This window comes from Streptomyces sp. NPDC052299 (assembly GCF_040679335.1).
In the GTDB taxonomy this organism is placed as follows: domain Bacteria; phylum Actinomycetota; class Actinomycetes; order Streptomycetales; family Streptomycetaceae; genus Streptomyces.
Map to the genome: position 1 here is coordinate 112,587 of NZ_JBFAUP010000007.1, position 56,223 is coordinate 168,809.

A 56,223-nucleotide genomic window follows, 5' to 3' on the forward strand; every position below is an offset into this window, starting at 1 on the left:
CGGCTGATGGCACTCGGCCACCACGCCCTGGGGCCGATGTCCACGACCAGCGCGGGCGCCAGCAGTGACCGCACCACGAGCGTGTCCAGCAGGACGCCGAAGGCCACGATGAACGCGATCTGCGCGAGGAAGGCGAGCGGGATCACGATGAGCGCGGCGAAGGTGGCCGCCAGCACCACGCCCGCCGACGTGATGACGCCGCCGGTGCTCACCAGGCCCCGCAGCATGCCCTGGCGCGCTCCGTGTTCCAGCGCCTCCTCGCGGACCCGCGACATGAGGAAGATGTTGTAGTCGACGCCGAGGGCCACCAGGAACACGAATCCGTACAGGGGCACCGAGGCGTCCGTGCCGCTGAAGCCGAAGGCGTGCTCGAAGACCAGGGCCGAGACGCCGAGGGTCGCCAGGAAGTTGAGGCCGACGGTGGCCACCAGCAGCACCGGCACCAGGACCGACCGCAGCAGACCGATCAGGATCAGCAGGATGATGACGAGCACCACAGGAACGATGATGTCCCGGTCGCGCTCGGCGGTGCGCTGGGTGTCGTACTGCTGTGCCGTGTAGCCGCCGACGAGCGCGTCGGCGCCGGGGACGGCATGGACGGCGGTACGCAGACGCTTGACGGTCTCCGTCGCCGCGTCGCTGTCCGCCGCGTCCTTCAGGGTGACGTCGACGCGCACCCGGCCGTCGACCACGAGCGGCTTGCCCCCGCCGGGCCGGCCCGAGGCCGTGACGGGCGCGGCGGAGGCCACCCCGGGTGTCGCCTCGGCGGCCCCGGTCACCTCGTCGGCACTGTCGGCGTCGGCGATGACGACGGCGGGGTTGCCGGAGCCGCCCGGGAAGTGCTTGCTCAGCGTGGCCTGGGCGGAGACCGAGGGGGCGTCGTTCACGAAGATCTCGTCCAGCGGGACGCCGTGCGACTTCAGGGTGGGGGCGAACGCGGCGCAGGCGACCAGGAGGACCGCGCAGGAGAGCCACACCTTGCGCGGGGACCCGTCGACGCGCGCGGCGACGCGGCGCCAGATCCCGTGCCCGCCGGTCGCCTCGTCCACGGGGCGCGGCTTGGCCGGCCAGTACGCCGCCCGCCCGCACAGCACCAGCACGGCGGGCAGGAAGGTCATCGTGCTCAGCACCGCGCAGACGATGCCGATCGCACCGACAGGCCCCAGGGCCCGGTTGTTCGTCAGGTCGCTGAGCAGCAGCGCGAGCAGCCCGAGCGCCACGGTGGCGGCGCTCGCGACGATGGCGCCGAAGGAGCGGCGGAGGGCCGCGCGGGCGGCCGTCGTCCGGTCGCCGTGGACCGCCAGTTCCTCCCGGAAGCGCGCGGTCAGCAGGAGCGCGTAGTCGGTGGCCGCGCCGATCACCAGGATCGACAGGATGCCCTGGACCTGGCCGTCCACGAGGACGACGTCGTGGTCCGCGAGGACGTAGACGATCGCGCAGGCCAGCGCGAGGGCGAAGACGGCACTGATGATGATCAGGAACGGCAGCAGCACACTGCGGTAGACCAGCAGCAGGATCACGAGGACGGCGGCGAGCGCCACCCCCAGGAGGAGCCCGTCGATCCCGGCGAACGCGTCCTTGAGGTCGGCCTGGGTGGCCGCGGGGCCGGCGATCTCGGCGCTCGTGCCCGCCACCGAACCGGCGGCGTCGCGCACCCGTCCCAGGGTGTCCGGAAGCTCGTCCCCGAGGTCGGAACGCAGTTGCACGACGCCCGACAGGGCATCGCCGTCCTCGGACGGCAGCGCGGGTGACGGTGTGCCGACCACGCCGGGCTCCCCGGCCAGGGAGGCGAGCGCGCGGGTCGCGGAGGCGCGGGCGCCGTCCGGGAGTCCGCCGTCATCGCCGGTCCAGACGACGATCGCGGGCACGGTCCCGGCCCGCTGGAACGCCTTCTGCTCGTCCGCGACCCGGGTCGACTCGGCGCTGCGCGGCAGGAACGCCGCACGGTCGTTGGTCGCGACCTCGCCGAGCTTGCCGGCGTACGGGCCGAGTGCCCCGCCGATTCCGAGCCAGACGACGAGCAGTGCTACGGGCAGGAGCCAGCGGACGATGCGGTGCCTCGGTGGGGGCTTCATTGTTTCCTCAGGGATCGACACATGACACACATGACCCGAAGTCTCTCGGCCATTCATTATCTCAATGATCAAGAGATATTACTGTAGAGGCATGCGCACCGCAGACGAGAGCCCGGACAGAGGCACGGACGACGGGCCCACGAGCCTCCAGTCGTTCGCCGTGCTGCTGAGGCGTATGAACAGTGAGTTCAACCGCATCGCACATGAGTTCGCGCAGGCCCAGGGCCTGCACCCGACGGACATGCAGGCCCTGGTCGCCATCCTCGACGCGGACCGGGGCGAGGGCGGCCCGGCCATGACTCCCGGGCGGCTGCGTGACCAGCTGAATCTCACCTCGGGGGCGGTGACCGCGTGTCTTGACCGGCTGGAACGCGCGGGACACATCCGACGGGTACGGGACGGCGGCGACCGGCGTGTGGTGCACCTGCACTACGCGCCCGCCGCGAAACGTGTGGCCCGAGACTTCTTCAAGCCGCTGGCTGCGGGCACGGAAGCGGCGCGCACGCAGTTCGCGGAGGACGAGCTGCGTGTCGTGATCCGCTTCCTGCAGGCGATGAACGAGGAGCTGACGCAACTGCGCCGCACCGGCCCAGGGGCTTAGGGCGTGAGGTCGCGGACCGGGCAGCCGCGCACCCCTGGGGTGGGGAACGTTCCCAGGGACGCCACCTCGTATCCGTTCGGGTAGCCCTTGATCTCGGGGTTCTGCCGTGCGTAGTGCGGTGTGGTGCGCGGCGGCAGCAGACGTACGGCGCGGGCGCGCAGCCGCAGCGCGCCCCGGGTCAGGCTCCGGGCCAGGGGCGCCGGGCGCTCGTAGCGGAAGGCGCGCAGCAGCGAGTCGTCCAGGAGCGCGAGGCTCGCGCCGCGTACCAGTGGTGCGAGAGGCCGGGGGTACCAGGACGCCATCAGGTCGAGCGTGGCGTCGGAGACTGAGCGCGCGCCCTCGTCCCAGCCGAAGTGGGCGTCCTCGTAGGTGTCGAGGGTGCGCTCGAAATCCTCGTACGTCTCCGGCAGGTCCTTGATGCCCATGCGGGCGCCGAGCGTCCTGTAGTACGCGGCGAACGCGCGCAGCTCGTGGTCGCAGAGCCGGCGCCAGCCGTAGGCGTCGAGCCACCGCTTCGGGGTGACGACGAAGGTGCACAGGACGTAGCGCATGTCGTCGTTGCTGATGTCGTAGGCGGCGTGCATCCGGTTGATCCGGCGGACGGCGGTGCGCCCCGGGTCGCTGTCGAAGCCGTGCTCCACGACGGTGTCCAGGAGGAGCGCGGTGTCGTCGTACCGCTTCTGCGTACGGTCCGTCAGTTCCGCTGTCTCGGCGAGGAGACGGCCGATGCTGGGGACGGCATAGGTGCGGTAGAGGGCGAGTTCGAGAGCGCGGGTGATGTCCCACGGGAACTCGCGGGTGACGGTGATCCGGTAGATCTCCAGGAAGTCCCGCTCCGGATCGAGGCGTTGGATCTCCTTCAGCCGGTCGTAACGCTTCACCGCACCGTCCCCCTTGTCCAGGTCGAGTGTCCCAGCCTACGTCCGGGGGCAAGACGCTGAGTACGCGCGACGCACGCGCGTCGACGTGTCGACGGAAGGCGGGTTGCCCCATGACCGCGATATTCGGTGTCCTGCGCAGAGCCGTGACCACGGGCCGCAGGGGAGGCCGCCCGGCGACGGTTCCCGCGCCGGCCGGCCGCAGGCAGCACAACCTGTTCGAGGCGGCGGCCGTGTTCGTCGCGGCGTCGGCCGAGGACGACGAGGAACGGATGGACGAGGCGAGCGCCTGGGTGTCGCCGGAGCAGCTTTCCTTCGGCGTCAGCGAGCTCGCCTGCCGGGCGGTGATCGCACTGGCCCGTGAACGGAACGAACCGCCGCAGGTGGTGGCGCGGGAACTGCTGGGCTTGTCCGACGCCTGACCCGGGGTGGGCCCGGGCACGCGTTCGTGGGACATCCGTCCTTGTCAGGGCCTCGACGGCGGGGTTACCCGCTGGTTAGGGTGCGCCGACGGAATCCATGACGAACGAGGAGAACGCAGTGACCGGGACGGACGACGCGGTCGTGGACGACGACGCGCTGTATGTGCTGACCGCGATCCTGCTGACGCCCGCGCAGTTCCCCAGCGTGCTCGGCGACGACTATCCGGCGGCGTGCGCCGCGCTGGGCCTCGAGCCGTACGCCGAGGGATACGGGCTGGTCCTGGGCCAGGACTCCGACGGCGCCCGGTGGACCGTCGTCGTGGACGACGTGTCCCTGGTGGCCGTGGCCATCGCGTCGTGGGACTGCGGCATGGAGTACGACCTGTCGCCGGACGACGCCTCGGTGGTCTGCGCGCTGCCCGGTTGGCCGCTCGCCGTGGCCGTCGCCGCGCCGGGGGTCCCCGCCCCGCACGACCCGGAGCCCGAGCCGGAGGCGGACGGGGAGGGCCCGGCGCCCCTGACGCCCCCGGACACCGATGTGTGGGGGCCCGCCCAGCGCCGCCTGGGCGCGGACGCCATCGCCTCGCAGTGGGCCGCCTGGCGCGAACAGATGGACGAGGCGACGGACTCCGCGCCGGAGAGCGGGACGGCCGCGGCGGGGGACGACGCGGAGGCCACCGGCGAAGACGCGGTGGCCGCGGATGGGGCCGCTGCCCCCGGCACCGATGCGACCGGCCCCGCCCCGGAAGACGCGCCGCAGTCACCGCCGTCCGGCCCGCACCCCGGCATCCGGCGGGCCCTGGCCGAGGCCCGCGGCTATCTGGACGATCCGCCGCCGCCGGGTCGTATCCGGTCCTCGTTCGCACCCGGGGACGCCCGGATGATCCGGGCCGACGGCCCCGGCTGGTCGATGGTGGCCAGAACCGATGACATCGCCTTCCTGCTCCTGGACGAGGTCCCGGGCGAGATCCTGCCCGTGCGGCGCGGGCCCGAGCTGCCCGGTCTCCTCACGGCCCTGGACGCGATAGCCGTACGCCCCCTCTGAGCGCGCCGGGACGGGCGCGGACGGGCCGAGAGGGACCAGCACGGGACCCGGACGGTTTTCAGACGCGTTCGAGCGGCCGGTGCGGCTCGGCCGGGAGCTCGATCCTGACCGGGTCTCCGGGCCGGACCACGCCACCGACGGTGACGATGCTCATGATGCCGGCCTTGCGGACGATGTTGCCCGCCTCGTCGCGGCCGACGACCTGCTTGAGGAGGCCGCCCTGGAAGTCGTCGATCTGCATGCACGGATTGCGCAGTCCGGTCACCTCGACGACGGCCTCCGCACCGAGATGCAGCAGGGTGCCGACCGGCAGGGCCAGCAGATCGATCCCCCGGGTCGTTATGTTCTCGCCGATGTCGCCGGGCGCCACCTGGAAGCCCAGCGCACGGACCTCCTCGAAGAGCTCCTCATGGATGAGGTGGACCTGGCGCAGGTTCGGCTGGGTGGGGTCCTGGGCGACGCGGGAGCGGTGCTTGACCGTGACCCCCGCGTGCACGTCGCCCTCCACGCCGAGGCCGGCGAGCAGCGTGACGCTGTCGCGGTTGGGCTTGGTGAAGCTGTAGGTCTCGTTCCTGCTGACGGCGGTCACGGTGCCACTCACAGTGGATAACCCCTCTCGGCGGACGGCCCTCAGCGGCCGATCTCCTTGCGAGTGATCCTACGGAGGCGTCGGCGCTGGCCGGGGTCCAGGGCGAGGTACGCGAGCGTCGGCACTCCGACCAGGACGAGCAGGGACAGCCAGAACCCGATGAAGGGCATCAGGACGACCGCGACGACGACTCCCCCGATGGCGATCTTGGCGCTGTTCGACATCGCCCATACCTCCTCCGCGGCCCGTGGCCGCCTCTGATGGTGAGAACGTCCGCGCGCCCTCATCGGTTCCTGGTTCCCGCTCCCCCGTGCGCGGAGTGCACCGGTCACCGCAGCGGCGCACCGACCTCGTGCATGTGGGTGAGCGCCTGCCGGTAGGACTCGACCGGTCCGGTCTCCGCGTACGGCAGGCCCACGGCCTGGCAGTGGGCCTTGACCATGGGCTGGGCCAGGCGCAGGTGCGGCCGGGGCATGCTCGGGAAGAGGTGGTGCTCGATCTGGTAGTTCAGGCCGCCGAGGAACCAGTCGGTGAGGGCCGCTCCGCGTACGTTGCGCGAGGTGAGGACCTGGCGTCGCAGGTGGTCCCAGCGGTCCCCGTCGGGGTCGGGCATCTCCATGCCCTTGTGGTTCGGGGCGAAGGCCATGCCGAGGTGCAGCCCGAAGAGCGCGTGGTGCACGAGCGCGAAGACGACCGCCTTGCCCGGGGACATGACGGTGAACAGCAGGGCCGCGTAGAGGCCGAGGTGCGCGGTGAGCAGGAGGGCCGACAGGGCGCTCTCGCGCGGGGACTGCCGCTTCAGGTACTGGAATCCGGAGACCTTGAGGGCGATGCCTTCGAGGAGCAGCATCGGGAAGAACAGCCGGGCCTGGTTTCGGGTGAGCCATCGGGCGAAACCCTCCCGCTGGGCCGCCTGCTTCTGGGTCCACACGAGGGCGCCCACACCGACATCGGGGTCCTTGTCGATGTGGTTGGGGTTGGCGTGGTGGCGTACGTGCTTGTCGTTCCACCACGCCTCGTTCATGCCGAGGAGCAGATTGCCGTGGACGAGGCCGATCACACGGCTCACCTTGCGGTTGCCGGTTATCTGGGCGTGGCCCGCGTCGTGGCCCACGAATGCGGTACGGGCCCAGAGGACCGCCAGGGGCAGGGCGAGCGGCAGCACCCACCAGGTGTTGCCCAGGAGGACGATGCCGGCGATCACGGCAGCCAGGGCGAGGAGGTTGACGGTGATGCCGACGGCGTACCAGCCGGTGCGCCGTTCGAGGAGTCCTTGCGCCTTGACGTCGCGCAGCAGGGGCGCGAAGTCGCTTCCTGGGCTTCGGGCGCCGTCACGCGTGTGTTCCGCTGCGGCAAGGGTGGCCTGGGGCATGGTGTCTCCGGTCTCGAATCCGCTCCGACCTCAGGAAACGTACGGTTCACGGGGTATGCGGAACCATGGCGCCACCACCCGGGGCGTGGTGGTGCCAGCACCCTCCCGGAGTGGGGGGCCGACTGCACCGGAGAGCGCGCCCGTACCACTACGTGGCACACCTCACAATCCTCGACGGCCCCGAAGCGAGGAAGTTGGGGTACCCTCGGCGACCTCAGTCGGCTAGTCAAATTTGAGGAATCTGACATCGCTGTGCACAGCCCCTCCGCCGCTTCCCTCTCCGACATCTCCGCACTCGCCGGCTGTTCCGTGGTCTTCCTGCCCTCGGACCCCTCCCGCACCGGCCACCTCGCCTTCTGGCACCCCGACGGCAGCAGCCCGCCCCAAGGACCCGGCGAGCCCGGCATCTTGACGGTCGCGGGCCCCGACGCCGCGCCGTACGAGGTGCCGGCACGCCTCCTGTCCGTCGCCGACGGGCTCCCCGTGCTGACGCGTGCGCGGTCGGCGGCGCACGCCTCCGCGGCCGTGGCGTTCTGGGGCGCGGCCGGGCTGCTCGCCCTGCAGTTCGCCGCCCGGGGGCTGCTCCTTCCGGGGCTGAGCGCGACGGACCACGACAGCTGGCGGTCCGGGCCGCTGACCGCCGACGATTTGATGCGCGTCCGTACCCTGGCCGCGTCCATGCCGCCCACCGCCCACGCCGTGCCCGTCGACGCCGCGGCCCGGCCGCTGCTGCTTCCCGAACCGGAGCGCCTGGTACGGGCGTTCCTCGACGCGGTCGCCGACTCCCTGCCGCGGACCCCCGCCGCCCCGCTCGCCGCGGGCGGACCGGCGTTCACCGCGTGGGAGCCGCAGCGCCTGCCCGGCCACCGGGCCTGGGCCGCCGATGTGGCGGCCGGTCACGACGCGGGCGTCCGGTTGTCGCTGCGTGTGGAGGTGACGGGTCTCGACGGGGACGACGGGCCGGGAGCCGGGCCCTCGTTCCGCGTGGTGCCGCAGATCCACAGCGTCAGCGATCCGGCCGTGGTCGCCGATGCCGCCGAGGTGTGGGCGGGCGGCGGCCCGGCCGGGGAGGCGTTCGGGCCGCGCGCCCGGATGGACACCCTGCTGATGCTCCGCCGGGCGGCCCGCGCCTGGCCGACCCTGACCCCGCTGCTCTCGGCGGCCGTGCCGGACGCGGTGGAGCCGGCCGACGAGGAGATCACCGAGCTCCTCGGACCCGCCGCGCGGGCGCTCGCCGCGACGGGCGTCCAGGTCCACTGGCCGAGGGAGCTGACCGCCCGCAGGCTCACGGCGCGCGCGGTGATCGGGCCGGACGGCGACGAGGCGGACGGCGGCGCGCCCCGAGGGCTCGCGCGCACCGCGTCGGACGCCGCGCCGCTGCTGTCGTCCGACGCGCTGCTGACCTTCAACTGGTGGTTCGCCCTGGGCGACCAGCAGCTGAGCCGTGCGGAGCTGGACCGGCTGGCCGAGGCGGGCCGGCCGCTGGTGCGGCTGCGCGACCAGTGGGTGCTCATCGACCCCGACGAGGCGCGGCGGGCCCGGGAGACGCAGGACCGCAAGGTCAGCCCGATCGACGCGCTGGGCGCGGCGCTGACCGGTTCCGCCGAGGTGGACGGCCGGCGGGTCGAGGTCCGGGCCTCCGGCTGGCTGGAGCGGCTGCGCGAACGCGTCGCCGACCCGGCCCGGCAGGACGGGGACGGGGAGCCGGCGGTGGGTCAGCCGCCCGCGCTCGCCGCGACCCTGCGGGACTATCAGCTCCGGGGCCTGAACTGGCTGCACACCATGACCTCGCTCGGGCTCGGCGGATGCCTCGCCGACGACATGGGGCTCGGCAAGACGATCACCCTGATCGCACTGCACCTGCACCGCCAGGCCCTGGAGGGTGGCGCCGGGCCCACGCTCGTGGTCTGCCCGACCTCGCTGATGGGCAACTGGCAGCGCGAGATCGAGAAGTTCGCTCCCGGCACCCCGGTCCGCCGTTTCCACGGCGCGTCCCGCACCCTGGACGACCTGGCGGAGGACGGTTTCGTGCTCACCACGTACGGGACGATGCGGCTGGACGCGCCGCGGCTCGCCTCGGCGCGGTGGGGCATGGTCGTCGCGGACGAGGCGCAGCACGTGAAGAACCCGTACTCGGCGACGGCCCGCGCGCTGCGCACCATCGGTGCCGGGGCGCGCGTGGCACTGACCGGCACGCCGGTGGAGAACAACCTCTCCGAGCTGTGGGCGATCCTCGACTGGACGACACCGGGGCTGCTGGGACGGCTCGGCGCGTTCCGCACCCGGTACGCGCGGGCGGTGGAGGGCGGGGACCCGGCGGCGGCCGAGCGACTGGGCGCGCTGGTGCGGCCGTTCCTGCTGCGCCGTCGCAAGTCGGACCCCGGCATCGCCCCCGAGCTGCCGCCGAAGACGGAGACGGACCGGGCGGTGTCGCTGACGCCCGAACAGGCGGGGCTGTACGAGGCGGTGGTACGGGAGACGCTGGCGGCGATCGCGGAGGCCGACGGCATGGCCAGGCGCGGTCTCGTGGTCAAGCTGCTGACCTCGCTCAAGCAGATCTGCAACCACCCGGCGCAGTACCTCAAGGAGGACGAACCGCGCATCGCCGGCCGCTCGGGCAAGCTGGAACTGCTGGACGAACTCCTGGACACCATGGTGGCGGAGGGCGCCGGGGTGCTGGTGTTCACGCAGTACGTCGGGATGGCCAGGCTCCTCGAACGGCATCTGGCGGCGCGCGGCATCGGCACGCAGTTCCTGCACGGCGGCACACCGGTCGCCGCGCGGGAGGAGATGGTGAACCGGTTCCAGGCCGGTGAGGCACCGGTGTTCCTGCTGTCGCTCAAGGCGGCGGGCACCGGCCTCAACCTGACGAGGGCCGGTCATGTGGTGCACTTCGACCGCTGGTGGAACCCGGCGGTCGAGGCGCAGGCCACCGACCGCGCGTACCGGATCGGACAGACGCAGCCGGTTCAGGTCCACCGGCTCATCGCGGAGGGGACGATCGAGGACCGGATCGCGGACATGCTCGCCCGCAAGCAGGGGCTTGCCGACGCGGTGCTGGGGTCCGGGGAGAGCGCGCTGACCGAGCTCAGCGACGCGGAGCTGGCCGATCTGGTGGAGCTGCGAGGGGGGACGCGATGAACGACGGATACGAGGCCGAGGAGTTCGCCGACGGCGACGGGCAGGAGGAGGGGGTCGCCGCCCAGGAGCGCACCTTCGCCGCCCTGCCCCCCGCACCCGGCCGCGGTTTCGCCGCCTCCTGGTGGGGAAAGGCGTGGCTCAAGGCGCTGGAGGACACCGCTCTGGACCTGCGTCAGCTGAAAGCGGGGCGCCGCGTGGCACGGGAGGGCGGGGTCGGTGCCGTGTCGGTGCGGCCCGGCCAGATCACGGCTGTGGTGCGCGAGCGGGACGGGAGCACGTATCGCAGTGACGTGCTGCTCCAGGAGCTGGACGAGCAGGAGTGGGACCGTTTCCTGGGCATGGCGACCGAGCGGACGGGGCACATCGCGGCGCTGCTCGACCGGGAGATGCCGCCGCATCTGGTCGAGGACGCCGCGGCGGCCGGGATGGACCTGCTGCCGGGGATCGGTGATCTGGAACCGCGGTGCACGTGCGAGGCGTGGGACCACTGCCCGCACACCGCCGCGCTGTGCTACCAGGTGGCACGGCTCCTGGACCAGGACCCGTTCGTACTGCTGCTGATGCGGGGGCGCGGCGAGCGGATGCTGCTGGACGCGCTCCAGGAGCGGATCGCGGCGACGGCCGGTGCCCCGGAAGTGGCGGCCGAGGCCGAGGAGCCGGAGTCGGACCCGGGCGTGTCCGGCGTACCGGCGGATCAGGCGTACGCCGCCGGCTCCGTCCTGCCCGCGCTGCCGGAGCCCCCTGAGCTTCCCGGCGAACCCGGCGCCGCCCCCTCGCTGGACACGGAGACGGAGCCCGGGGCGGGGGTGGACCCGACGGCGCTGGAGATGCTGGCGCGGGACGCGGCGGCCCGGGCGCACCGGATGCTCGCCGACGCGCTGACGCCGGGTCACGAGGGGCGGCCGGTGCCCGAAGGGCTGACGGCCCGCCAGGACGCGGTCAGGCTGGCCGCCGACGCCCGCCCGGAGCCGTGGATCGTCCAGCGATTGGCGAGCGGCGCGGGAAGGACGCGCGCCGGGCTCCCCGCCGCGACGGCGGCCTGGCGGTACGGTGGGGCGACCGCGCTCGCCGTGCTCGACGAGGACCGGCCCCTGGACGGCGAGGCGCTGGCCCGGGCCAGGACCCGGCTGGCCGAGGCGTGGGAGGAGGACGACGCGCCCCGGCTGCGGGCCGAGCGCAACCGCTGGACGTCGGCGGACGGTGGCCTCCAGCTCCGCTACGGACCGGACGGGCGCTGGTATCCGTACCGGAAGGAGAACGGTCAGTGGTTCCCGGCGGGTCCGTCCGACGACGATCCGGCGGCCGCCTGGGCGGTGGCGCAAGGCGTCTGACGACGGGGCGGCTCCGCCTGAACACCCCTTGCATGGACAGGATTTGGGTTCCTGCCGTCTTCCCGCGGCGTGCGCGGCGCCCGTACGGTGGGGCCCGCACCCGGCTCTGCCGCACATCGGACAGCCCGTTCCGGTCAGCGGACGGGCCGGCCGGTTCCCACGCCCGGCGCCGCACCTTCCGTATCCCTGCCCGTCTCACCCCCACAGGAGTTCGCATGGAACGCAGAAGAATCCTTCAGGGCGCCGCGGTGGCGGCGGCGGGAGTGCTGCTCCCCGCCTCCGTCCGCGCCACCGCCGCGACCACGGGTGCCACGGACTACCCGGTGGCGCACTGGGTCCCGGCCTCGGCCTCCAACTACACGGCCTCTTCGCGCCCTTCGGCGTACCCGGTCCAGTACGTCATCATCCATGTCACCCAGGAGACGTTCTCCGAGACGGTGTCCATCTTCCAGAACCCGGCGAAGCAGGTCTCCGCGCACTATGTGGTGCGCTCGGGCGACGGTTACGTCAACCAGATGGTGCGGGAGAAGGACGTCGCCTGGCACGCGGGGAACTGGGACTACAACACCCGCAGCATCGGCATCGAGCACGAGGGGTGGGTGGACCAGCCCGCGTACTTCACCGACTCCATGTACGAGCAGTCGGCGCTGCTCACGGCCAATATCTGCGACCGTTACAACATTCCGAAGGACCGGGCCCACATCCTCGGACACGCCGAGGTCCCGGGCACCGACCACACCGACCCGGGCCCCCACTGGGACTGGGTGCGCTACATCCGCCTGGTCAATCTCCTCGCAGCGGGCTGAGCGGCGCTCCGGCGGCGGGTGCGGAGCTCAGCCCCGCGCCCGCCCCGTGACCGGGGAGCGCACGAAGAGGATTCCCTGCACATCGCCGTCGGGCGCGCTGTAGACGTGGGGCACGTCGGCCCGCCACCGGGCGGAGGCCCCGGGCCCGATGGTGGCGAGGTCGTCGGGCCGGCCGACGACGGCGGTGCCGGCGAGCACCATCAGGCTCTCGGACGTGCCCGGCACATGGGCCTCCGACTCCTGGACCGCCCCGGCGCGAATGGTCACCCGGAACACGTCGGTGACCGCTTCCCCGTCCTCGTACCGCTCGATCAGCACGGCGGTGACGGCGCTGCCCGAGACGCCCGCGGGCTGCCCGGAGGGGGCGCCGTCCGGCAGCGGGTCGCTCAGTACCGCGCTGAGGGGGCGGCCGAGGGCGGTGGTGAGGGCGTACAAGGTCTCCAGCGTGGGGTTGCGCCGGCCGCTCTCCAGCTCCGACAGCGTGCCCTTGCCGACCCCGGACCTGCGCGAGAGCTCCGAGAGCGACACGTCCATGCCGTGCCGCAGAGCCCGCAGCCTGCGCCCCACGTCCTCGTTCAGCCCCATCGCCGTCCGCCCGCTCGTCTGTCCGGTTGACGGGCACCGGCCCGCGTCTCTAGTGTTCCACAAACAGAACGTTCCGTATACGGAACACTCATCGGCATCCCGGAAGTGGCTCACTCATGTCCGCGTTGACCCGCATACGTTCGGCCGCACCTCCCTCCGCCGTGGCGGCCGGACTGATCGCCGTCATGGTCGGGGTCACCAGCTCCGCCGCGCTGGTCTTCACCGCCGCGAAGGCTGCGGGGGCCGACGCGCGCGAGATCTCCTCCTGGATGCTGGCACTCGGCGTCGGACTGGCCTGCACCTGCGCCGGTCTGTCGCTGCGTCACCGGGCACCGGTCGTGACGGCTTGGTCGACACCCGGCGCGGCCCTGCTGACGACGGGTCTCAGCGGAGTCTCCATGGCACAGGCCGTCGGCGCGTTCATCTTCTCGGCGCTGCTCATCGTGGTGAGCGGGGTCACGGGATGGTTCGCCCGGGTCATGAACCGCATCCCCGTCCCGCTGGCCGCCGCGCTGCTCGCCGGGGTGCTGCTGAGATTCGGCACGGGGCTGTTCAGCACCATGCACCAGAGCTTCGCGGTCGCGTTCCCGATGTTCGTGATCTACCTGCTGGGCCGCCGGCTGCTGCCGCGCTACGCGGTGCTGCTGGCGCTGGCCGCGGGCGTGGTGGCCACCCTCTTCACCGGCGGCTGGCGGACCGGCGAGGTCCGGCTCTCCCTGGCCACGCCGGTCTTCACCGCGCCCGAGTTCGACTGGAAGGTGCTGATCAGCGTCGGCGCGCCGCTGTTCGTCGTGACCATGGCCTCGCAGAACCTGCCCGGTGTCGCGGTGCTGCGTGGTTCCGGATACGACGTGCCGGTGTCACCGCTGATGACGTGGACGGGCGCGGCCAACGCCGTGCTGGCGCCCTTCGGGGCCTTCGGGCTCAACCTCGCCGCCATCACGGCCGCGATCTGCACCGGCGACGAGGCGCACCCGGACCGCGACAAGCGCTATCTGGCGGCGGTGTGGGCGGGTTTCTTCTATCTGTGCGTGGGGCTCCTGGGCGCGACCGTCGCCTCGTTGCTGACAGCCATGCCGCACGAGCTCGTCATGGCGATCGCGGGGATCGGGCTCATCGCGACGATCGAGTCCTCACTGGCCACCGCGCTCGCCGACAAGGCGTCCCGCGAGGCGGCCGTCGTCACCTTCCTCGCCACCGCCTCGGGTGTGTCGCTGCTGGGCATCGGCTCGGCGTTCTGGGGCCTGCTGGCCGGCCTCGTGACCAGCGCGATCGCCACGGTGGGGCGCCCGCGCCGCGAGGAACCGGCAGCGGAGCCGCGGCCGGCCGGACTCCCCGTACGCTGACCGTTTCCGCGGCGCGGCAGCCACCCTGTCCCGTAGGTGGAACACAGTTGCCCCGGGCATCGGTCACGGGTTGGGATGGTGCCATGCAGAACGCGGTATCCCCACCCCCCGCCGAATCCCTGGCACCCTTCGACCACCTGGACCACCGCTACCGCGGCGAACACCCGGTCCGCACCCTCGCCCTCCTCTTCCGCCCGGACCGGGGGCGGCTGGCCCTCGCCGTCGTCCTCTTCACCATGAAGCACAGCCCCATATGGCTGCTGCCCCTGATCACCGCCACCGTGCTGGACGTGGTGGTCCAGCACGGTCCGGAGTCCGAGCTCTGGCAGGCCACCGGCCTCCTGCTGTTCATCCTGGTCCTCAACTACCCGCTCCATCAGTGGTACGTACGGTGCCTCGGCGGCAGCATCCGCCGCATGGGCATCACACTGCGCTCCGCCCTCTGCCGCCGGATGCAGCAGTTGTCCGTCGGCTACCACGCCCGGGTCAGCTCGAGCGTGCTGCAGGCCAAGGTGGTCCGCGACGTCGAAGCCGTCGAGCAGATGGTGCAGCAGAGCGCCGACATGGGGCTCGGGGCCGTCGTGACGCTGGTCGGCGGGCTCGTCGTCATCGGCATCAGGGTCCCTTCGTTCCTGCCCGTGTTCCTGGTCGTCGTCCCGGCAGCCGGGTTCCTGGTGATGAAGCTGAGGGGCAGGCTGCGCAGCCACAACGAGTCCTTCCGGCGCGAGGTCGAGCAGTTGTCGTCCCGGGTCGGCGAGATGACCACCCTCATCCCCATCACGCGCGCACACGGCCTCGAACGGACCGCCCTGGGGCGTGTGGACGGCTCCCTGCGGCAGGTGTTCGCCGCCGGTCTGCGCCTGGACATGCTCAACGGCCGCTTCGGGTCGCTGGCCTGGGTCCTGCTCAACACGCTGGGCGTGCTCTGCCTGACCGGGTCCGCGCTGGTGGCGTACCACGGCTGGCTGGACGTCACCGCCGGGGACGTGGTCATGCTGAGCGCCTTCTTCACCGTCCTGACCGGCTCGGTGACCACGCTGCTCGGGCTCGCCCCCATTCTCACCAAGGGCCTTGAGTCGGTGCGTTCGGCGGGCGAGGTGCTCCAGGCTCCCGACCTGGAGCACAACGCGGGCAAGGCGCAGGTGGAACAGGTCACCGGGCGCATCGACTTCGAGGACGTCTCGTTCGCGTACGAGGACGAGCGGCCCGCAGTCGACGGGTTCACGCTCTCCGCGCGGCCCGGCGAGACGATCGCCCTGGTCGGCGCTTCGGGGGCGGGCAAGTCGACGGTCCTCAATCTGCTCATCGGGTTCATCCGGCCCACCGCGGGGCGCATCCTGCTGGACGGCACCGACATGGCCGGGCTCGACCTGCGCAGCTACCGGCGGTTCCTGTCGGTCGTGCCGCAGGAGTCCATCCTGTTCGAAGGCAGCATCCGCGACAACGTCACGTACGGCCTCGGGCACACCGACGACGCGACGCTGCTGAGCGCCCTGGAGGACGCCAACGCGATGGAGTTCGTCCGCCGGCTGCCCCAGGGTCTGGACACGGTGGTCGGCGAGCGCGGCGCCCGGCTCTCGGGCGGCCAGAAGCAGCGGCTCGCGATCGCCCGGGCGCTGATCCGCGATCCGAGGGTCCTGGTGCTCGACGAGGCCACCTCGGCGCTGGACAACCGCTCCGAGGCGCTGGTGCAGGAGGCGCTTTCCCGGCTCGTGCACGGCCGGACCGTCTTCGTCGTGGCGCACCGCCTCTCCACCATCCAGGGCGCCGACCGCATCGTGGTGATGGAGGGCGGCCGGATCGCGGAGGTCGGCACGCACGAGGAACTGCTGGGCCGCCACGGCGTCTACGCGGGCCTCCAGCCGGCGTACCCGTAGGAGCGGAGGGGCCCGGGCGCCCCCGGGCCCCCGCTCTCACCAGTCGTGGACGGTGCCGTCCCGGAGCCGGTTGACGGGCAGATAGGTCTGCTCGTACGGATGGGCGGCCGCGAGCCTCTCGTCCAGTTCCACGCCGATTCCGGGCGCCTCGCCGGGGTGCAGGAAGCCGTCGGTGAAGGTGTACGCGTGCCGGAACACCTCCTCGGTGAGGGCGTTGTGGCCCGAGTATTCCTGGATGCCGAAGTTGTGCACGGCGTAGCCGAGGTGGACGGCGGCGGCCATCCCGACCGGGGAGATGTCCTCGGGCCCGTGGACCGCGCTCTTGATCTGGTACTGGGCGGCGAAGTCGAAGAGCTTGCGCAGCGGGGTGACCCCGCCGAAGTGGGTGACCGCGCTGCGCACGTAGTCGATCAGCTGCTCGGTGATCAGCGTCTGGTAGTCGTACACCGTGTTGAAGACCTCGCCGACCGCGAGGGGTGTCGTCGTGTGCCGGCGTACGAGCCGCAGGGCCTCCTGGTTCTCGGCGGGGGTGCAGTCCTCGAGCCAGAACGGGCGGTACGGCTCCAGGTCCTTGCCGAGCCGGGCCGCCTGAATGGGCGTGAGGCGGTGATGCGCGTCGTGGAGGAGCGGTATCCCGTCGCCGAACTCCGCGCGTACCGCTTCGAACACGGCCGGGGTGTGGCGCAGGTAGGCGTCCGTGTCCCAGTCCTCGACCAGGGGCCGGGTCTGCTGGTGGAGGACGCGTTCGCCCTGCGCGTCGGTGGTGTGCACCCCGTAGACGGCCTTGAGGCCCGGGATGCCCGTCTGGATGCGGACGGCGGGGTAGCCCTCGGCCAGCCGCTGCCGCACGGAGTCGAGGAGTTCGGGGATGTCGCGGCCGTTGGCGTGCCCGTAGGTGGCGAGGCGGTCGCGGGAGGCGCCGCCGAGCAACTGGTAGAGCGGCAGCCCGGCCGCCTTCGCCTTGATGTCCCACAGGGCGACGTCGACGGCGGCGATGGCGGCCATGGTGACCGGGCCGCGCCGCCAGTAGGCGCCCCGGTAGAGGTACTGCCAGGTGTCCTCGATCCGGTGCGGGTCCAGGCCGGTGAGCAGGGGCACCACGTGGTCGGTGAGGTAGCTGACGACGGCGAGCTCGCGGCCGTTGAGCGTGGCGTCGCCGAGACCGGTGAGACCTTCGTCCGTCGTCAGTTTCAGCGTCACGAAGTTGCGGCCGGGGCTGGTGACGACGACCTGCGCGTCGGCGATCCTCATGGTGGCTCTCTTTCGGGCTGCGGCGGGCCGCCGCCCGTCGCCCTGACCGGGACGCCGTCCGCTGCATAGAGTGGCGTGCGTGATGGTGCGTGACGATACGGGACGGACGGGCGGGCGCCGCGCGGGCTACCTGGCGGCGGCGGTGGTCTTCGCCATCGGCATGGCCGGCACCACGCTGCCGACCCCGCTGTACGGGCTCTACCAGAAGGAGATCGGGTTCTCCGAGCTGATGGTGACCGTGGTCTTCGCCGTGTACGCGGTCGCGGTCATCTCCGTGCTCCTGGTGGCGGGCAACTACTCGGACAAGGTGGGCCGGAAGCCGGTGCTGCTGGCCGCCATGGCCCTGTCCGCCGCGAGTGCGGGGTGCTTCCTGCTGGAGAGCGGGCTGCCCCTGCTCTTCGCGGGCCGGGTGCTGTCCGGCGGTGCGGCGGGGCTGCTGAGCGGTGCGGCGACGGCGGCGGTCATCGAGCTCGCGGGCCCGGGGCAGAAGGCGCGCGCCGGGTTCGCCGCGACGGCCGCGAACATGGGCGGTCTGGGCTGCGGCCCGCTGCTCTCCGGGGTGCTGGCCGAGTACACGCCCTGGCCGTTGTCCCTGCCGTTCTGGGTCCACCTGGGGCTGGTCGCCGTGGCGTGCCTGATCACGTGGCGGCTGGCGGAGACGGTGGCCGAGCCGCGGCGGTGGCCCCGGCTCGAACCGCAGGGTGTCAGGGTGCCCGCCGAGGTGAAGGGCGTGTTCGTGCCGGCCTCGCTGGCGGCCTTCGCCGGTTTCGCGCTGCTCGGCCTGTTCACGGCGGTCGCGCCCAGCTTCGCGGCCGAGACGCTGGACGTGCACAACCTGGCGGTGACGGGCGCGGTGGTCTTCTCGGTGTTCTGCGCCTCGACGGTCGGGCAGTCGCTGGCCCCGCGCATCGGTGCGCGCCGCGCGCTGCCGCTGGGGTGTGCCGTGCTGATCGCGGGGCTGCTGCTGGTCGCTTCCTCGTTGCTCGTGAAGTCGCTGGTGCTGCTCGTCCTGGGGGCCGTCTGCGGGGGCATCGGGCAGGGGCTCGCCTTCCGGGCCGCGTTGACGCTCGTGAGCGAGGCCGCCCCGGCCGAGCACCGGGGCGGCACCATCTCGGCGTTCTTCGTCGTCGCCTACACGGGGATCTCCCTGCCGGTGGTGGGGGTGGGCGCGCTGGCGACCGCGGTGGGGCTGCGCGATGCCGGGCTGGTCTTCACGGGCTGCGTGATGCTGCTGGCGGCGGTGTCGGGGACGTACGCGGCGCTGAGGACGCCGTCCGAGGCGTGACGGGCTCCGCTCCTCGGCGGAGCCCGCCGCTCGCACCGGTCAGCCGCACTCCTTCCCGTTGAGCGTGAAGGAGTCCGGGTCGGCGGCCGGCGCGCCGTTCGCCTGGAAGCCGAACGAGGCGCTGCCGCCCGCCTGAACGGAGCCGTTGTGGCCGGCGTTCTTGACGGTGACCCGCGTGCCGCTCTGTGTGGCGGTCGCGTTCCAGGCGTTGCTGACGCTCTCGGCACCCTGGAAGTCGAAGACCAGCTGCCAGCCGTCGAGCGGCGTCGATCCGGTGTTCTTCACGGTCACGTCGGCGGTGAAGCCCGTGCCCCAGGCCTGGCTGACCCGGTACGTGACGTCACACGCCCCCGGTTCGGGATCGGGCGTGTCCGTCGGGTCGGGCGTCGGGGACGGGTCCGGGGTGGTCGTCGGGTCGGGCGTGGTCGTCGGGTCGGGGTCCGGCCCGGGGTCCGTGCCGTCCGGCGCACTCCCCCACTGGGGCGCCGAGCCCTCCAGGAGCACCATGTGCGGGGCGTCGACCGGCGTGCCGCCCGGGGTCGTCGCCGACGACGGGTAGGACCAGTCGTTCGACGGGTCCCAGGCACCCGCCGAGCTGATCCGGAACTGCACCTCCTTCCGGTACGCGGACTGGCCGGCCGGCGCGATGTCCGTGTCGGAGCAGTCCACCGTCGCGTAGTAGACGTCGCCCTCCAGGTGGGTCGGGCCCGTCACCTCGCCGCACTGGTTGTAGTTGGTGGTGAAGCTGATGTCGCCGGGTTCGATGCCCGGTTCCAGCGTGAAGTAGTAGCGCACCGAGGCGTCGGTGAGCGCGCGGGCGGGCCACGCGGACCGGTTGATCAGGTACGCCTTGATCTCGGTGAAGTTGCTCCCCGTCGCGTTCACCGACGCCTGGACGGACATCTCCGGCCCGTCCGGCTGCTCCGGCTTCGGGAAGTCCGCGAGCGGCGAGCCGCCGTACTCCGCGTAGAGCCGGGCCAGCGCCCCGGTGAAGGCGGCGTTGTAGTCGGTGGCCACCTCGTTGTTGACGTAGTTGCCGCGGTCGTCGGTGTACGAGTCGTTGGCGGCGCTCGGGCCTCCCACCAGCGCCCCGTACAGCGTGTGCCGGGTCTCCACGGGGTTGGTCATCTGGTCGGTCCACGAGCCGTGGGCCGTGCGGTGGTGCGGCTTGGTCGGCGGGTTCTCGCCGAAGCCGACGACGTAGCTCGATCCGCGCGGGTTGTCGCCGAGCGCGTAGTTGATCTGGCGGACCGCGAAGTCATGGTAACGCGCCTTGCGGGTGGCGTCGCCGGTCAGCCAGTCGGAGTAACTCAGAGCGGCGAAAGCGGTGTTGGCGGCGTACCTGAGCGATCCCCAGCTGTCCAGTACGGCCTGGCCGCCGGGCGAGTAGGGCACCCGCTGTCCATTGACGCCGACCGTCCACCAGTCCAGCCAGCGGTTCGCGTCGTCGATGTACTTCTGCTTGCCCGTCAGCTGGGCGAGCAGCACATAGGCCCCGTAGGAGGTGTCGTCCCAGGAGAGCGTCCAGCGGTAGGACCTCGTGGTGGTCTGCGGCTCGGTGGAGAGGTTGTCGTAGTACGACTCGGCCTTGGCGAGGTACGTGGTGTCGCCGGTCGCCTTGTACAGCCAGATGGCGCCCCAGACGAGTTCGTCGTTGTACCCGCTCCAGGAGTTGTAGTAACTCTGCGCGTCGGTGATGCAGTCGCTGTACTTGCCCCGGTAGGTGTCGGCGAAGGTGTACAGCTGCTTGGCGTGGGTGATCAGCTTCGCCGCGTACGCCGGGTCGCTGTCGGAGAACACCATCGAGGAGGACGCCAGGGCCGCGGCCGTCTGGCCGGCCAGGTCGCTTCCGGGGCAGGAGGGGTCGATCTTGTACGCGGGGCGCTTCATCGGCATGACCTCGGCGGGGCCCCACCACTTGTGGTCGTCACCGCCGTTGCCGACCTGCCCGTACAGCACATTGGGCGAGGGGTGGGCCTTCAGGAGGTAGTCGTCCACGAAGCGCAGGTTGTTCCGCAGGAAGGGCAGCTGGCCCGACGCCTCGTACGCCGCCCTCTGCTCCGTGCCGCCCCAGGCGAGCATGGTGGCCGAGTAGGCCATGGGGAGGCCGAACTTCACGTGGTCCCCGGCGTCGTACCAGCCGCCCGTCAGGTCCAGGCCCGCGTCCTTGCCGTCGTCCAGCGCGGAGTCGCCGCGCCAGGAGACGCGGTTGGTGTCGGGCAGCTTTCCGGACTGCTGGGCCTCGTAGAAGAGGACGGACTTCTGCAGCGCCTCGCCGTAGTCGAAGGCGGGGGCGGCCGCCGCGCCGGCCGGCAGGGACAGCGGGAGCAGCAGGCCGGCGCCGACGGCGAGCGCCAGGGCCACGGCTCCGAGCGGACCCGGTCTTCGGGGCCGCCTTCGCAGGGCGGGGAGGGTGAGCGAGCGCAACGGTCTTTCCCTTCGTCACGTCGGTGGGGGTGCCGGGTGTGTGCGGGGGTGCGTGCGTACCCACGGGGAGCGTGGGAGCGCTCCCAAGGGCGTTGCTCATGAAGCCAGTTCCGGGAAGAGCTGTCAACGGTTGCGGCACGCCCTTTTCCAGTACGAAGGCCACCCGTGAACACGGCATCGGCCACCCGTTCGGGTGACCCCGCGCGCGGATGGGCGTGAACCGGCCAAGGCTGGCGTTCTGAACGCACCCGTGGCGTCGCGACCGGAGGTACAGATGAGCGCGATGGACATGCCGGCGGATCTGCCGAAGGACTCGGCACGCACCGCCGCCAGGGACCGGCCGGCAGCACCGAGGATCAGCTGGCTGACGCTCGCCCTGATGACGACGGCGTCGGTGGCGAGCCTGCGGGCCGCGCCGACGATGGCGGTCTACGGGCTGGCCTGCGTGTTCCTCTATCTCCTGCCGGCCGTCGTGTTCCTGCTGCCGACCGCGCTGGTCTCCGCCGAGCTGGCCTCGGGCTGGCCCGGCGGCGTCTACCGCTGGGTGAGCGAGGGGCTGTCCAAGCCGCTCGGATTCCTGGCCGTGTGGTGCCAGTTCGCGATGACGATCTTCTACTACCCGAGCCTCCTGGCGTTCGTGGCGTCCACGATCGCGTACGTCATCGATCCCTCGCTCGCGTCCAACGGTCTGTACACCGCGATCGTGATCATGGTGCTCTACTGGACCGGTGTCTGGGTCTCGTCCCGGGGCACCAAGGCTCTGGCGGGCCTCTCCTCCTGGGGCCTCGTCATCGGCACCCTGGTCCCCGGCACGGTGCTGGTCGTGCTCGGCATCGTCTTCCTCGGGCAGGGGAACGCCTCCGCCGCGCCGATGACCTCGGCGCATCTGCTCCCCCAGTGGACGGGGCTCGCCAGTCTGGTGCTCATCGTCAACAACTTCCTGTCGTACTCCGGCATGGAGATGAACGCCGTGCACGTCTCCTCACTGCGCGATCCGGCGAAGGAGTATCCGAAGTCGATGTTCCTGGCGATGGGTCTGGTGCTGCTGATCTTCATCCTGCCGGCGCTCGCGATCAGCTGGGTGGTGCCCTCCAGCCAGCTGAGCCTGACGGCCGGTGTGATGCAGGCGTTCGACGCGTTCTTCGCCCACTTCCACGTCGGCTGGATGACGCCGATCGCCGCGGTGATGCTGGTGTCGGCGGCGCTCGGCGGGATGCTGACCTGGCTGGCCGGTCCGTCCAAGGGCCTGCTGGAGATCTCCCGCAGCGAGGGCTATTTGCCGCCCTATCTCCAGCGGCTCAACAAGAACGGCATCCAGCAGAACATCCTGGTCACGCAGGGCATCGTCACCACCGTCATCGCGCTGCTGTACGCGCTTATCCCGAACGTGTCCAGCGTCTACTGGATCTTCTCCACCATCACGACGCAGGTGTACCTCATCGTCTACCTGCTGATGTTCGTGGCGGCCGTGCGGCTGCGGAAGACCCAGCCCGACCACCCGCGCGGCTACCGCGTCCCGGCGCTCGGACTACTGTGCGCGGTCGGCCTGCTGGCCTCGATCGCCGCCCTGGCCATCGGCTTCGTACCGCCCTCCCAGTTCGGCGGCGGCAGCGTCGGGGTGTACGTCGCCATCGTCGGTGGCGGGCTCGTCATCCTCGGCCTGCTGATCCCGTGGCTCTTCCTGAAACTGCGCAAACCCGGCTGGCGCACGGCGGCGGCCGGTGAGGAGGCCGCGTCATGAGCCCGACCTGCTTCGCCTCCGAGCACCGCTGGCTCTACATCGGCGCGATCGTCCTCCTGGTGGCCCTCGTGGTCGTCGGCATCATCCGGTACGAGAAGGTCAAGACGAACAACAAGGCGACGGAGAAGGCCGAACAGCTGGCCGACGCCGCCGAGGCGGCCGGCTACCCCCGGCCCGACGTGGGCACCATCAAGCGCACCCTGGGCGACGACGGCGGCCAGGTCTGCGAGAAGCCGGGCTCCTCGCTCAAGTCCGCGCTGTGGAAGATCAGCATGTCCAACGGCGCCACCGGCCCCGGCATGCGCCCGGTGATCGGGGACACCGAGGCGATCCGCGCCGAGGCCAAGATCCTGGAGATCTACTGCCCCGACAAACTGGACAAGATCGAGGACAGGATCGCCGATCTCAAGACCGAGAACACAGTGAGGCGCTGATGACCGCCGACGAACTCGCCGGACGCATCTCCGGCCTGATGTCCCGTGCGCGCACGGACCTGACCGAACTGGTCTCCATCCCCTCCGTGGCAGACCCCCGCCAGTACCCGCCGGAGGAGTGCGTGCGGGCCGCGCGGTGGGTGGCCGACGCCTTCACCGAGGCCGGTCTGCGCGACGTACGCCTCGTGGAGACCCCGGACGGCAGCAACGCGGTCATGGGGCACCGCCCGCCCCCACCCGGCGCCCCGACCGTGCTGCTCTACTGCCACTACGACGTGCAGCCACCGCTGGACGACGACGCGTGGACCACGCCGCCCTTCACGCTGACCGAGCGCGACGGCCGCTGGTACGGGCGGGGCACGGCCGACTGCAAGGGCAACATCGTCATGCACCTCACCGCCCTGCGCGCGCTCGGCGACGACATCCCCGTCGGGCTGAGGTTCGTGGCCGAGGGCTCGGAGGAACAGGGCACCGGCGGCCTGGAGGAATACGTGGCCGCGCACCCCGAAGAGTTCGCCGCCGACGCCCTGCTGGTCTGCGACACGGGCAACGCGGCCGTCGGCGTCGGCACCGCCACCACGTCCCTGCGCGGCGTGGTGAACGTCGTGGTCACCGTCGACACCCTGGCCGGCGAGGTGCACTCCGGGATGTTCGGCGGCCCGGCCCCCGACGCGCTGGCCGCGTTGATCCAGCTGCTTTCCACCCTGCGCGACCCCGAAACCGGGGCCACCCGCGTACGCGGCCTGGACGCCTCGGGCACCTGGGAGGGGGCCCGCTACGAGGAGGAGCAGTTCCGCGCGGACGCGGGCGTCCTCGACGGGGTGCCCCTCACCGGCGCCGGCTCGGTGTCCGATCTGCTGTGGGCCCGCCCGGCCGTCACCGTCCTCGGCATCGACTGCCCGCCCGTGGTGGGCTCTTCCGCGTCGGTCCCGCCCACCGCCCGGGCCCGGGTGAGCCTGCGCATCCCGCCGGGCACCGGTGCGGACGCCGCCCGACGCGCGCTGACGGACCATCTCACCGGGGCCGCCCCCTGGGGCGTACGGATCGAGGTGGAGCCGGAGCAGGCCGGCGCGCCGTTCCGCGCGGCCACGGACGGTCCGGCTTACCGGGCGCTCGGGGAGGCGATGCGGACGGTGTACGGCAAGCCGATGACGTACCTCGGCCAGGGCGGGTCCATCCCGCTCTGCAACGTCCTCGCGGACGCCTGCCCGTCGGCCGAGATCATCCTGATGGGCGTCGAGGAGCCGCGCTGCCTCATCCACGCGCCCAACGAGAGCGTCGACCCGACGGAGATCGAGCACATGGCCCATGTGGAGGCCCTGTTCCTCCACGCCTTCGCCCGCGCGCCGCGCTGACCGCGGTGACGGGACAGGTCCGCGAGGACGAGCACGACGCCCTCGTCGGCTTCCTCGACCGGCTGACCCGGCTCCTGCTCGGGACCAGCGGCGAGGGCGCTGAGCAGGTCGAGCGCTCCGTCACCTCGGCGGCCCGCGGCCTCGGCGGCACCGCGTCGGTGGCGGTGCTGCCCGATGCCGCCACGGTCGCCGTGACCTCGCACGGCCGCAGCTCGGCCATCGTGGTGCGCGCGTTCCCGGAGGTCTTCCGGATGGACCGGGTGGTGGCGCTCAAGCCGCTCCTGGACGAGGTGGCGGCGGGCCGGCTGGACACCCGGAGGGCGGACGACCGGCTCGCCGCGATCACCCGCGCCACTCCCCCGTACCCCTGGTGGGCGAAGCTGCTGGGGGTGGTGCTCTTCTCGGTGGGCTTCGCGCCGCTGATGCAGCCGACCTGGTACGAGGTCGGGAGCACGGCGGTCCTCGCCACGGCCGCGGCGTGCCTGGCCGTCGCGGCCGACCGGCTGCCCCGGCTGGCGAAGGTGCTGCCGCTGGTCGCGGCGGTGACCGTCTCACTGCTGGCCCTGGAACTCTTCGCCCGCTCCCCCGCGCACGGCGGCCCGGTGCTGCTGATGCTTCCGGCACTGTTCTTCTTCGTCCCCGGCGACTATCTCAGCGCGGCGGCGGCCGAGCTCGCCGCCGGGTACCTCACGACCGGCGCCGTGCGCCTGGTGTACGCGGTCGCGCTCCTGGTCCAGCTCTACGTGGGCGTGGTCCTCGGTCTGGTCATCACGGGCCGTCCGCGTCAGGACCTGTTCGACGTGGCCGCCGCGGCGGATCTGCCGCGCTGGGTGCTCTTCGCGAGCTGGGTCGTCTTCACCGTGGGCGCCCTCCTCGCCTTCGCCGTCCCGGCCCGGTTGCTGGGCATGCTCCTGGTGCTCGTGTATCTGACGGTGGGCGTGCAGACGGGCTTCACGCGCCTGCTCGGCGACCTGGGCGGCACGTTCACGGCGGCGGTCGTGCTCGGCGCGGTCGCGACCTGGCTGGCGCGCCGGCCCGGTCGCCCGCCCCGCCTGGTCCTGGTACTGCCGGGCTTCTTCACGCTGACGGTGGGATCTCTCGGGATGCGGGGGCTGACGGCCCTGGCGGGCGGATACGCGATCGAGGGCTTCCGCGACCTCACGGAGCTGGTCACCCTCGTGACCGCGATCGGCACCGGACTGCTCCTGGGCGCGGTGCTGGCGCAGCGGCCGGGGGGCAGCGCCTGACCGCGTGGGCCGCTCGTGCCCGTCTCAGATGTCCGGCAGGTCGCCGCCGTCGGCCGGGGCGGCCTCGTTCAGCGCGAACCAGGCGGTCTTGCCCTCCGGTTCGGGCCGTACGCCCCACTGGTCGGCGAGGATGTCCAGCAGGAGCAGACCGCGGCCCGAGGAGGCGAGCTCGCCCGGGGTGCGCTGGTGGGGCAGTTCGTCGCCCCGGTCCATGACCTCGACGAGCAGCCGGCGGGTGCCCGTCTCCCCGGAGAGGGTGGCGTTGAGGGCGCCGTCCTGGTCGGTGTGCACGAGGACGTTGCCGAGGAGTTCGGTCGCCAGGAGCACGGCGGTGTCCACCTGGTCCGGGCGCGCCCAGTCGTGCAGCAGGGCCTTGAGCTCGGCGCGGGCCTCGGCCAGCCCCTCGCCCTGGTCCTGGCTGACGGTGAGCATGAGGCGGCGCTGGCTGACCTCGGCGCGGGCGTGGATGGCGTCGCGGCGCAGCAGCAGGAGGGCGATGTCGTCGCCGTCGCGGGCGACGGCGTCCTCCCGGGCGCCGGGGCCGGGGTCGAGAACGGCCGCCATGAGCCGGTCGGCCATGCCCTCCAGGTCGTCGGTGGGGCCGGGCGAGAACGCGTCGCGCACCCGCACCCAGCCGGTGTACATGTCGTGGCCGCCGTTCTCGATGAACCCGTCGGTGCACAGCATGAGGATCTCGCCCTCGTGCAGGCGCACGGTGTCGACGGGGTAGTCCTCCTCGCCGGGCATGAGTCCGAGCGGGAGTCCGCCGCTGACGTGTTTGAGGACACAGGTGCCGTCCGGCATGCGCAGGACGGGGTGGGGGTGGCCCGCGCGGGCGATGTGCAGGTCGCCGGTGGACGGGTCGGCCTCGATGTAGAGGCAGGTCGCGAAGCGGTCCTCGTCCAGGGTGGTCAGAAAGCGGGAGGCGCGGGCCAGGACGGCGTCGGGGCCGTGTCCCTCGGCCGCGTACGCGTGTACGGCGGTACGCAGCTGGGCCATGAGCCCCGCGGCGTGCACGTCGTGCCCCTGGACGTCGCCCATGACGACGGCCATCCGGCCGTTGGGCAGGTCGATGCTGTCGTACCAGTCCCCGCCGACCATGAGGCCGCCGCCGGTCGGGACGTAGCGGGTGGCGACGCTGAGCCCGGTCAGGGCCGCACCGGCCGTGTGCATGCTGCGGCGCAGGCCCCGGGAGAGTTCGAGTTCGGCGCGGCTGGCCCGGGCCCGTTCGAGGACCTGGGCGATCATGCGGCCGGTGACGGTGAGCAGGGCGCGCTCGCCGGCGGTGAAGTCCAGGGGGGTCCGGAAGGCGGCGAGCCAGACCCCGACGACGCGGCCCGCGGTCACCAGGGGCAGGAAGGCCCACGCCTCGCGGCCCTTGCGCGCGGACATGTGCCAGGTCGCCGGGAAGCGTCGGCGGTAGTCCTCCGGGGATGCCAGGTAGACGGCGCGCCCGGTCCTGGCCACCTCGGCGGCCGGGTAGCCGGTGTTCATGGGCATGCGGAAACCGCGGCCCGCACCGCCGGGCCGGAATCCGTACTGCCCGAGCGCGGTGAGGTTGCTGTCGGCGACGCCGAAGACGCACTGGCCGTCCAGCGGGAAGTCGGGGGCGTACAGGCCGGCGGCGAGTCTCAGGGCCTCGTCGAGGGTGTCGGCCGCGGCGACCGCGTGTCCGGCCGAGAGCAGCAGGGAGTCGCGGCGCCTGGCCTCCTCCGGCGTGCCGGCGGCCCGGGTGCCCTGGTCGGGCCCCGGAGGGAGCGCCGGGTCGTGGCCGGGCCCCTGCATCCGGTTCAGCGCCTCGATCTGGTCCAGCTCGGCCTCGAACGCGTCGGTCGGTGGCTCATGCCGTTCACCACCCATCCGGCTTCCCTTCGTCCCGGTGTCGTCGGCGCCTGTCGTTCCATGCTCCGACGGGAAAGCCCGGTCCGCAGTGCGAGACACCCCCGGCGCCTCCCCCGGAACGTGCCGGACGGGTGGTGCGGCGGGCCGTCCGAGCGGGCCGGCCGGGACCAACGGCGGATCGGGGCGTGCGCGGGCGCGTGCTCCGACCGGGACGGTTCGCGGGCCTAGCGGTACGCCGGTGACCTGCGGATATCGCTGAAGTCGATGGCCCGGTCCGCCTCCCGCATGGTCTCTTCAGCCACCCGGCGCACCTCCGCCATCACATCCCCGTGCTCCTCCACGAGCCCGGCGTAGATGGGTGCGTCGGAACTGTCTGTGAAACTCACGTCGAACTGCCTCAATCGGTCGTGTCTGCCGTGGTCCGGCCGGAAACAGGGGCCGATTCTACGCAGGTCCGGTGCCGGGTCCGCACCGGGCACCGCACGTTTGACCTCAAGTTCGCTTGAGCTCCTAACGTTCTCCTCACACCCCGGCCCGTACCGGACGCCGGGGCCGTACCGATCCGCTCTGCCCCGGAGGCACCCGTATGAGCATGGAAGTGACCGCGTGGTCGTCGCTGCACAGCACGATCAACGCGCAAGCGGACCGCCGCCCGTTCTCCCGGGCGACGGTGCGCCGGATCGCCTCGTTCGCCCGGCCGCGCCGTCGGCAGCTCTACCGATTCCTGCTGCTCAGCGTGGTCAGCGCGCTGCTCGCCGTGGCGACGCCGATGCTGGCGGGCCGGGTGGTCGACGCGATCGTGCAGGGCAAGGAGAGCGGCACGGTCGTGCGTCTCGCCCTGCTCATCGCGGTGATCGCCGTGGCGGAGGCCGGGCTCGGACTGCTCACCCGGCTGCTCTCGGCCACTCTGGGCGAGGGGCTGATCCTGGACCTGCGGTCGGCGGTCTTCGACCATGTGCAGCGGATGCCCGTCGCGTTCTTCACCAGGACCCGGACCGGGGCGCTGGTGAGCCGGCTCAACAACGACGTGATCGGCGCGCAGCGCGCCTTCAGCAACACCCTGTCCGGGGTGGTCTCCAACGTGGTGACGCTGGTGCTGACGCTCGCGGTGATGCTGACGATCTCCTGGCAGATCACCCTGCTCGCGCTCGTGCTGCTGCCGGTGTTCGTCGTGCCGGCCCGGCGGATGGGCTCGCGGATGGCCCGCATGCAGCGTGAGGCCGCGGCGCACAATGCGGCGATGAGCACGCAGATGACCGAGCGGTTCTCGGCGCCGGGCGCGACCCTGGTGAAGCTGTTCGGCCGTCCTGCCGACGAGTCCGCCGAGTTCGCGGCACGGGCCGGGCGCGTGCGGGACATCGGCATCCGTACGGCGATGGCGCAGTCCACGTTCATCACGGCGCTGACCCTGGTGTCCGCGCTGGCCCTGGCGCTCGTCTACGGGCTCGGCGGCTACTACGCGCTGCACGGCAGCCTGGAGCCGGGCGCGGTGGTGACGCTGGCGCTGCTCCTCACCCGGCTCTACGCCCCGCTGACGGCGCTCGCGGGCGCCCGGGTCGAGGTGATGAGCGCGCTGGTGAGCTTCGAGCGGGTCTTCGAGATCCTGGACCTGAAACCGCTGATCGCCGAGAAGCCGGACGCCCGTGCGGTGCCCGAGGGACCGGTGTCCGTGGAGTTCGACGGAGTCTCCTTCGGTTACCCGTCCGCGGACAAGGTCTCGCTGGCCTCGCTGGAGGAGGTCGCGACCCTGGACTCGCGGGGCGGCACGCGGGTGCTGCACGACGTCTCGTTCCGGGCCGAGCCCGGCCGGATGGTCGCCCTCGTCGGCTCGTCGGGCGCCGGCAAGTCGACCATCGCCCAGCTGCTGCCGCGGCTGTACGACACCGATGAGGGAGCGGTACGGCTGAACGGCGTCGACGTACGCGACCTTTCCGCCGAGTCGATCCGGGAAACACTCGGCATGGTCACCCAGGACGGGCACCTCTTCCACGACTCGGTGCGCGCCAACCTCCTGCTGGCCAGGCCCGATGCCACCGAGGAAGAGATCTGGGACGCGCTGCGGCGCTCCCGGCTCGACGGTCTGGTGGCCTCGCTGCCCGACGGGCTCGACACGGTGGTGGGCGAGCGCGGCTACCGGCTCTCCGGCGGTGAGCGCCAGCGGCTGACGATCGCCCGGCTGCTGCTGGCCCGGCAGCGGGTGGTCATCCTGGACGAGGCCACCGCGCACCTCGACTCCACGTCCGAGGCGGTGGTGCAGGAGGCCCTGGCCGAGGCGCTGGAGGGGCGCACCGCGGTGGTGATCGCCCACCGCCTGTCGACGGTGCGGGCCGCCGATCTGATCCTGGTCGTGGAGGACGGCCGGGTGGTGGAGCGGGGGACGCACACCGAACTGCTGGAGGCGGGCGGCCGCTACGAGGAGCTGTACCGGACGCAGTTCGCCTCGCCGGACGCGGCGGACGACCCGCAGGAGCCGGTGGGCTCGGCCTGACGCGAGCGCCCCCGGTCCGTGCGGACCGGGGGCGCTCGGGGTGTGGCCTGTTCAGTCGCTGTCGGTTTCCTGGTGGGTGACCGAGCCGTTGGACGCGTCGATGTCGAAGGTCGTCTTCTTCCAGTCCTTCGACACGACGTCGGTCTTCCAGACGAGCGTGCCCTGGTCGTCGTCGTCCAGGTCGAGCGCGGTCACCGTCCCCTGCTGCTTCGCGGTGGCGGCCTTCGCCGCCTGCTGCGGGGTCTGCTTGGCCTGGGTGATCCACTTGGCCGTCTTGGCCTTGTCCGAGGTGCTCTGGCCGGTCTCCTCGGACGAGCTGACGACCTTGCCGGAGACGGCGTCGATGTGGACCTTGTGCTTGGTCCCGGTCTTGGCGGCGACGGTCGCGACCCACTGCGGGGCGCCGGCCGCGGCACTGCCCGTCGGCGACGGGCTGCCCGTGGGAGACGGGCTGCCCGTCGGGGAGGGGCTGGGGCTCTCGTCGTCGTCGGCCGCGTCCTTGGCGCTCTTGAGTTCGAGCTCGACGAGCTTGCCGCCCTTGACCTCACCCTCGGCCGTGGTGATGGCCTTGGTGTAGGTGACCTTGGTGGCGGAGATCAGCTCCTTGCGTTCCTGCTGGTCCTCGGTCATCTGGCCCGGCGAGGCGCTCTCGCTCCCGGTGGGGGACGGACTCTTCGTGGCCTCGGGCACGGCGCGGGCCGCCTCCGAGGTCTTCGTGCTCGCGGAGGTGCTGCCGCTGTCCTGGCCGCAGCCGGTCAGCAGGGCCGCGGTGACCACGACGCAGGCGACGCCGGCGGCGCGCACGCGGTGGGCACGGAGGAATCCGGTGTTCTTGGAGGGGGAGTCACATGTCATGCCCGCATGCTTAACCGCCGTGCGGCCCCGACATGTGGGATGACGCGGCAGTGTCACCCGATCGACCGCCATCCCGCCCCGGTTCCGCGTGTCGCCGCGGTTCGGGGGGATTTCGTGCACGGCGGGCGAAGATGCGACGACAGTCCGAATTCCCTGGTCACGCGGGTCGCGATCCGGCGGCTTTGGTGCGAGCCTGAAAGCATGACCTGGGCGTCCTGGACAACACGCGGAGTGTATTCGGGGCACGGCGGCGTGCTCACCGATGAGGTCGGGCAGCTGTCCGGTGACCTGACCATCCACACCACTTGGGCCGAGGGCACGGCGCAGATCACCGTGCAGTACACCGACGCGGCCGACTGGTTCACCATGGCGGGCAGCCCCGTGCCCTGTCCGTCGGAAGAGGCGAGCCGCGCGCTGCACGCGGCCGCCGTCGAGGCGGTCCGGCAGGGCTCGGCGGCGACGGTTCCCGTGCTGGAGCCCGGCCCCGAGCAGGCGGCGGGCTCGGAATGACCGGCCCCGTACGGATACGGGACCGGCCGCCGGGGTGTGCCGCGCGAACGGTCAGGGCCTGATGCCGCTGACCACGTCGGCGGTGGCGGTGATGCCGTCCTGGATCGTGGGCGCCATGCTGGTGCCCGCGAGAAGGAATCCGAGCATTCCGCACACCAGCGCGTGCGAGAGCTTCATTCCGCCGTTGCGGAGGAAGATCACCGCGATGATCAGCAGAAGCAGCACCACTGAGATCGAAATTGCCATGGCCAACCTCCTCCGCCGCGCCTGATTTGCGGCATTCGGCGTCAGTGTGGCGCAGCGCCCGGGCCGTCCGGCTCATCGGCGTGTCCGCCAAACGGGTAGGGCTTGAGTCACGGCCGCCGAACCGGGGAAGAGAGGCCGTTCGCGCGGGGGGCGCGAGGGCTTTCCCGCGCCCCCCGCGGCGAAACCTCAGGGCGCGGGCAGCTCCATGAGCGCGGCAATGGTGTCCCGGTGCCGTCCCGCCGTGCCGTATGCGGTGGCGTCGGCCTTGGCCCGCTTCAGGTAGAGGTGCGCAGGGTGCTCCCAGGTCATCCCGATCCCGCCGTGCAACTGCACGCACTCCTCGGCTGCATGGACCGCGACCTTCGCGCAGTACGCCTGCGCCACGGCCACGGCCAACGGCGTGTCGGGGCTGTCCGTGGCGAGGGCGTCGGCGGCGTTTCGCGCGGCGGCCCGGGCCGAGACGACCTCCAGCCACAGCTGCGCCATGCGGTGTTTGAGCGCCTGGAAGGAGCCAATGGGCCGGTTGAACTGGTGGCGCTCCCGGGTGTGTCGCACCGTCTCGGTGAGGCACCACTCGGCGAGTCCCAGCTGTTCGGAGGCGAGCAGCCCGGCACCGGCCAGCAGCCCCCGGTCCACAGCGCGCCTTCCGGCTTCGGGGTCCGCGAGGCGAGTGCCGGTGGCGCCGTCGAGCGTGACGGTGGCGAGCGGGCGGGTGAGGTCGAGCGCGACGAGCGGTTCGACGCGTACCCCGGGCGCGTCCGAGGCGACGGCGTACAGGCCGTCGGCCGTGGGCACGAGGAGCACGTCCGCCGCGGACGCGTCGGCGACCGGGCCGAGCGTCCCGTCCAGGGAGCCGCTCACCACCGCGGCCCGCGCGCCCGCCGAGTCCACCGAAGCGGCGGCGAACGGCACGGCCACCACCGCGACCCGGCGTCCCTCGGCGAGCGCGGCGAGGAGTTCCGCGGCCGGTCCGTCCTGCGCGCCGAGTGCCAGCAGCGTCTCGGTGGCGACGACGGAGCTGGTCAGGAACGGAGCGGGCGCGACGCTGCGCCCCAGCTCCTCCAGGACGACGGCGGCCTCGCGATGCGTGGCGCCCTGGCCGCCCAGCGCCTCGGGCACGAGGAGTCCGGCAGCGCCGATGCCGGTCGCGAGCGACTTCCACAACTCCGCGTCGTACGGCGTGTCGGACTCGGTGCGGGCGATCACCGACGGCGCGTCGGCCCGGTCCGCCAGCAGGGAGCGGACGGCGGCGCGCAGGTCCTCCTCGGTCTCGGAGTAGAGGAGGTCGGGCGCCTGGCCGGCTTCGGTCTGTGCGGTCATCGGGAGAGGTCCTTCCAGGCGACGTCCTTGTCGTTGCGGGGCTCGGAGGGCAGACCGAGTACGCGCTCGGCGACGATGTTGAGCAGTACCTCGCTCGTGCCGCCCTCGATGGAGTTGCCCTTGGAGCGGAGGTAGCGGTAGCCGGCGTCGCGTCCGGTGAAGTCGACCAGTTCGGGCCGCCGCATGGTCCAGTCGCCGTACAGCAGGCCCTCGTCGCCGAGGAGTTCCACTTCGAGGCCGCTGATCTCCTGGTTGAGCCGGGCGAAGGCGAGCTTCATGCCGGAGCCCTCGGGGCCGGGCTGTCCGGCGACGAGCTGCTGGCGCAGACGCTCACCGGTGAGCCGGGCGACCTCCGCTTCGACCCACAGGGTGAGCAGGCGCTGGTGCAGGTCGTGGGTGCGCAGTTCGGGCCGTTCGCGCCAGGTCCTGGCGACCGGGCCGATCATGCCGCCCTCGCGGGGGATGCGGGAGCCGCCGATGGAGACCCGCTCGTTCATGAGAGTGGTCTGGGCGACCTTCCATCCCTCGCCGACGGGCCCGAGCCGGTGGCTGTCGGGGATGCGCACGCCGGTGAGGAAGACCTCGTTGAACTCCGCTTCGCCGGTGATCTGACGGAGTGGCCGGACCTCGACGCCGGGGTCCGTCATGTCGCAGATGAAGTAGCTGATGCCGCGGTGCTTGGGCAGGTCGGGGTCGGTGCGGGCGATGAGGATCGCCCAGCGCGCCAGGTGGGCGCTGGAGGTCCACACCTTCTGCCCGTCCACCACCCAGTCCTCGCCGTCGCGCACGGCGCGCGTGCCGAGGGCGGCGAGGTCGGAGCCCGCGCCCGGTTCGCTGAAGAGCTGGCACCACACCTCCTCCCCCACCCACAGGGGCCGCAGGAACCGCTTCTTCTGCTCGTCGGTGCCGAAGCGGAGGACGGTCGGGGCGGCCATGCCGAGGCCGATGCCGATGCGGCGCGGGTCGTTGTCGGGGGCGTTCGCGGCGGCGAGTTCGGCGTCGACCACGGGCTGGAGGGAGCGCGGGGCGTCCAGGCCGCCCAGCCCGGCCGGGTAGTGCACCCAGGCGAGTCCGGCGTCGAAGCGCGCCTTGAGGAAGTCGGTGCGCTCGGTCGTCGCCGGAGGGTGCGCGGCGAGCAGTTCACGGGTGCGGCGGCGCAGTTCGGCGGCGTCGGGTGCGGTCATCGGGCGGCTCCTGACGGGAGGACGACGATGCGGCCGGTGCTGGTGCCGTCGGCGACGCGCTGGACGGCCGCCGCCGCACCGTCCATCGCGACCCGCTCGCTGATCAGCGGCTTGATGACGCCTTCGGCGGCGAGCCGGGACAGCTCGCGGTGGCAGTCGCGTACGGCCTGCGGGTCCTTGGTGTTGTAGAGGCCCCAGTGGAGGCCGAGGACGGAGTAGTTCTTGACGAGGGCGTGGTTGAGCCCGGGGGTGGGAATGGTGCCGGAGGCGAAGCCCACGACGACGATGCGCCCCTCGAAGGCGATGCACTTCACGGACTTGGCGTACGCGTCCCCACCGACCGGGTCGTAGACGACGTCGGCGCCCCGGCCGCCGGTGAACTCCTTGACCGCCGCGACGATGTCCTCGCCGTGCCGGTCGATGACCAGGTCGCAGCCGAGTGCGGCGGCGGTCTTCGCCTTCTCCGGTCCGCCGACGACGCCGATGACCGTGGCCCCGGCGGCCTTGCCGAGCTGGACTGCGGCGCTCCCGACCCCGCCCGCGGCGGCGTGCACGAGCAGGGTCTCCCCCGCCTTCAGGCGGGCGCGCCGGTGCAGCCCGAACCAGCCGGTCTGGTAGCCGATGTGCAGGGCAGCGGCCTCCGCGTCGTCCAGGGATTCCGGGGCGTCCAGCAGGGCCGCCTCGTCGGCGACGACGTACTGGGCGAGGCCGCCGTGCGGCAGGGCGGGGGTGGCGAGCACCCGGCGCCCGTCCTCGGTGCGGCCGCAGATCTCGACGCCCGGGGTGAACGGCAGCGGGGGCCGTACCTGGTACTGGCCGCGGCAGAGCAGCGCGTCGGGGAAGTTGATGTTCGCCGCGAGCACTTCGACCAGCACCTGCCCGTCGCCGGGCACCGGCCGGTCCGTCTCCTCCAGCCGCATCACCTCGCTCGGCTCGCCGTTCCGGTGCACTCGCCATGCCTGCATGAGGGGCCTCCACAACACTGTCGGCATTACCACTGCTCCGGCGCATACTAAGCGGTCGCTTGCCTCTGTGGGAACAGCCTGCGGAACAACGGCCCCACATGCCCGTGCGCCCGGCCCTCCCGCTGAGAACGCGGGGGCGCCGGGCGCACGACCGTACGAGGGGTTACTTGCCCACCACCACCTCGGCGACCTGCGGCGCGGCCGTTCCGGCACGCCACGCCAGCCGCACCGCGTCGGCGGCGCGTCCGGCGGTGTCGATGGCGGTGTAGGCGCCCTGCAGTGCCCCCACGGTGTGCCAGGTGCCGTCCGCCGTGCGCAGCTGGACGTCGGCACCGCCCTCGGAGCCGGCCGGCCGCAGCACGGTCACCGAGCCGACCGGCCGGGCGGAGGCGAGGTCCACCTCCAGCGCTTCGCCCTGCCCGGCCGCCCGCGCGGCCTGGTACACGGTGCCCGGGTCGCCGTCGGCCGCCGCGCGCAGCGAGGAGCCTGCCGCGGCGGGCGGGTTGCCGGTGACCGCGCCGTCCGTGGTCGTGACCTGGAATTCGCGGACGACGACCCAGCTGCTCTGGCCCGCGGTGGCCCGGGCCCGCACATAGCGCGCCTTCGTCCCGGCGGGCGGGGTGGCCGTGACGTCGGGCTCCCCGGAGAAGTCCGCGAGCTTCTGCCAGCTCTCACCGTCCGCCGAGTACTCCAGGACGCCCTCGTGGAGGTAGTCGTCGGTGCTGCCCGGCTTGGCCATGGCGAGCGTGACGGAGCCGATGGCCCGGGGCTCGCCGAGGTCGACGGTCAGCTGGTCCCCGGCCGCGGGCGCCCCATCGCTCCAGAAGTACGTGGAGTCGTCGCCGTCGAGCATCCGGGCGACCGCGTTGCTCTGGTACGTGCCCAGGCTCGTCGAGGCCGTGGGCCTGCCGCTCACGCCGAGCAGCCGGTCGTACTCGGCGGTGGCGGCGTCGGTGAACCCGTCCAGCTGCCCGTCGCCGACCAGCACCGGCACCTCGCGCCCGTCGAGCCCGGTGTACGTGAACGAGGAGGCGCGCTCCACCTGTGCGGGCAGTTGCTGCCGGAGCTCCCATGCCTCGGCACCCTTCCCGGCGCGGGCGGCCTCGACCATGCGCAGGGCGGTGCGCGTGGCGGTCGCCCAGGACTCGGTGGCGTCCAGCCAGGGCCCGGAGTCCGCGACGAAGCCCCGGTCCGGGAGGGCCGCGCGCAGCCGGGCGGGGGCCGCGCCCAGCGAGGCCAGGGCGGAGTCGAGCCGCCTCGCGTCCCCGGACTCCCAGTAGCGGGCGAAGGCGGCGGAGAGCTCGGGCGCCTTGGCGGTGTTGAGCGCGGAGCTGTAGTTGACGTCGGCGAACGCCCGCAGCGCCTTCGCGGTCCGGGCGTCGCCGCCCGCGTACTCCTCGATGCCCTTGCCCCAGGACTCGCGCGGGTCGTAGGCGGCGTCGTTCCAGGCGTAGTCCGCGACGGTGTACAGCGAGAGCTTCGACGCGTAGGACTGGATCATCGGATTGGCGGTGATGCCGGCGAGCCGTCCGGGCAGCCCCTTCTCGCGGCCGTTGAACGGGCCGAGCAGGAGGCGATTGGTGGCGTAGTCGTTGACCGGGTAGTTGTCCCAGGTCAGGATCGGGTGCCCGAACACCTTCCGGGCTGCGTCCGCCTGAGCGACCGTCATGGTCGGGGCGACGACCCCCACACCGGTCCACTCGACCAGCACATCGGGGGCGAGCTGTTCGGACAGGGCCGTCTTGTACGCCGACGAGCTGACGTTGTAGTACTCGGTGGGGACCATCTGGAGCGGCTGGGCGCCGGGGTGGGTGGCGATGAACTCCTGGTTGACCCGGTTGAGCAGATGCGCCTGGGCGGCGCCCGCCGCGCCGCCGCCGGTCCCCCATTTCGTCTTGTCGGCGTCGCAGTTCCACTTGGTGTAGCTGATGTCGTCCAGCGGGACCGCGAAGGTGCGGACGCCGATGTCCCACATCGTCTGGAACTTGTCGATGAGCGCCTTCACGTCCGCGTCGGAGCTGTAGCACACCGAGAGGCCGGGTGAGAGGGCGTAGGTGAACTCGACGTGCCGCAGCGCCGCCCGGTCGGCGAGGTCCTTGATCTGCGCCAGCCGGTCGGCGGGATACGGGTCGCGCCACTTGGCGCGGAGGTAGTCGTCGTCCTTGGGCGAGTACACGTAGATGTTCATCTTGTGCTCGCCGTAGTAGTCGAGCTGGTCGAGGCGGGCCTCGTGCGACCACGGGGTGCCGTAGAAGCCCTCGATGACCCCGCGCAGCGCGGTGCCGGGCCAGTCGCGCACGGCGAGGCCGGCGACCTCGGCGCCCGGGTGCCCCCGGCGCGGCAGGACCTGGCGGAGGGTCTGCGCGGCGTAGTAGGTGCCGGTGGTGTCCTTGCCGGCGAGGACGATACGGCCGGCGCCGATCCCCAGGACGTAGCCCTCGGCGGGCAGTCCGGCGGGCCCGTCGAGCTTCTGCGCGGCCAGGGCGGCGGAATCACCGGCGTACACGGTGAGCCTGCCGGGGACGGGGCGCGGTGCGCGGACGACGTGCTGGGCGCCCGCCTTCCGCAGGGCGGTCTCCACCACGTCGAGCGTGGGCCCGTCGGCGGTCCCGCCGGCGATCAGGGTGACGGTGGGGGTGACGGTCACCCGGCCGGGGCGGGGTTCGGCGGACTGCGGGGTCGGGGTGATCGTGGGCGTGTCCTGGGCCGCGGCCGGGACGGGCGGGGCTCCGGCCGCGTGGGCGGACGGTCCGGCGGCCAGCATGCCGCCTGCGAGCAGGGCAGCGGCGGCGGTGAGAGCGGTGATGCGGGGCGGGCGAGGCGTCACAGGTCCTCCATTGGTCACTCAAGACACCAAAGTCGCGCAACACAACGTGACTGAATTCAACATCCTGGCGCTGACATGTCAATGGTCTGGACAACATCAATGCACGGACCTGCGGTTTTACACCCGACTCCCCCTGAACGACTAGCGGGCGAAGAGTTCGAATGGAACGGCCGGACGGCCTCCGAAGCGTTCGGCGGCAGCTTCGGCGTTCCCGGTGAGGAAAGTGCGGCAGTAGGTCTCCGGGTCCTCGTCCGTGAGGACTTCGATGTACGTGCGGTGGGCCAGGAGGGACTGCACCGACCGCTCCAGACCGGCCGTCGCGTCCACCGCGTGCGTGGGCGCCGACGACCCCGCCACGGCCACCCAGCGCACACCGTCCCACGGTTCGAGACCCTGCTCCCGCAGCTCCGGGAAGATCCAGCGGTTCCCCGCGTCGGCCGCCGCGTCGAGCGTGGCACGGCCGACGGCCCGGTGGTCCGGCGTGTTCCACGCGACACCGCCCCAGGTGTCACGGTGGTTCAGCGTGATCACCAGCTCGGGACGGTGCCGGCGGATGGCCGCCGCGATGTCCCGGCGGAGCGGGATGCCGTACTCGATCACCCCGTCACGATGGTCCAGGAACTCCACACGGGAGACACCGACGGCGGCCGCGCTCGCGCGCTGCTCCCGCTCGCGCAACGGCCCGCATTCCTCCGGTCCGAGGGTGTCGATCCCGGCCTCGCCCCTGGTCGCGAGCAGATACGTGACCTCACGCCCGGCGTCGGTCCAGCCGGCCACCGCAGCCGCGCAGCCGTACTCCAGGTCGTCGGGGTGTGCGACCACGGCGAGCGCGCGCCGCCAGTCCTCGGGCATGGGCTTCAGCTGCTCGGTCATATCCGCAGGCTAACCGGCAAGGCGGGGGTGAGACGCGTGACACGGCGGGCTTCAATACCCAGGGGGGTATCCTTGGCCGCCCGGGGCAGGAGAGAGCGAGACCTGTCCCGTACCCCGGTGAACGAAAGGAACACAGCTCGTGACCAGCCTCGTATCCCTCTCCCCCGCCCAGGCGGCCGCCCGCCTCACGGAGTTCACCGTGATCGACGTACGCGCCCCCGGCGAGTACGCCTCGGGGCACGTGCCGGGGGCGGTGAACATACCGCTCGACCGGCTCGACGAGGCGCTGCCCGCGCTCAAGTCCGCGTCCGCTCGCGGCGCGCTGCTCATGGTGTGCGCCTCGGGCAACCGCTCGACGCGCGCCTGCGACCTCCTCTCGGAGGCCGACATCGAGGCGGCGACGCTCATCGGCGGCACCTCCGCCTGGGAGAGCGAAGGCCATGGCCTGGAGCGCGCGGAGGGCGCGCGGGCCACCTGGCCGATGGAGCGCCAGGTCCGGCTGGCGGCCGGGTCGCTCGTGGTGGCCGGGCTGCTGGCGGGTGTCCGGTACCCCGCCGCGCGCTGGCTGTCCGCCGGTGTCGGCTCCGGTCTCGTGTTCTCCGCCGTCACCAACACCTGCGGAATGGCGGCGGTCCTGTCGAGGCTCCCGCACAACCGCGCGCCGCGCTCGGCGCCGAGCCTGAACGCGACGCTGGACGCTCTCCAGGGCTGAGACCTCACGGGACCGGCCGCGTGGCGCGGCCGGTCCCGGACGACCTGGGTCAGACCTCGTCGCGGACCAGCGCGAGGAGCCGGTCCAGCACGCGGGGCCCGCCCGCACGCAGCCCGTCGTGCTCGAACTCGTCGGTCACCCAGGTGCGCAGCCCCCGGATCGCGGCGGCGGTGCGCAGCGCGTGGGCGGTGTCCACGTACATGTCGTCGTGGTAGACGGCGGCGGCCACCGGGACCTCGTTGGCGGCCAGGCGCTCGGTGTCGTACAGCGGCTCCCAGTCGGTGCGGGCGGCGAGGAGCGCGGCCGTCTCGCGCAGCGGGCGCAGCGCCGGGTCCACCTCGAAGTGCCAGGGGTGGATGGACTCGCCCGTGAACAGGACCGGTCCGTCGCCCGCGAGGGCCGTCGCGGCGTCGAACTGGGGGAACTCGGCGCGGACCCGCTCCGCGGCCCAGTCCGTGGGGCGCTCGCCCTGACCGTAGATGGCCTCATGCATGAGGGCGTACAGCGGATGTCCGGCGAAGGAGGTGGCGGCGCGCATCGCCTCCTGGAACGTGTCGGAGAGCTCGTCGCCGTGCGGGGTGCGGACGAAGGCGTTCTCCAGGAGGTAGTGCAACTGGTGGCTGCCGCTGCCGCCGCCGAGCATGATGCCGAGGGACTGGAAGCTCTCGGGCGTCAGCCGGTGCCCGGCACTTTCGGGGCGGTGCTCCGCGAGGTGAGCGGTGATCTCCCGGGCGCGCTCGACGTCCTGCGGATAGCGGGCGTAGTGCGCGGCGACCTTGCGCTCGATGCGCGGGTACGCGGCCCGGTAGACGTCGTCCGCGTGGGCGTCGAGGGAGGGCAGACCGCCGGTGATCAGGACGGTGTTCAGCCCCTCGGGGGCGGCCGAGAGGTAGCGGACGGCGCAGAAGCCGCCGAAGGACTGGCCGAGTACGGTCCAGGGCGCGCCGCCGGTCAGCCGCGGGCGGATGACCTCGCAGTCGCGCACGATGTTGTCCGCGCGGAAGTGCGCGAGGTAGTCGGCCTGCTCGCGCGGCCCGCCCCGCAGCGGAAGGGTCTGCTGGTTGGCCGGGGTGGACAGGCCGGTGCCGCGCTGGTCGAGCAGGAGCACCCGGAATTCCCGCACCGCCCGCCCGAGCCATGCCTCCGCGCCGGTGAAGCGCCGGGCGCCGAAGCCGGGACCGCCCTCCAGATACAGCAGCCAGGGCAGCTCCTGGCCGGCCTTGGACGCGGCCACGACCTCCCGGCCGAAGACCTCGATCTGCTCACCGCCGGGGTCGGCGTGGTCGAGCGGGACGGTGAAGCGGTGGTCGGTGAGGACGAGGCCGGGCTGCCGGTAGCTGTTCAAGGGTGCTCCTGGATCGGACGGTTCCCGGACAGTTCAGCACACCGGTGTGCCCCGGACGGTCGCGGCCCGTGTGCGGCCGGGACGCCGGACTCCTACCGTGCTCTCATGATCCGGTTCGAACAGGTCGGCAAGGTCTATCCGGACGGCACGACCGCGGTCGACGCGCTGTCGTTCGAGGTCGCCGAGGGAGAACTGGTCACCCTGGTGGGCCCCTCCGGCTGCGGCAAGACGACCACGATGATGATGGTGAACCGGCTGATCGAACCGACGTCGGGCCGCATCCTGGTGGACGGCCGGGACATCGCGAGGACCGACCCGGTGAAGCTGCGCCGCGGCATCGGCTACGTCATCCAGCAGGTGGGACTCTTCCCGCACCGGACGGTCCTGGACAACACGGCGACCGTGCCGGCCCTGGTGGGCTGGAAGCGGTCCAGGGCGCGGGAGCGGGCGGCCGAACTGCTGGACCTGGTGGGCCTCGACCCGTCGGTGTACGGCTCCCGCTATCCGGCGCAGCTCTCCGGCGGCCAGCGCCAGCGCGTCGGCGTGGCGCGGGCCCTCGCGGCCGATCCGCCGGTGCTGCTGATGGACGAGCCGTTCGGCGCGGTGGACCCCGTGGTGCGCGAGCGGCTGCAGAACGAATTCCTCAAGCTCCAGTCGAGGGTGAGGAAGACGGTTCTGGTGGTCACCCACGACATCGAGGAGGCGGTGCGGATGGGTGACCGGATCGCGGTGTACGGGCAGGGGCGCATCGAGCAGTTCGACACGCCGGGCGCGGTGCTCGGCTCGCCGGCCACCCCGTATGTGGCGGAGTTCGTCGGCGCGGACCGCGGGCTGAAGCGGCTGTCGGTCACCGCGATCGAGCCCGACGACCTGGAGCAGCCGCCGCTGGCCCGCCTCGACGAGCCCGCGGGGGCGGCGGCGGCCCGGCTCGGCACGGCCGGGGCGCGCTGGGCGGTCGTGCTGAACGAGGCGGGCGAGCTGCACGGCTGGGTGGCGGCGGACGCGCTGCGGATCGCCGGGGACCAGGGCACGGTGGGCGAGCTGGCCCGCCGGATGGACGCGTGGGTGCCGGTGGGCGCCCCGCTGAAGCGGGCGTTCAGCGAGATGCTTCAGCGGGACGCGGGGTGGATCGCGGTTCTGGACGGGGCGCGGTTCCTCGGCGTACTGACCCCGGCGAAGCTCCACGAGGCGCTGCGGCGTTCGGTGGACGCGGACGCGCACGGCGTGGGGCGCGACGAGGTGCGATTCGACTCGGTGTCGGACGCCTGAGGGAGCGCGCCCGGGCCCGTCAGGCGTGTGCGGCGTACTGCCAGAAGTCGCGCATCAGCTGCGGCGGTGTGGGACCGGTCATCTCCACCTGGCTGAGCATGATCGCGACCGTGCCGGTGGCCGGGACGATGTGCGCCGTGGTGCCGGTGCCGCCGACCCAGCCGTAGCGGCCCGGCACGTTCCACGGGGCGGTCCTGTCGACGTCCACCGAGCCGCCGAAGCCCCAGCCCTGGCCCTCCGTGAACAGCCCGCTGGCCTGGCGCTGCGCGGGCGTCAGGTGGTCCGTCGTCATCTGCCGCACGGACTCGGCGGACAGGAGGCGCCGGCCGCCCGCCGTGCCCCCGTCGAGCAGCATGCGGGCGAAGGCGTACAGGTCGTCCACGGTGGAGACCAGTCCGCCGGCGCCGGACGGGAAGTCCGGCATGCCGCTCCACTGTCCGGCCGGGGGGTCGACCAGCTCCACACCGCCGTCCGCGCCCGGCCGGTAGAGGGCGGTGAAGCGGCCGAGCTTGTCCGCCGGGACCATGAAGCCGGTGTCGCTCATGCCGAGCGGCGTGAAGATCCGTTCGGCGAAGAACTCCGGCAGCGGCTGCCCGGCGACCCGGGCGATGAGCACGCCCAGGATGTCGGAGCAGGTGTTGTACAGCCACTCCTGGCCCGGCTGGGCCAGCAGAGGGATGCGCGAGAGCGTGTCCATCCAGGGGTCCGGCGGAGCGACTCGGCGCGGCAGCGGTGAGCCCTGTTTCAGCTCGCTGAACAGGAGGCCGGCGGCGGGCAGCGAGAAGTCGGACGGGAATCCGTACCCCGCGCGCGACGTCATGAGGTCGAAGAGGGTGATGGGGCGTGCCGCCGGGACCACGTCGTCCACCGGGCCGTCCGGGGTGCGGACGACGACGGGTGCCGCCAGCTCGGGCAGCCAGGGCGCGACCGGGTCCTCCAGCGCGATCCGCCCGTCCTCGACCAGCAGCATGGCCGCCGCGGCCACGACCGGTTTGGTGAGCGAGGCGATCCTGCAGACCGAGTCCCGGGCCATCGGAGTGCCGTCGTCCGTTCCGGCGCTGCCCACTGCCGCCACTTCGACGCGCCCGTCGCGCGCCACCAGGCCCACGGCGCCGGGGACCGGTCCGTCGTGGACGTGCTTCTCGAAAACTTCGCGCAGGTCGCTCATCGCTCCGCCTTGTCCGGGGGTTTCGAAGGGTTGACCGGTGCGGCGGCCCGGACTCATCGGTCCGCGCGCCGCCAACCGCGCTCACCCCTCCTCACCGGGGATGAGGTGTTCGGAGCGCAGGTAGGCGCGGGCCACGTCCTCGGGGAGCCGCCGCCAGCTGTCCACCTGTTCGTTGAGCCGGGCCAGGTCCGCGGTGGTCAGTACGGTGTTCAGCCTGCCGAGGGCCCTGCGCACGCCCGCACCGCCCGCGCGGGCCCGGTTGACGACGGGGACGAGGTAGTCGGCGTTCTGGAGGTGCTGGTCGTCGGCGAGCAGGACGAGCCCGAAGTCGTCCAGGGTGGCGTCGGTGGTGGTGGTCAGCACCATCTGGTCGCGGCCGCTCTGCACGGCCTGCTTGGCCTGCGTGGTGCCGACGCCCTTGGGGTCGACGGCGGTGATGTCGATGCCGTACGTCTTCTTCAGGCCGGGGGCGCAGTACGGCCGCTGAACGCACTCGTCACCTGCCGCGAGGCGTACGGGCAGTCCCGAGCGGCCGAGGTCGCTGAGGGTCTTCAGACGGTGCGTGCGGGCATAGCCGGCGGTGACGGCGAAGGCGTTCTGGTCGACGGCCCTGCCGGGGTCGAGGACGGTGAGTCCGCGCGGTGCGGCCAGGGCGCGCAGGGCCTTCATCGTGGCGGCGAGGTCCGGCGATCCGACGGGGGCGGCGTCGGCTCCGTGCGCCTTGGCGCCCAGCCAGTCGGCGAAGGTGGCCGCGTATTCGGGGACGACATCGATCTGGCCGTTCTCGAGGGCGGGTTCGTAGATCTCCCGGTTGGTGACGGAGATGATCTTGGTCGAGTATCCGGCGCGGTCCAGCAGCAGGGCGTACATCTGGGCGAGGAGGTCGCTCTCGGTGAATCCGGCGGAGCCGATGGTCAGCTGTTTGCTGTCGCCGGGCGGGGCGGTGACCGCGCCCTGGTTCTCCAGCGCGGGTCCGGTGGTGCAGGCGGTGGCCACCAGCAGCAGGAGCGCGGCGAGCGGGCGGGTGGCCCTGACGCGGGGTCCGGCCCTCACGCGGTCGCCTCCGCCACGCGCAGCCCGAACCGCCGCGGCGCGAACCGCTGGGCCGCCTCGAAGATCCCCTCCACGACCAGGGCGAACGCGGCGACGAGGACCGCTCCGGCGACCACCTGCGGGGTCGAGGCGAGGTTGAACCCGGCGGTGATGATGCGGCCGAGGCCGCCGCCGCCCGCGAGGGCCGCGATGGTGGCCGTGGCGACGAGCTGGACGGCGGCGATGCGCACCCCGGTGAGGATGAGGGGCAGGGCGAGCGGAACCTCGACCTGGAGGAGCAGCTGACGGCCCGTCATGCCCATGCCCCGGGCGGCCCGGACGACGTCCCGGTCGACCTCGCGCATGCCCACGTACGCATTGGTGAGCAGCGGGGGGACGGCGAACAGGACCAGCGCCACGACCGTCGGGCCCTCGCCCCAGCGGCCGACCGGGGTGAGCAGGAGCAGCACCAGGACGGCGAAGGTGGGTACGGCGCGACCGACGTTGGAGATGTTGACCGCGAGCGCGCCGCCCCGGCCGATGTGGCCGAGGAGCAGGGCGACGGGCAGCGCGATGAGGCAGCTGATCAGGAGGCAGACGACGGTGAGGTAGAGGTGCTGGCCGAGCCGGGCCCAGATGCCGTCCTGGCCCTGCCAGTGCGCGGAGGTGGTGAGCCAGGACCAGGCGTCCGTCAGGGTGTTCACGACCGGCTCCTCGTCCACGGGGTGAGCAGGCGTTGCAGCAGCAGGAGGAGGAGGTCGGCGGCGACGGCGATGACGACGCACAGGACGGACGCGGTGAGCACCTGGGCCTTGAAGTAGGTGTTCATCCCGGCGTAGATGAGGTTGCCGAGCCCGCCGTAGCCGACGATCGCGCCGATCGTGACCAGGGAGACCGCGGAGACGGTCGCGATGCGCAGCCCGGCCATCGCGGCGGGCAGGGCGAGCGGCAGTTCCACGGCGACGAGCAGCCGTACGGGTCCGTAGCCCATGCCCCGCGCCGCCTGCCGGGTCTCCTCGGGAACGGCGCGCAGCCCGGCGAGCACGTTGCGCACGAGCAGGGTCAGCGAGTAGAGGACGAGGCCCGCGACGACGAGCGAGGCGGAGAGTCCGTACACCGGCAGCAGCAGGGAGAACATGGCGAGCGACGGGACGGTGTAGAGGATCGTCGTCACGCCGAGGACGGGCCCGGCGGCCCAGTGCCAACGGCGCGCGGCGAGGGCCAGCGGCAGGGCGAGGGCGAGCCCGATGAGCACGGAGACCGCGGTGAGCTGGATGTGCTGCAGCGCCGCGTCCCAGAGAATGTGGCGGCGGCTGCTGAGGTAGGCGCCGCAGACCCACTCGTTGCGCGCGAGGCAGTCGTCGGGGGGCGCGGTCACCCGTCCATTGCAGCCCGCGCGGCACGGGGGCGCGCGCCGTGATCGTCCGATCGGGCCGCCGCGCCCCCGTCGGCCGTCAGGAGGCGGCGGCCTTGTCGAGGATCGCGGCCAGTTCGCCGGGGCGCGAGAACATCGGCCAGTGGCCGGTCTCCATGGTGACCAGCTCCCACCGCTCGCTCGTCAGCAGCCGAGCCACGTCCTCACCCGGCTCCGGTCCGTCGAGGAGGCACTTGATGTAGGTCGCCGGAAGCTCCCCGAGCGGGCGCTCCAGGACGGCCGGGTCGGCCAGGGCGGCGCCGGGGTGCGGGGTCGCGTCCTTCCGGAACCGTGCGATCTGCTCGCCGGTCAGGTCCTGCCCCTCGAACTCGGCGGCCTCCGGTACGGCCCAGAGGCCGCCGTTCCCGTCCAGTTGCCCCTGGAGCGCGGCCGGCCCCTGCCACCACGCGGAGACGAACGACTCGCCGTCGGCCGGGACGCAGGCGTCCACGAACACGACACGGGCCAGGCGGGCACCGAGGCGCGCGGCGGCCTGGCCCACGGGGATGCCGGAGTAGCTGTGGCCGACCAGGACGACGTCGCGCAGGTCCAGGCGTTGCACCTCCGCGACGATGTCGGTCACATGGGTCTGCCGGCCGACCGGCAGCTCCCGTTTCCCGCCGAGCCCGGCGAGGGTCAGCGGGTGGGCGCCGTGGCCGGCCGCGCGCAGCCCCGGCACCACGTCGTCCCACGCCGTGCCGTCCAGCCAGGCCCCTGCCACCAGTACGAGATCAGTCATGCCGGGGACCCTAGCCCCAGGGTCCGACAACGCCGTCACACCGCGTCCGCGCCGTCCATCGCCCGTGCCGCCGACCGGAGTTCCAGGATCTCCAGGACGCGTCCACCCCAGCGCAGGTTCTCCTCCTCGAAGGACCGGCCGCGCATCAGGGTCAGGTAGGGGCCGACGCGGTCGGTCTCCGCGAGGAACGCCGCCTCGTCGCGGCCGTCGAGCAGCCGCAGGCGCAGCCGTTCGTAGCGGGCGAGCTTGGCGCGTGCCCACTCCATGCGCTCCTCGACCGAGGCGCGGACGGCCCCGGCGTCGCCTATGTCCACGGCCTGAATCATGACGAGCAGTTCGTCCCGGATGGCAGTGGGCCGGGGCGCACCGGCGGTGAAGGCGCCGAGCGCGTCGCGGCCGGCGGGTGTCAGCGTGAAGAGCCGCTTGTTCGGCCGGCGCACCTGTTCGACCACACGTGCCTCGATCAGACCGCCGTCGGCGAGCCGGTCCAGTTCCCGGTAGAGCTGTTGGGGGGTGGCCGACCAGAAGTTCGCCACCGAGACGTCGAAGACCTTCGCCAGGTCGTAACCGGACGCCTCGCCTTCGAGCAGGGCTGCCAGGACCGCGTACTTGAGGGACATCTGGACACGCTAGCACCCATGTGATTAATGTCGTCCGCACCTATTCAACAAGTTGACTATGGAGGCCGGGATGCTCGCTTTCCGCAAGGCGGTCGAGGCGCACGATCTGGCGGCGGCCGAGGCCGCGCTCGCCGATGACGTGGTCTTCACCAGCCCGGTGGCGTTCAAGCCCTATCCGGGGAAGCCGGTCACGGCCGCGATCCTGCGGGCCGTCTCGGAGGTGCTCGGGGACTTCCGCTACGTCCGGGAGATGGCGAGCCCGGACGGGCGCGACCACGCACTCGTCTTCACCGCGAAGGTCGGCGACCGGGAGATCACCGGCTGCGACTTCCTGCATCTGAACGAGGAGGGCCTGATCGACGACCTGATGGTGATGGTCCGCCCGCTCTCGGCCGCGCAGGCGCTGGCAGCGGCGATGGGGGCGCGGTTCGAACAGATCGGCCGGGAGGCCGCGGCGGGCTGACCGGTCAGGCAGGGCCTCCCGGGCGGGCACCGGGAAGCGCGCCGCGACGGACGCCATCGCGGTGCCCGGTGGAGGATGCGGGCATATTGTCCATTTATGGGCATTGCGGCACCCGCTGGGGACTCGGCGGGGGAACGTCTGGACGCGGCGGTGTCGTGTGCCGTGCGGGAGACGGGCGCGGCCGTGGCGATGCTCTATCTGCTGCCGCCCGGTGAACCGACGCTCCGGCTCGCCGTGCTCGCCGGGATTCCGGCGGAGATCGCCGATCCCTGGCTGCGGGTGCCGCTGTCCGCGCCCATGCCGGTGTCCGACGCGGTGAAGGACCGGCATCTGGTGTGGCTCGGCAGCCAGGAGGAGCTGGCCAGGCGTTATCCGCGCCCCGCGCTCGTCCTGCCGTACCGTTTCGCGCTCGCCGCCGCGCCCCTGGTCAGCGGAACGGAGGTGCTGGGCGGTCTCGTACTGCTGTGGCCCGGCTCCCATCCGGCCCAGCTCACGCCGCGGGAGCGTGCGGCGGTCCACGAGTGCTGCGGCGAGGCGGCACTGGTGCTGCACGAGGCGCGGGAGCAGGGCCGTCCGGTGAAGGCGGGGGCCGGACCGCGGGTGCTGCCGCCGGTCACCGCTCCGCCGCCCGCCCACACCGAAGCGGTTGCCGCCGCGGACTTCCTCGGCCGGCTGCCGGGCGGCTGCTGCACCCTCGACATGCACGGCAGGATCACCTTCCTGACGGAGACCGGCGCCGAACTGGTCGGCGGGCGCGTGGACGACCTGGTGGGGACGCTTCCCTGGGAGTCGCTGCGCTGGATGGCCGATCCGTTGTTCGAGGACAATTACCGGGGCGCGATGATCAGCCGGGAGCCGATGTCCTTCGTGGCCCTGCGGCCCCCGGACCAGTGGCTGTCGTTCCGCCTCTACCCGGACGCGTCCGGCATCAGCGTGTACATCACGCCGGTCGCCGGCCCGCACGCGTCGGCGCTCCCCACCGCCACGGGCGCGGCCGCATCGCCCAGCGCCCCCGGTCGTGCCGTCGCGCTCTACCACCTGATGCACCTGGCCGCGACGCTCACGGAGGCCGTGGGCATCCAGGACGTGGTCGAGCTGATCGCCGAACAGCTGGTGCCCGCGTTCCGCATCCAGGCGCTCGCCGTGCTGACCGTGGCGGAGGGGCGGCTGCGCGTCGAGGGGCACCGGGGCTTCAGCGACGAGCTGATGGAGTGCTTCGAGGGCGCGCCCCTGACCTCCGACGCGCCCGTGGCGCAGGTGCTGAGCACCGGCGTGCCCGCCTTTCACCGCACCTTCGACGAGTTCCGGCGCGCCTTCCGCCCCGCTTCGCTGCAGGAGGGCCTGGCCGCGTGGGCCTTCCTGCCGCTGTTCGCCTCCGGGCGCCCGGTCGGCACACTGGTGTTCGGTTACGACCGCACGCGCGCCTTCGAGCCGGAGGAACGGGCCCTCCTCACCTCGATCGCCGGGCTCATCGCACAGGCCCTGGACCGGGCCCGCCTGTACGACACGAAGGAGCAACTGGCCCACAGCCTCCAGGCCCACCTGCTCCCCCACACACTGCCCCGGATCGGCGGGCTCGAGGTGGCCGCCCGCTATCTGCCCGCGACGCGGGGCATGGGCATCGGCGGCGACTTCTACGACGTCATCCCGCTCGACGCCACCACGGCGGCCGCGACCATCGGCGACGTGCAGGGTCACAACGTGACGGCCGCCGCCCTGATGGGGCAGGTACGCACAGCGGTGCACGCCTCGGCCGGCGCACCACCCGCCGAGGTCCTGGCACGCACCAACCGGCTGCTCGCCGACCTCGACGCCGAACTGTTCACCAGCTGCCTCTACGTGCATCTGGACCTGGCGGGCCACCGCGCCCTGCTGGCCACGGCGGGCCACCCGCCGCCGTTGCTGCGCCATCCCGGCGGGGAAACGGAGGTGCTGAGGCTGCCGCCCGGTCTGCTGCTCGGCGTCGACCGGGACGCCCGTTACCCGACGACGGAGGTCCCGCTGCCGCCGGGTGCGGCGCTCGCCCTGTACACGGACGGGCTCGTGGAGGTGCCCGGGACCGACATGGACCGGTCGACGGCGGCCCTCGCCCACCAGTTCGGGCTGACCACCGGCCGCCCGATGGAGGCCGTCGCCGACAGCCTCGTCCGGTACGCGAAGGACGTCACGCCGGGCAGCGACGACATCGCGTTGCTCCTCATCGAGGCGCTGAGGGACGGGGACGGCTGAGGCTCGGCGGCGGGCGCTCCGCCCGCGCCGCCGCGAACGACCGGTCCGCCGCCACGAGTCCGCCGGTGCACGGGTGCCCCGGCGCGCCCAGCACCCTTTCCGCCGGGCCCTCCTCCACGACCCGGCCGTTGTCCATCACCGCGATCCGGTCCGCCCGGGCGGCGGTCGCCAGGTCGTGCGTGATCAGGACCAGTGCGCCGGTGCGCCCCGAGCGCAGCAGCCCGCTGAGCAGGCCGAGCACCTCGTCCCGGGTCAGCGGATCGAGGCCGGACGTGATCTCGTCGCACACCAGGACCCGGGGGCGGGCGAGGACCGCCCGGGCCAGTGCCGCGCGCTGGAGTTCGCCGCCGGAGAGGGCGGCGGGCAGGCGCGCCGCCTTCGCCTCCGGGAGGCCCAGGGTGCCCAGCAGTGCCAGCGCCTCGCGCCTCGCCCCGGCCGGGGCCACACCTCGCAGGCGTACCGCAGTGCGCGCCACCTGGTCGAGCACGGGGCGGTACGCGTCGAAGGCCGCCTTCGCGTCCTGGAACACGTACTGCACCCCGGCCACCTGGCTCCGGGACCGGTCGCGCAGTCCGGCCGGCAACGGCGCGCCGTCGAGCAGCACGTCCCCGTGGTGGCGGGGGTGCAGACCGCTCAGGCAGCGGGCCAGGGTCGTCTTGCCGCTCCCGGACCGGCCCACGACGGCGAGGCAGGCACCGGCCCGGACGGTGAGCGACACGCGGTCGAGCACGGGCGTCCGGCCGTGCCGCGCGACGAGGGAGCGCACGTCGAGCACCACGCCGTCCCGCCCCGCACCGCCCAGCGGCGCCCGGGCCCGCGCGTCCGCCGGGCCCGCGTCACCGGCCCGGCCGTCGCGCAGGACCACCACCTCGTCGGCCAGCGCCCGGACGACGTCCGCGTCGTGGCTGAGCAGGAGTACGGCGACCCCCTGCCGGGCCACGTCGGCGAACAGGTCCACGATCCCGCGTTTGGTCAGCGGGTCCTGACCGGTGGTCGGCTCGTCGGCGACGACGGCACGCGCGCCCAGCAGCAGGACCTGGGCGAGCACCACGCGCTGCTGCTGGCCCCCGGAGAGTTCGTGCGGGAAGCGGCGCAGGAGCCGCCCGTCGGCCGGCAGCCGGACCCGGGCGAGCGCGTCGAGTACGCGGTCCCTCGCCGCCGCCCGGCGCCCGGTGCGGGGCAGGTGCCGGACCCGGACGCGGGCCAGCTCCATGAGCAGCGCGCCGATGCGGCGGGCCGGGTTGAGCACGGCCGCCGGGTGCTGCGGCACGTAGCCGATGAGCCCCTGCGGGACGCGTACGCTGCCGGTGACCCGTGCTCCGGACGGGTATGCGCCGAGCAGGGCGAGCCCGGTGGTCGTCTTGCCGCTCCCCGAACCGCCGGTCAGCGCGGTGATCCGGCCGGGCCGCAGGCTGAGGTCCACGCCGTCGAGCACGGCGCCTCCGCCGATTTCCACCCGCAGCCCCTCGATCACGGCGACCGGTTCGCGCGCGGCGGTGCGTACAGGTGTCATCGGTGCTTCTCCGTGCGGTGCGGGCGGATGAGCGCGGCGTCGGCAAGCAGGTTGCCGCCCGTGGTGAGTGCGACGATCAGCAGGGCGGGCACCACGGTCGCCCACGGCTGCACGGACAGACCGGTGCGGTTGCGGTCCACCATGACGGCCCAGTCGGCCGCGTCCGGGGCCACGCCCACGCCGAGGAAGGCGGCGGTGGCCACGAGGTACACCGCACCGGTGAGGCGGACTCCCAGGTCCGCGGCGAGGGTGCGGCCGACGGCCCGCCCGACGTAGCCGAGGGCCAGCCGCGCCCAGGTCTCGCCCTGCATGCGCAGCGCCTCCACTGCGGGGCGCGAGGCGGCCTCCGCTCCGGCGGCCCGTACGATCCTCGCCGCGTCCGGCACGCCGACGAAGGCGACGACGGCCGCGAGCCCGGCCGGGCCCGGCCGCACGACGGCGGCGACCAGCAGAACGGCGAGCAGGGACGGCACGGAGAGCAGGACGTCCAGGGGGCGCATCAGGGCCTCCTCCAGCCAGGTCCGCCGGGTGAGGGCGCAGACGAAGCCGACGGGCAGCGCCACCGCGTAGGTCAGGGCCGTCGCCGCGACGGCGACGATGACGACGGACCGGCCGCCGAGCAGGACCTCCCGCAGCACGTCGCGGCCCGTGAAGTCGGTGCCGAGCGGGTGGCCGGCCCCGGTGGTCAGCGAGGTGCCGCGCGGTCCCGCGTCACCGGCGAACAGCGGCCCGGCCAGGGCGATCAGGAGCGGCACGCCGAGGACGAGGAGGCCGGGGGCGAAGCGCCGGGCGCCCCGTCCCCGGGCGGCCCCGTCCGGACGGCCGACGACGATGCGTTTCAGCCCGCGCCGGGAGCGGGCCACCGCCACGGCCATCATGCGGCGGCCTCCGTCCGGGGGGCGAGGCGGTGGGTGACCAGGTCGGCGCCCAGGTTGAGCAGGACCGTGACGAGGCCGAACACCACCGCGAGCCCCTGCACCGTGGGCAGATCGCGCTCCGCGACCGCGTTCATCAGGACGGTGCCGAGCCCGGGGACCACGAACAGGGCCTCCACGACGACCACCCCGCACAGCAGCCAGTCGACCGTGCGGGCCAGTTGCTGGGCGGCCGGGGCGAGGGCGTTGGGGAGGGCGTGCGCGTAGCGGACGCGGGTGCGGGAGATGCCACAGCGGCGGGCGTGTGCCACGTACGGGGAGGCCAGCGCGTCGAGCATGCCCGCGCGGACGAGCCGGGCGAGCGAACAGACCGGACGCGCGAGCAGGACGAGGACGGGCAGCACGAGGGCGGCGGGGTGGGAGGCGAGTTCGGTGCCGTATCCCACGGCGGTCGGCGGGAACCAGCCGAGCCGCAGGGCGAAGACGGCCACCAGCAGGGCGCCCAGGGCGAATTCGGGTACGGCGTACAGGCTGAGCAGCACCGCGCTGACGATCCGGTCCACCGCCCCTCCCTCGCGCCGGGCCGCCAGCACGCCGAGGCCGATCCCTGCCGGGACCAGCAGCAGGACCGTCGGCACGGCGAGCAGCAGGGTGGGGCCGAAGCCGTCGGCGAGCGCGTCGGCGACCGGCCGCCCCGAGGTCAGGGAGGTGCCGAGGTCGCCGTGGAGCAGCCCGGCGGTCCAGTCCAGCAGCCGCTCGTGGGCCGGTCGGTCCAGGTGCATCGCCGCACGGACGGCCTCGATGCGTGCCGGGTCGGGCTGGTCGCCGACGAGGGCGACGGCGGCGTCGCCCGGCAGGGCCTCGGTGGCGCCGAAGACGAGCAGCACGACGGCGGCGGTCTGCGCTGCCCCGAGGAGCAGCCGTCGCGCCACCCGGTGCCGGGTCGCGCTCACGCCAGCCACACCTTGTCGAAGCGGGCCCAGTCGAGGGTATTGGCGGGGGCCCGGTGCTCGACGCCCCGGACGTTGCGGGCGGTTCCGAGTATCCAGTCGGCGAACCCCCAGATGAGGAACGGCCCTTCGGCGTGCAGGCGGCGCTGCATGCGGGCGTAGACGTCGGCGCGCTGCTCCGGGTCCCTGGTGGACTGCGCCTGCCGGTACAGGGCGTCGAAGTCGTGGTGGCGCCAGTGGGTCGCGTTGGTGGTCGAGTCGGTGAGCAGGCGCTGCGAGAGGTGCGACTCGATGGGCATCGCCCCGGACCGGTAGCAGCACAGTGTGCCCGCGTCGAGGATGTCCTTCCAGTACGTGTCCTTGCTGCCGGTCCGTACGCGGACGGTGATGCCGGCCTTCGCGGCCTGGTCGCGGAGGACGGCGGCGGCCTCGGTGAAGCCGGTGGCGACCGGTGAGGTGTCCAGGGTGATCCGCAGGTCTTCGGCGCCCGCCTCCTTCAGCAGCCGCCGGGCCCGGCCGAGGTCCTGTTCGCGCTGCGGGAGGCCGTCGGCGTAGTACTCGTACCCCTTGCCGAAGAGGTCGTTGCCGATCTCGCCCGCTCCGGACAGGGCGCCGCGTACGAGCTCCGCGCGGTCGGCGAGGAGGAACAGCGCCTGGCGGACGCGGCGGTCGTGGAAGGGCGGGCGGTCGGTCTTCATGGCGAAGGACTGCATGGCGCTGTTGCGGAGCCGCACGATGGTCACGCGCCCGCCGTGCTCGTGGGCGCGGGCGGTGGCCGGGTTCAGCTCGTGGGCGTATTCCACCTGGCCGCCGAGCAGGGCGTTGACGCGCGCGGACTCCTCGTCGGCGACGACGAATTCCAGTTCGTCCAGGTGCGGGGCGCCCTCCCAGTAGTCGTCGTTGCGGCGCAGGAGGGTGGAGCGGCCCGGGGCGAAGGAGACGAGGCGGAAGGGGCCGCTGCCGACGGGTGCGTGGTCGAAGGCGCCCTCGCGCATCGACGCCGGAATGATGTACGCGCCGAACGCGGCCATGACGTTGGGGAATTCGGCGGTCGGGCGCTTGAGGACGAACTCCACGGTCCGCTCGTCCCGGGCACGACTGGCGGCCAGGTCGATCGGTTCGAGCGAGGCCCTGGCCCGGAAGGCGCGCTTCGGGTCGGCGATGCGCCGGTAGCTGTGCAGGACGTCGGCCGCCGTCACGGGTGTCCCGTCGTGGAAGACGGCGGGGCGCAGGGAGACCTTCCAGCGTTTCAGGGTGGCGTCCGGTTCCCAGGAGGCGGCGAGGCGGGGCTGAGCGGAGAGGTCCGCGCCGTAGTCGGCGAGCTTGTCGTACAGCGCCTTGGCGCGGGCCGCGTCGGCGAACAGGTTGCTGAGGTGCGGGTCCAGGGTCTCGCTCGCCCCTCCCCCGGCGAAGGCGGCCCTGAGCCGGCCGCCGCGGTTCGGGGGACCTGCTTCTTCCTTCGCGTCGGAGGTGCCGGGGTCCGGGGCGCCCGCGCATCCCGCGAGGGTGAGCGCGGTGGCTCCCGAGGCGATCAGGAGGCCTCTGCGGTGCGGGCCGGGAAAGTGGTCGTCGTGCATGACGGGGTGTCCTTGCCGTGTGGTGGGTTTCGGGGCCCGGATCAGGTGCGCCGGGCGATGAGGTGGAGTCGGTCGCCGGCCGTCCGGCCCGCCGGGACCGCGCCTTCGCGCCAGGCGGGTTCGGTGCGGGGGCCGGGCCCGTCGTGCAGGGCCAGCACCTCGAATCCGGCCCCGGTGACGGTGCGGCACAGCTCCCCGGGCAGCAGCAGCCGCCAGGCCGAGCGCTGTTCGACCGGGGGCGAGCCGTCGTCCGTGGTCCAGGTGCGGGTGCGGTGCAGGAGGCGTCCGGCGACGTCCACGCGCAGCCGGGTGACGGAGCGATAGGTGACGCTCTCGTGGGTGAACGCGTGGGCGGCGGGGGCGCCGTCGCGGTGGGCGTTGCCGAGGAAGTAGGCGCCGTTGCGCATCTCCGCGACGAGCAGGCCGCCGGGGGCGAGCGCCCGGTGGCAGGAGGCGAGGCATCCGGTGAGTTCCGCGTCGGTCCGGCAGTAGAGCAGCGCGCTGTCCAGGCAGACGACGGCGTCGAAGCGCCCCGCCCCGAGGTCGAAGCGGCGCAGGTCCGCGCGGAGGTAGCGGGGGCCCGGGTGGTGCCGGGCGGCGTACCGGAGCATCGCCTCGGAGAGGTCCGCGCCCGTCACCGTGCGGCCCGCCGCGTGCAGGTGGGCGGCGTCGCGCCCCGTACCGCAGCCGATGTCCAGGACGCGGGCGCCGCAGCCGTGGGTGCGCAGGCACTCCTCGGTCCAGCGTCCGGCGAGCCGTTCGGCGTCGGGGAAGCGCGCCTCGTACAGGGCCGGGTTGTCGGTGAGCAGGTTCCTGTCCTTCATCGCGGCCCCCTCACGCCCGGGCCGGCAGCGGTGCCGGCGCGGCGGGCAGGGCCCCGGTCCGGTGCAGCCGGGCGACGGCGGCGGCCGAGGCGATCCCGAGTCCGGCGCAGCACACCCACGGCAGCCACCCGGCGCCCGTGCGCGCACCGGTGTCCATCGCCCAGCCGACGACGGCGTTGCCCAGGGCGGCCGCGACGCCGGAGACCAGGTAGAAGACGCCGAAGTAGGTGCCGGTCAGCCGGGACCGGCCGAAGCCGGGCACCAGCTCCATGACGAAGGGCTGGGCGACCATGAGGCCGGCCTGCAGGAGCAGGGCACCGGCCAGCACGGGCAGCAGGCGCAGCACGGCACCGGGCGCGTCTCCCGGATCCGTGTCCGGTCCGGCGGTCACGAGCAGGGGCGGTACGAAGGCCGCGGCCATGAGCGCGAGGCCGCAGCTGATCCAGGCCGCCCGGCTGCCCCGGCGTTGCAGCGCCCGGGTGATGCGCAGCTGGAGCCCGAGCCCGGCGAGCGTCGCCACGACGAGGACCGGTCCTGCCGCGCCGTCCCACCCGGTGGCCCGGCGGGCGCCCTCG

The 56,223-nt window shown here is 72.8% G+C and carries 49 protein-coding genes (2 of these 49 running past the window's edge); 19 read left to right on the forward strand and 30 right to left on the reverse strand.

Annotated features, from left to right (window positions below; translation table 11 throughout):
* Window positions 1–2,075, reverse strand: partial view of an MMPL family transporter gene (locus AB0L33_RS14210; protein ID WP_365681045.1) — the 5' portion only. It extends 37 nt beyond the left edge of the window; 2,075 of the gene's 2,112 nt are visible here — the first part of the coding sequence; its start codon is at window positions 2,073–2,075; its stop codon lies beyond the left edge, outside the window.
* A 91-nt stretch (window positions 2,076–2,166) separates the two neighbouring features.
* On the opposite strand from AB0L33_RS14210, the gene AB0L33_RS14215 reads away from it, so the two are divergent.
* Window positions 2,167–2,676: a MarR family winged helix-turn-helix transcriptional regulator gene (locus AB0L33_RS14215; RefSeq protein ID WP_365681047.1), complete on the forward strand. Its 510-nt coding sequence runs from the start codon at window positions 2,167–2,169 to the stop codon at window positions 2,674–2,676.
* On the opposite strand, the gene AB0L33_RS14220 is transcribed toward AB0L33_RS14215, so the two are convergent.
* A complete protein-coding gene (locus tag AB0L33_RS14220) occupies window positions 2,673–3,557 on the reverse strand; it encodes an oxygenase MpaB family protein (RefSeq protein ID WP_365681049.1) in 885 nt (294 codons plus the stop codon). The genes AB0L33_RS14215 and AB0L33_RS14220 overlap by 4 nt on opposite strands.
* A 110-nt stretch (window positions 3,558–3,667) precedes the next feature.
* Between AB0L33_RS14220 and AB0L33_RS14225 the strand changes: the two genes are divergently transcribed.
* Window positions 3,668–3,976: a hypothetical protein gene (locus tag AB0L33_RS14225; protein ID WP_365681051.1), complete on the forward strand. Its 309-nt coding sequence runs from the start codon at window positions 3,668–3,670 to the stop codon at window positions 3,974–3,976.
* Window positions 3,977–4,094: 118 nt separating this feature from the next.
* Complete coding sequence (locus tag AB0L33_RS14230; protein ID WP_365681415.1) at window positions 4,095–5,021, forward strand: hypothetical protein; 927 nt, start codon at window positions 4,095–4,097, stop codon at window positions 5,019–5,021.
* Window positions 5,022–5,079: 58 nt separating this feature from the next.
* Here AB0L33_RS14230 and AB0L33_RS14235 read toward each other — a convergent pair whose 3' ends face one another.
* The 3 genes from AB0L33_RS14235 to AB0L33_RS14245 form a co-directional block, all read right to left on the reverse strand.
* Complete coding sequence (locus AB0L33_RS14235) at window positions 5,080–5,622, reverse strand: MOSC domain-containing protein (protein ID WP_365681053.1); 543 nt, start codon at window positions 5,620–5,622, stop codon at window positions 5,080–5,082.
* 29 nt (window positions 5,623–5,651) lie between these two features.
* Window positions 5,652–5,834, reverse strand: a complete 183-nt coding sequence (locus AB0L33_RS14240) for a hypothetical protein (protein WP_164399881.1) — start codon at window positions 5,832–5,834, stop codon at window positions 5,652–5,654.
* Window positions 5,835–5,938: 104 nt separating this feature from the next.
* On the reverse strand, window positions 5,939–6,982 hold the full coding sequence (locus AB0L33_RS14245) for an acyl-CoA desaturase (RefSeq protein WP_365681055.1): 1,044 nt from the start codon (window positions 6,980–6,982) through the stop codon (window positions 5,939–5,941).
* Between the two features lie 252 nt (window positions 6,983–7,234).
* On the opposite strand from AB0L33_RS14245, the gene AB0L33_RS14250 reads away from it, so the two are divergent.
* From AB0L33_RS14250 to AB0L33_RS14260, 3 genes are all read left to right on the forward strand, one after another.
* Window positions 7,235–10,123, forward strand: coding sequence for a DEAD/DEAH box helicase (locus AB0L33_RS14250; RefSeq protein ID WP_365681057.1), 2,889 nt, complete (start codon window positions 7,235–7,237; stop codon window positions 10,121–10,123).
* The gene (locus AB0L33_RS14255; RefSeq protein WP_365681058.1) at window positions 10,120–11,454 is read left to right on the forward strand and encodes an SWF or SNF family helicase; all 1,335 of its coding nucleotides are present in this window, start codon (window positions 10,120–10,122) and stop codon (window positions 11,452–11,454) included. The genes AB0L33_RS14250 and AB0L33_RS14255 overlap by 4 nt, the downstream gene beginning before the upstream one ends.
* 215 nt (window positions 11,455–11,669) lie before the next feature.
* Complete coding sequence (locus AB0L33_RS14260; RefSeq protein ID WP_365681059.1) at window positions 11,670–12,260, forward strand: peptidoglycan recognition family protein; 591 nt, start codon at window positions 11,670–11,672, stop codon at window positions 12,258–12,260.
* Between the two features lie 27 nt (window positions 12,261–12,287).
* Here the strand turns inward: AB0L33_RS14260 and AB0L33_RS14265 are convergent, their stop codons facing one another.
* Window positions 12,288–12,845 (reverse strand): XRE family transcriptional regulator, encoded by a 558-nt coding sequence (locus AB0L33_RS14265; RefSeq protein ID WP_365681060.1) that lies wholly within the window; start codon window positions 12,843–12,845, stop codon window positions 12,288–12,290.
* 116 nt (window positions 12,846–12,961) lie between these two features.
* Between AB0L33_RS14265 and AB0L33_RS14270 the strand changes: the two genes are divergently transcribed.
* Entirely contained in the window at window positions 12,962–14,191 is a 1,230-nt protein-coding gene (locus AB0L33_RS14270) for a benzoate/H(+) symporter BenE family transporter (protein ID WP_365681062.1), read from the forward strand.
* Window positions 14,192–14,274: 83 nt separating this feature from the next.
* On the forward strand, window positions 14,275–16,068 hold the full coding sequence (locus tag AB0L33_RS14275; RefSeq protein ID WP_365681064.1) for an ABC transporter ATP-binding protein: 1,794 nt from the start codon (window positions 14,275–14,277) through the stop codon (window positions 16,066–16,068).
* 36 nt (window positions 16,069–16,104) lie between these two features.
* Here AB0L33_RS14275 and manD read toward each other — a convergent pair whose 3' ends face one another.
* On the reverse strand, window positions 16,105–17,319 hold the full coding sequence (gene manD / locus AB0L33_RS14280; protein ID WP_365681066.1) for a D-mannonate dehydratase ManD: 1,215 nt from the start codon (window positions 17,317–17,319) through the stop codon (window positions 16,105–16,107).
* 82 nt (window positions 17,320–17,401) lie between these two features.
* Here manD and AB0L33_RS14285 point away from each other — a divergent pair, with 82 nt between their 5' ends.
* Window positions 17,402–18,604 carry an MFS transporter gene (locus AB0L33_RS14285; protein ID WP_365681068.1) on the forward strand — a complete coding sequence of 401 codons (1,203 nt, stop codon included), beginning with the start codon at window positions 17,402–17,404 and terminating at the stop codon, window positions 18,602–18,604.
* A 39-nt stretch (window positions 18,605–18,643) separates the two neighbouring features.
* Here the strand turns inward: AB0L33_RS14285 and AB0L33_RS14290 are convergent, their stop codons facing one another.
* Window positions 18,644–20,968, reverse strand: a complete 2,325-nt coding sequence (locus AB0L33_RS14290; protein WP_365681070.1) for a glycoside hydrolase family 9 protein — start codon at window positions 20,966–20,968, stop codon at window positions 18,644–18,646.
* A gap of 337 nt (window positions 20,969–21,305) precedes the next feature.
* Between AB0L33_RS14290 and AB0L33_RS14295 the strand changes: the two genes are divergently transcribed.
* From AB0L33_RS14295 to AB0L33_RS14310, 4 genes are read left to right on the forward strand one after another with little or no spacing between them, the layout of a single operon-like run.
* Complete coding sequence (locus AB0L33_RS14295) at window positions 21,306–22,772, forward strand: APC family permease (RefSeq protein ID WP_365681072.1); 1,467 nt, start codon at window positions 21,306–21,308, stop codon at window positions 22,770–22,772.
* Window positions 22,769–23,206, forward strand: coding sequence for a hypothetical protein (locus tag AB0L33_RS14300; RefSeq protein ID WP_365681074.1), 438 nt, complete (start codon window positions 22,769–22,771; stop codon window positions 23,204–23,206). The genes AB0L33_RS14295 and AB0L33_RS14300 overlap by 4 nt, the downstream gene beginning before the upstream one ends.
* Window positions 23,206–24,561: a dipeptidase gene (locus AB0L33_RS14305; RefSeq protein ID WP_365681077.1), complete on the forward strand. Its 1,356-nt coding sequence runs from the start codon at window positions 23,206–23,208 to the stop codon at window positions 24,559–24,561. The genes AB0L33_RS14300 and AB0L33_RS14305 overlap by 1 nt, the downstream gene beginning before the upstream one ends.
* 5 nt (window positions 24,562–24,566) lie before the next feature.
* The gene (locus AB0L33_RS14310; protein ID WP_365681079.1) at window positions 24,567–25,808 is read left to right on the forward strand and encodes a threonine/serine exporter family protein; all 1,242 of its coding nucleotides are present in this window, start codon (window positions 24,567–24,569) and stop codon (window positions 25,806–25,808) included.
* 24 nt (window positions 25,809–25,832) lie between these two features.
* Here AB0L33_RS14310 and AB0L33_RS14315 read toward each other — a convergent pair whose 3' ends face one another.
* Window positions 25,833–27,668, reverse strand: a complete 1,836-nt coding sequence (locus AB0L33_RS14315) for a SpoIIE family protein phosphatase (protein ID WP_365681081.1) — start codon at window positions 27,666–27,668, stop codon at window positions 25,833–25,835.
* 206 nt (window positions 27,669–27,874) lie between these two features.
* Entirely contained in the window at window positions 27,875–28,036 is a 162-nt protein-coding gene (locus tag AB0L33_RS14320) for a hypothetical protein (protein WP_164629374.1), read from the reverse strand.
* Between the two features lie 200 nt (window positions 28,037–28,236).
* On the opposite strand from AB0L33_RS14320, the gene AB0L33_RS14325 reads away from it, so the two are divergent.
* Window positions 28,237–30,138: an ABC transporter ATP-binding protein gene (locus tag AB0L33_RS14325; RefSeq protein WP_365681083.1), complete on the forward strand. Its 1,902-nt coding sequence runs from the start codon at window positions 28,237–28,239 to the stop codon at window positions 30,136–30,138.
* 51 nt (window positions 30,139–30,189) lie between these two features.
* Here AB0L33_RS14325 and AB0L33_RS14330 read toward each other — a convergent pair whose 3' ends face one another.
* Complete coding sequence (locus AB0L33_RS14330; protein WP_365681085.1) at window positions 30,190–30,993, reverse strand: PepSY domain-containing protein; 804 nt, start codon at window positions 30,991–30,993, stop codon at window positions 30,190–30,192.
* 201 nt (window positions 30,994–31,194) lie between these two features.
* Here AB0L33_RS14330 and AB0L33_RS14335 point away from each other — a divergent pair, with 201 nt between their 5' ends.
* Window positions 31,195–31,503, forward strand: a complete 309-nt coding sequence (locus AB0L33_RS14335) for a hypothetical protein (protein WP_365681087.1) — start codon at window positions 31,195–31,197, stop codon at window positions 31,501–31,503.
* A 51-nt stretch (window positions 31,504–31,554) separates the two neighbouring features.
* Here AB0L33_RS14335 and AB0L33_RS14340 read toward each other — a convergent pair whose 3' ends face one another.
* The 6 genes from AB0L33_RS14340 to AB0L33_RS14365 all read right to left on the reverse strand — a co-directional run bounded on the left by AB0L33_RS14340 (window position 31,555) and on the right by AB0L33_RS14365 (window position 38,918).
* Window positions 31,555–31,749: a hypothetical protein gene (locus AB0L33_RS14340; protein ID WP_365681089.1), complete on the reverse strand. Its 195-nt coding sequence runs from the start codon at window positions 31,747–31,749 to the stop codon at window positions 31,555–31,557.
* 186 nt (window positions 31,750–31,935) lie between these two features.
* Window positions 31,936–33,069 (reverse strand): acyl-CoA dehydrogenase family protein, encoded by a 1,134-nt coding sequence (locus AB0L33_RS14345; protein ID WP_365681091.1) that lies wholly within the window; start codon window positions 33,067–33,069, stop codon window positions 31,936–31,938.
* The gene (locus AB0L33_RS14350; RefSeq protein WP_365681094.1) at window positions 33,066–34,253 is read right to left on the reverse strand and encodes an acyl-CoA dehydrogenase family protein; all 1,188 of its coding nucleotides are present in this window, start codon (window positions 34,251–34,253) and stop codon (window positions 33,066–33,068) included. The genes AB0L33_RS14345 and AB0L33_RS14350 overlap by 4 nt, the downstream gene beginning before the upstream one ends.
* On the reverse strand, window positions 34,250–35,218 hold the full coding sequence (locus AB0L33_RS14355) for an NADPH:quinone oxidoreductase family protein (RefSeq protein ID WP_365681096.1): 969 nt from the start codon (window positions 35,216–35,218) through the stop codon (window positions 34,250–34,252). The genes AB0L33_RS14350 and AB0L33_RS14355 overlap by 4 nt, the downstream gene beginning before the upstream one ends.
* Window positions 35,219–35,381: 163 nt before the next feature.
* On the reverse strand, window positions 35,382–38,045 hold the full coding sequence (locus AB0L33_RS14360) for a beta-N-acetylglucosaminidase domain-containing protein (protein WP_365681098.1): 2,664 nt from the start codon (window positions 38,043–38,045) through the stop codon (window positions 35,382–35,384).
* Window positions 38,046–38,186: 141 nt separating this feature from the next.
* Window positions 38,187–38,918, reverse strand: coding sequence for a PIG-L deacetylase family protein (locus AB0L33_RS14365; RefSeq protein WP_365681100.1), 732 nt, complete (start codon window positions 38,916–38,918; stop codon window positions 38,187–38,189).
* Window positions 38,919–39,057: 139 nt separating this feature from the next.
* On the opposite strand from AB0L33_RS14365, the gene AB0L33_RS14370 reads away from it, so the two are divergent.
* On the forward strand, window positions 39,058–39,630 hold the full coding sequence (locus AB0L33_RS14370) for a rhodanese-like domain-containing protein (RefSeq protein ID WP_365681102.1): 573 nt from the start codon (window positions 39,058–39,060) through the stop codon (window positions 39,628–39,630).
* A 49-nt stretch (window positions 39,631–39,679) separates the two neighbouring features.
* Here the strand turns inward: AB0L33_RS14370 and AB0L33_RS14375 are convergent, their stop codons facing one another.
* Window positions 39,680–40,975: an alpha/beta fold hydrolase gene (locus tag AB0L33_RS14375; protein ID WP_365681104.1), complete on the reverse strand. Its 1,296-nt coding sequence runs from the start codon at window positions 40,973–40,975 to the stop codon at window positions 39,680–39,682.
* Window positions 40,976–41,080: 105 nt separating this feature from the next.
* Between AB0L33_RS14375 and AB0L33_RS14380 the strand changes: the two genes are divergently transcribed.
* The gene (locus AB0L33_RS14380) at window positions 41,081–42,244 is read left to right on the forward strand and encodes a betaine/proline/choline family ABC transporter ATP-binding protein (protein WP_365681106.1); all 1,164 of its coding nucleotides are present in this window, start codon (window positions 41,081–41,083) and stop codon (window positions 42,242–42,244) included.
* Between the two features lie 19 nt (window positions 42,245–42,263).
* Here the strand turns inward: AB0L33_RS14380 and AB0L33_RS14385 are convergent, their stop codons facing one another.
* The 6 genes from AB0L33_RS14385 to AB0L33_RS14410 all read right to left on the reverse strand — a co-directional run bounded on the left by AB0L33_RS14385 (window position 42,264) and on the right by AB0L33_RS14410 (window position 47,217).
* The gene (locus tag AB0L33_RS14385) at window positions 42,264–43,412 is read right to left on the reverse strand and encodes a serine hydrolase domain-containing protein (protein ID WP_365681108.1); all 1,149 of its coding nucleotides are present in this window, start codon (window positions 43,410–43,412) and stop codon (window positions 42,264–42,266) included.
* An 81-nt stretch (window positions 43,413–43,493) separates the two neighbouring features.
* Window positions 43,494–44,465, reverse strand: coding sequence for an ABC transporter substrate-binding protein (locus tag AB0L33_RS14390; RefSeq protein WP_365681111.1), 972 nt, complete (start codon window positions 44,463–44,465; stop codon window positions 43,494–43,496).
* Entirely contained in the window at window positions 44,462–45,148 is a 687-nt protein-coding gene (locus AB0L33_RS14395) for an ABC transporter permease (protein ID WP_365681113.1), read from the reverse strand. The genes AB0L33_RS14390 and AB0L33_RS14395 overlap by 4 nt, the downstream gene beginning before the upstream one ends.
* On the reverse strand, window positions 45,145–45,822 hold the full coding sequence (locus AB0L33_RS14400) for an ABC transporter permease (protein ID WP_365681115.1): 678 nt from the start codon (window positions 45,820–45,822) through the stop codon (window positions 45,145–45,147). Before AB0L33_RS14400 ends, AB0L33_RS14395 begins: the two co-directional genes overlap by 4 nt.
* A 76-nt stretch (window positions 45,823–45,898) precedes the next feature.
* Window positions 45,899–46,597, reverse strand: a complete 699-nt coding sequence (locus AB0L33_RS14405) for an alpha/beta hydrolase (protein WP_365681117.1) — start codon at window positions 46,595–46,597, stop codon at window positions 45,899–45,901.
* 35 nt (window positions 46,598–46,632) lie between these two features.
* Complete coding sequence (locus AB0L33_RS14410; RefSeq protein ID WP_365681119.1) at window positions 46,633–47,217, reverse strand: PadR family transcriptional regulator; 585 nt, start codon at window positions 47,215–47,217, stop codon at window positions 46,633–46,635.
* 70 nt (window positions 47,218–47,287) lie between these two features.
* Here AB0L33_RS14410 and AB0L33_RS14415 point away from each other — a divergent pair, with 70 nt between their 5' ends.
* Window positions 47,288–47,680, forward strand: coding sequence for a nuclear transport factor 2 family protein (locus AB0L33_RS14415; protein ID WP_365681121.1), 393 nt, complete (start codon window positions 47,288–47,290; stop codon window positions 47,678–47,680).
* A gap of 96 nt (window positions 47,681–47,776) precedes the next feature.
* Window positions 47,777–49,909: a SpoIIE family protein phosphatase gene (locus AB0L33_RS14420; RefSeq protein WP_365681123.1), complete on the forward strand. Its 2,133-nt coding sequence runs from the start codon at window positions 47,777–47,779 to the stop codon at window positions 49,907–49,909.
* Here AB0L33_RS14420 and AB0L33_RS14425 read toward each other — a convergent pair.
* The 6 genes in view from AB0L33_RS14425 to AB0L33_RS14450 are tightly spaced (at most 41 nt apart) and all read right to left on the reverse strand, a layout consistent with a single transcriptional unit that may run on beyond the window.
* The gene (locus AB0L33_RS14425) at window positions 49,878–51,422 is read right to left on the reverse strand and encodes an ATP-binding cassette domain-containing protein (RefSeq protein ID WP_365681125.1); all 1,545 of its coding nucleotides are present in this window, start codon (window positions 51,420–51,422) and stop codon (window positions 49,878–49,880) included. The genes AB0L33_RS14420 and AB0L33_RS14425 overlap by 32 nt on opposite strands.
* The gene (locus AB0L33_RS14430) at window positions 51,419–52,297 is read right to left on the reverse strand and encodes an ABC transporter permease subunit (RefSeq protein WP_365681417.1); all 879 of its coding nucleotides are present in this window, start codon (window positions 52,295–52,297) and stop codon (window positions 51,419–51,421) included. The genes AB0L33_RS14425 and AB0L33_RS14430 overlap by 4 nt, the downstream gene beginning before the upstream one ends.
* The gene (locus tag AB0L33_RS14435; RefSeq protein WP_365681127.1) at window positions 52,297–53,250 is read right to left on the reverse strand and encodes an ABC transporter permease; all 954 of its coding nucleotides are present in this window, start codon (window positions 53,248–53,250) and stop codon (window positions 52,297–52,299) included. Before AB0L33_RS14435 ends, AB0L33_RS14430 begins: the two co-directional genes overlap by 1 nt.
* Entirely contained in the window at window positions 53,247–54,824 is a 1,578-nt protein-coding gene (locus AB0L33_RS14440; RefSeq protein ID WP_365681129.1) for an ABC transporter substrate-binding protein, read from the reverse strand. Before AB0L33_RS14440 ends, AB0L33_RS14435 begins: the two co-directional genes overlap by 4 nt.
* A gap of 41 nt (window positions 54,825–54,865) precedes the next feature.
* Window positions 54,866–55,648 carry a class I SAM-dependent methyltransferase gene (locus tag AB0L33_RS14445; RefSeq protein ID WP_365681132.1) on the reverse strand — a complete coding sequence of 261 codons (783 nt, stop codon included), beginning with the start codon at window positions 55,646–55,648 and terminating at the stop codon, window positions 54,866–54,868.
* A gap of 10 nt (window positions 55,649–55,658) precedes the next feature.
* On the reverse strand, window positions 55,659–56,223 hold the end of the coding sequence (locus tag AB0L33_RS14450) for an MFS transporter (protein ID WP_365681134.1). Its footprint extends 689 nt past the window's final position; 565 of the gene's 1,254 nt are visible here — the last part of the coding sequence; the start codon falls outside the window, past its right edge — the gene reads right to left on this strand; it ends in the stop codon at window positions 55,659–55,661.

What these genes read in the sequence shown, in the direction of transcription:
- AB0L33_RS14355 (WP_365681096.1), bottom strand. Translation starts at nt 35,218, where the DNA reads ATGCAGGCATGGCGAGTGCACCGGAACGGCGAGCCGAGCGAGGTGATG.
- AB0L33_RS14275 (WP_365681064.1), top strand. Translation starts at nt 14,275, where the DNA reads ATGCAGAACGCGGTATCCCCACCCCCCGCCGAATCCCTGGCACCCTTC.
- AB0L33_RS14430 (WP_365681417.1), bottom strand. Translation starts at nt 52,297, where the DNA reads ATGGCCGTGGCGGTGGCCCGCTCCCGGCGCGGGCTGAAACGCATCGTC.
- AB0L33_RS14255 (WP_365681058.1), top strand. Translation starts at nt 10,120, where the DNA reads ATGAACGACGGATACGAGGCCGAGGAGTTCGCCGACGGCGACGGGCAG.
- AB0L33_RS14380 (WP_365681106.1), top strand. Translation starts at nt 41,081, where the DNA reads ATGATCCGGTTCGAACAGGTCGGCAAGGTCTATCCGGACGGCACGACC.
- AB0L33_RS14330 (WP_365681085.1), bottom strand. Translation starts at nt 30,993, where the DNA reads ATGACATGTGACTCCCCCTCCAAGAACACCGGATTCCTCCGTGCCCAC.
- AB0L33_RS14340 (WP_365681089.1), bottom strand. Translation starts at nt 31,749, where the DNA reads ATGGCAATTTCGATCTCAGTGGTGCTGCTTCTGCTGATCATCGCGGTG.
- AB0L33_RS14335 (WP_365681087.1), top strand. Translation starts at nt 31,195, where the DNA reads ATGACCTGGGCGTCCTGGACAACACGCGGAGTGTATTCGGGGCACGGC.
- AB0L33_RS14445 (WP_365681132.1), bottom strand. Translation starts at nt 55,648, where the DNA reads ATGAAGGACAGGAACCTGCTCACCGACAACCCGGCCCTGTACGAGGCG.
- AB0L33_RS14300 (WP_365681074.1), top strand. Translation starts at nt 22,769, where the DNA reads ATGAGCCCGACCTGCTTCGCCTCCGAGCACCGCTGGCTCTACATCGGC.
- AB0L33_RS14425 (WP_365681125.1), bottom strand. Translation starts at nt 51,422, where the DNA reads ATGACACCTGTACGCACCGCCGCGCGCGAACCGGTCGCCGTGATCGAG.
- AB0L33_RS14440 (WP_365681129.1), bottom strand. Translation starts at nt 54,824, where the DNA reads ATGCACGACGACCACTTTCCCGGCCCGCACCGCAGAGGCCTCCTGATC.
- AB0L33_RS14405 (WP_365681117.1), bottom strand. Translation starts at nt 46,597, where the DNA reads ATGACTGATCTCGTACTGGTGGCAGGGGCCTGGCTGGACGGCACGGCG.
- AB0L33_RS14325 (WP_365681083.1), top strand. Translation starts at nt 28,237, where the DNA reads ATGAGCATGGAAGTGACCGCGTGGTCGTCGCTGCACAGCACGATCAAC.
- AB0L33_RS14345 (WP_365681091.1), bottom strand. Translation starts at nt 33,069, where the DNA reads ATGACCGCACAGACCGAAGCCGGCCAGGCGCCCGACCTCCTCTACTCC.
- AB0L33_RS14415 (WP_365681121.1), top strand. Translation starts at nt 47,288, where the DNA reads ATGCTCGCTTTCCGCAAGGCGGTCGAGGCGCACGATCTGGCGGCGGCC.
- manD (WP_365681066.1), bottom strand. Translation starts at nt 17,319, where the DNA reads ATGAGGATCGCCGACGCGCAGGTCGTCGTCACCAGCCCCGGCCGCAAC.
- AB0L33_RS14365 (WP_365681100.1), bottom strand. Translation starts at nt 38,918, where the DNA reads ATGACCGAGCAGCTGAAGCCCATGCCCGAGGACTGGCGGCGCGCGCTC.
- AB0L33_RS14270 (WP_365681062.1), top strand. Translation starts at nt 12,962, where the DNA reads ATGTCCGCGTTGACCCGCATACGTTCGGCCGCACCTCCCTCCGCCGTG.
- AB0L33_RS14350 (WP_365681094.1), bottom strand. Translation starts at nt 34,253, where the DNA reads ATGACCGCACCCGACGCCGCCGAACTGCGCCGCCGCACCCGTGAACTG.
- AB0L33_RS14420 (WP_365681123.1), top strand. Translation starts at nt 47,777, where the DNA reads ATGGGCATTGCGGCACCCGCTGGGGACTCGGCGGGGGAACGTCTGGAC.
- AB0L33_RS14225 (WP_365681051.1), top strand. Translation starts at nt 3,668, where the DNA reads ATGACCGCGATATTCGGTGTCCTGCGCAGAGCCGTGACCACGGGCCGC.
- AB0L33_RS14240 (WP_164399881.1), bottom strand. Translation starts at nt 5,834, where the DNA reads ATGTCGAACAGCGCCAAGATCGCCATCGGGGGAGTCGTCGTCGCGGTC.
- AB0L33_RS14285 (WP_365681068.1), top strand. Translation starts at nt 17,402, where the DNA reads ATGGTGCGTGACGATACGGGACGGACGGGCGGGCGCCGCGCGGGCTAC.
- AB0L33_RS14315 (WP_365681081.1), bottom strand. Translation starts at nt 27,668, where the DNA reads ATGGGTGGTGAACGGCATGAGCCACCGACCGACGCGTTCGAGGCCGAG.
- AB0L33_RS14410 (WP_365681119.1), bottom strand. Translation starts at nt 47,217, where the DNA reads ATGTCCCTCAAGTACGCGGTCCTGGCAGCCCTGCTCGAAGGCGAGGCG.
- AB0L33_RS14305 (WP_365681077.1), top strand. Translation starts at nt 23,206, where the DNA reads ATGACCGCCGACGAACTCGCCGGACGCATCTCCGGCCTGATGTCCCGT.
- AB0L33_RS14295 (WP_365681072.1), top strand. Translation starts at nt 21,306, where the DNA reads ATGAGCGCGATGGACATGCCGGCGGATCTGCCGAAGGACTCGGCACGC.
- AB0L33_RS14260 (WP_365681059.1), top strand. Translation starts at nt 11,670, where the DNA reads ATGGAACGCAGAAGAATCCTTCAGGGCGCCGCGGTGGCGGCGGCGGGA.
- AB0L33_RS14245 (WP_365681055.1), bottom strand. Translation starts at nt 6,982, where the DNA reads ATGCCCCAGGCCACCCTTGCCGCAGCGGAACACACGCGTGACGGCGCC.
- AB0L33_RS14265 (WP_365681060.1), bottom strand. Translation starts at nt 12,845, where the DNA reads ATGGGGCTGAACGAGGACGTGGGGCGCAGGCTGCGGGCTCTGCGGCAC.
- AB0L33_RS14385 (WP_365681108.1), bottom strand. Translation starts at nt 43,412, where the DNA reads ATGAGCGACCTGCGCGAAGTTTTCGAGAAGCACGTCCACGACGGACCG.
- AB0L33_RS14215 (WP_365681047.1), top strand. Translation starts at nt 2,167, where the DNA reads ATGCGCACCGCAGACGAGAGCCCGGACAGAGGCACGGACGACGGGCCC.